General features: G+C 39.6%; 56 protein-coding genes, 1 tRNA gene and 1 riboswitch (2 of these 58 only partly in view). Of the genes, 10 read left to right on the forward strand and 47 right to left on the reverse strand.

The features are described 5' to 3' along the window. The 22 genes from D8801_RS02210 to D8801_RS02315 form a co-directional block, all read right to left on the reverse strand. A protein-coding gene (locus D8801_RS02210; protein WP_125847534.1) for a saccharopine dehydrogenase family protein crosses the window boundary here: on the reverse strand, window positions 1-144 show its beginning. 1,116 nt of this gene lie to the left of the window's left edge; the window shows 144 of its 1,260 coding nt (coding positions 1-144); its start codon is at window positions 142-144; the stop codon falls past the left edge of the window. After that, window positions 141-1,001, reverse strand: coding sequence for a polyamine aminopropyltransferase (speE, locus tag D8801_RS02215; RefSeq protein WP_125847536.1), 861 nt, complete (start codon window positions 999-1,001; stop codon window positions 141-143). Before speE ends, D8801_RS02210 begins: the two co-directional genes overlap by 4 nt. Then, window positions 1,002-2,462, reverse strand: a complete 1,461-nt coding sequence (locus D8801_RS02220) for an aminotransferase class I/II-fold pyridoxal phosphate-dependent enzyme (RefSeq protein ID WP_125847538.1) — start codon at window positions 2,460-2,462, stop codon at window positions 1,002-1,004. A gap of 546 nt (window positions 2,463-3,008) precedes the next feature. Beyond that, on the reverse strand, window positions 3,009-3,320 hold the full coding sequence (locus tag D8801_RS02225) for a hypothetical protein (RefSeq protein WP_125847540.1): 312 nt from the start codon (window positions 3,318-3,320) through the stop codon (window positions 3,009-3,011). Between the two features lie 143 nt (window positions 3,321-3,463). Then, window positions 3,464-5,257, reverse strand: coding sequence for a KAP family P-loop NTPase fold protein (locus tag D8801_RS02230; protein ID WP_125847542.1), 1,794 nt, complete (start codon window positions 5,255-5,257; stop codon window positions 3,464-3,466). A 243-nt stretch (window positions 5,258-5,500) separates the two neighbouring features. Then, window positions 5,501-6,376, reverse strand: a complete 876-nt coding sequence (locus D8801_RS02235) for a DUF4300 family protein (RefSeq protein WP_125847544.1) — start codon at window positions 6,374-6,376, stop codon at window positions 5,501-5,503. A gap of 156 nt (window positions 6,377-6,532) precedes the next feature. Continuing rightward, complete coding sequence (locus D8801_RS02240; protein ID WP_125847546.1) at window positions 6,533-8,275, reverse strand: glycoside hydrolase family 13 protein; 1,743 nt, start codon at window positions 8,273-8,275, stop codon at window positions 6,533-6,535. A 176-nt stretch (window positions 8,276-8,451) separates the two neighbouring features. Then, window positions 8,452-8,943: a phosphoribosylanthranilate isomerase gene (locus tag D8801_RS02245; RefSeq protein WP_125847548.1), complete on the reverse strand. Its 492-nt coding sequence runs from the start codon at window positions 8,941-8,943 to the stop codon at window positions 8,452-8,454. Window positions 8,944-9,006: 63 nt separating this feature from the next. Beyond that, the gene (locus D8801_RS02250; RefSeq protein WP_125847550.1) at window positions 9,007-9,888 is read right to left on the reverse strand and encodes a diacylglycerol/lipid kinase family protein; all 882 of its coding nucleotides are present in this window, start codon (window positions 9,886-9,888) and stop codon (window positions 9,007-9,009) included. Between the two features lie 163 nt (window positions 9,889-10,051). Continuing rightward, window positions 10,052-10,678, reverse strand: coding sequence for an SAP domain-containing protein (locus D8801_RS02255; RefSeq protein WP_125847552.1), 627 nt, complete (start codon window positions 10,676-10,678; stop codon window positions 10,052-10,054). Between the two features lie 104 nt (window positions 10,679-10,782). Further along, window positions 10,783-10,911, reverse strand: coding sequence for an ADP-ribosylglycohydrolase (locus D8801_RS02260; RefSeq protein ID WP_125847554.1), 129 nt, complete (start codon window positions 10,909-10,911; stop codon window positions 10,783-10,785). Between the two features lie 11 nt (window positions 10,912-10,922). Continuing rightward, on the reverse strand, window positions 10,923-11,729 hold the full coding sequence (locus tag D8801_RS02265; protein ID WP_125847556.1) for an alpha/beta hydrolase: 807 nt from the start codon (window positions 11,727-11,729) through the stop codon (window positions 10,923-10,925). 172 nt (window positions 11,730-11,901) lie between these two features. After that, the gene (gene rlmD, locus D8801_RS02270) at window positions 11,902-13,260 is read right to left on the reverse strand and encodes a 23S rRNA (uracil(1939)-C(5))-methyltransferase RlmD (protein WP_125847557.1); all 1,359 of its coding nucleotides are present in this window, start codon (window positions 13,258-13,260) and stop codon (window positions 11,902-11,904) included. Between the two features lie 74 nt (window positions 13,261-13,334). After that, window positions 13,335-14,309, reverse strand: coding sequence for a DUF1002 domain-containing protein (locus D8801_RS02275; protein WP_125847559.1), 975 nt, complete (start codon window positions 14,307-14,309; stop codon window positions 13,335-13,337). Window positions 14,310-14,395: 86 nt separating this feature from the next. Then, the gene (locus tag D8801_RS02280; protein WP_084946059.1) at window positions 14,396-14,998 is read right to left on the reverse strand and encodes a lysozyme family protein; all 603 of its coding nucleotides are present in this window, start codon (window positions 14,996-14,998) and stop codon (window positions 14,396-14,398) included. Beyond that, the gene (locus D8801_RS02285; protein ID WP_000356109.1) at window positions 14,998-15,972 is read right to left on the reverse strand and encodes a nucleoid-associated protein; all 975 of its coding nucleotides are present in this window, start codon (window positions 15,970-15,972) and stop codon (window positions 14,998-15,000) included. Before D8801_RS02285 ends, D8801_RS02280 begins: the two co-directional genes overlap by 1 nt. Before the next feature lie 7 nt (window positions 15,973-15,979). Beyond that, on the reverse strand, window positions 15,980-17,236 hold the full coding sequence (gene glyA, locus D8801_RS02290; protein ID WP_125847562.1) for a serine hydroxymethyltransferase: 1,257 nt from the start codon (window positions 17,234-17,236) through the stop codon (window positions 15,980-15,982). A 59-nt stretch (window positions 17,237-17,295) separates the two neighbouring features. Beyond that, window positions 17,296-17,727: a GNAT family N-acetyltransferase gene (locus D8801_RS02295; RefSeq protein ID WP_125847564.1), complete on the reverse strand. Its 432-nt coding sequence runs from the start codon at window positions 17,725-17,727 to the stop codon at window positions 17,296-17,298. A gap of 1 nt (window position 17,728) precedes the next feature. Then, the gene (locus D8801_RS02300) at window positions 17,729-18,331 is read right to left on the reverse strand and encodes an L-threonylcarbamoyladenylate synthase (protein WP_125847566.1); all 603 of its coding nucleotides are present in this window, start codon (window positions 18,329-18,331) and stop codon (window positions 17,729-17,731) included. Then, window positions 18,315-19,151, reverse strand: a complete 837-nt coding sequence (gene prmC / locus D8801_RS02305; RefSeq protein WP_125847568.1) for a peptide chain release factor N(5)-glutamine methyltransferase — start codon at window positions 19,149-19,151, stop codon at window positions 18,315-18,317. Before prmC ends, D8801_RS02300 begins: the two co-directional genes overlap by 17 nt. After that, window positions 19,151-20,230, reverse strand: coding sequence for a peptide chain release factor 1 (gene prfA, locus D8801_RS02310; RefSeq protein ID WP_125847570.1), 1,080 nt, complete (start codon window positions 20,228-20,230; stop codon window positions 19,151-19,153). Before prfA ends, prmC begins: the two co-directional genes overlap by 1 nt. After that, window positions 20,227-20,817 (reverse strand): thymidine kinase, encoded by a 591-nt coding sequence (locus D8801_RS02315; RefSeq protein WP_061409313.1) that lies wholly within the window; start codon window positions 20,815-20,817, stop codon window positions 20,227-20,229. Before D8801_RS02315 ends, prfA begins: the two co-directional genes overlap by 4 nt. 122 nt (window positions 20,818-20,939) lie before the next feature. Here D8801_RS02315 and D8801_RS02320 point away from each other — a divergent pair, with 122 nt between their 5' ends. Together D8801_RS02320 and mnmE are read left to right on the forward strand one after the other, a co-directional pair. Beyond that, window positions 20,940-21,122 (forward strand): 4-oxalocrotonate tautomerase, encoded by a 183-nt coding sequence (locus D8801_RS02320; protein ID WP_001117401.1) that lies wholly within the window; start codon window positions 20,940-20,942, stop codon window positions 21,120-21,122. 132 nt (window positions 21,123-21,254) lie between these two features. Beyond that, window positions 21,255-22,628, forward strand: coding sequence for a tRNA uridine-5-carboxymethylaminomethyl(34) synthesis GTPase MnmE (mnmE, locus tag D8801_RS02325; protein ID WP_125847573.1), 1,374 nt, complete (start codon window positions 21,255-21,257; stop codon window positions 22,626-22,628). 46 nt (window positions 22,629-22,674) lie between these two features. Here mnmE and dapA read toward each other — a convergent pair whose 3' ends face one another. The 4 genes from dapA to D8801_RS02345 all read right to left on the reverse strand — a co-directional run bounded on the left by dapA (window position 22,675) and on the right by D8801_RS02345 (window position 25,784). Next, the gene (gene dapA, locus D8801_RS02330; RefSeq protein WP_125847575.1) at window positions 22,675-23,610 is read right to left on the reverse strand and encodes a 4-hydroxy-tetrahydrodipicolinate synthase; all 936 of its coding nucleotides are present in this window, start codon (window positions 23,608-23,610) and stop codon (window positions 22,675-22,677) included. A 51-nt stretch (window positions 23,611-23,661) separates the two neighbouring features. Continuing rightward, the gene (locus D8801_RS02335; RefSeq protein ID WP_125847577.1) at window positions 23,662-24,738 is read right to left on the reverse strand and encodes an aspartate-semialdehyde dehydrogenase; all 1,077 of its coding nucleotides are present in this window, start codon (window positions 24,736-24,738) and stop codon (window positions 23,662-23,664) included. 358 nt (window positions 24,739-25,096) lie between these two features. Continuing rightward, window positions 25,097-25,169, reverse strand: a tRNA-Thr gene (locus D8801_RS02340). A 105-nt stretch (window positions 25,170-25,274) separates the two neighbouring features. Then, entirely contained in the window at window positions 25,275-25,784 is a 510-nt protein-coding gene (locus tag D8801_RS02345) for a QueT transporter family protein (RefSeq protein ID WP_000793850.1), read from the reverse strand. After that, window positions 25,782-25,878, reverse strand: a riboswitch (PreQ1 riboswitch). It overlaps the preceding gene by 3 nt. Before the next feature lie 28 nt (window positions 25,879-25,906). Between D8801_RS02345 and D8801_RS02350 the strand changes: the two genes are divergently transcribed. Continuing rightward, the gene (locus D8801_RS02350) at window positions 25,907-26,338 is read left to right on the forward strand and encodes a GtrA family protein (protein WP_125847578.1); all 432 of its coding nucleotides are present in this window, start codon (window positions 25,907-25,909) and stop codon (window positions 26,336-26,338) included. A gap of 84 nt (window positions 26,339-26,422) precedes the next feature. Continuing rightward, complete coding sequence (gene mscL, locus D8801_RS02355) at window positions 26,423-26,803, forward strand: large conductance mechanosensitive channel protein MscL (RefSeq protein ID WP_093585466.1); 381 nt, start codon at window positions 26,423-26,425, stop codon at window positions 26,801-26,803. Between the two features lie 47 nt (window positions 26,804-26,850). On the opposite strand, the gene hemH is transcribed toward mscL, so the two are convergent. Further along, the gene (gene hemH / locus D8801_RS02360; protein WP_125847580.1) at window positions 26,851-27,945 is read right to left on the reverse strand and encodes a ferrochelatase; all 1,095 of its coding nucleotides are present in this window, start codon (window positions 27,943-27,945) and stop codon (window positions 26,851-26,853) included. 152 nt (window positions 27,946-28,097) lie between these two features. On the opposite strand from hemH, the gene pepT reads away from it, so the two are divergent. Next, entirely contained in the window at window positions 28,098-29,321 is a 1,224-nt protein-coding gene (pepT, locus tag D8801_RS02365) for a peptidase T (RefSeq protein ID WP_125847582.1), read from the forward strand. A 36-nt stretch (window positions 29,322-29,357) separates the two neighbouring features. On the opposite strand, the gene D8801_RS02370 is transcribed toward pepT, so the two are convergent. The 6 genes from D8801_RS02370 to D8801_RS02395 all read right to left on the reverse strand — a co-directional run bounded on the left by D8801_RS02370 (window position 29,358) and on the right by D8801_RS02395 (window position 40,031). Beyond that, entirely contained in the window at window positions 29,358-32,405 is a 3,048-nt protein-coding gene (locus D8801_RS02370; RefSeq protein WP_125847583.1) for a pneumococcal-type histidine triad protein, read from the reverse strand. Between the two features lie 13 nt (window positions 32,406-32,418). Then, window positions 32,419-33,336, reverse strand: coding sequence for a metal ABC transporter solute-binding protein, Zn/Mn family (locus D8801_RS02375; protein WP_000747426.1), 918 nt, complete (start codon window positions 33,334-33,336; stop codon window positions 32,419-32,421). 195 nt (window positions 33,337-33,531) lie between these two features. Further along, window positions 33,532-36,090: a pneumococcal-type histidine triad protein gene (locus tag D8801_RS02380; RefSeq protein WP_125847585.1), complete on the reverse strand. Its 2,559-nt coding sequence runs from the start codon at window positions 36,088-36,090 to the stop codon at window positions 33,532-33,534. 253 nt (window positions 36,091-36,343) lie between these two features. Beyond that, window positions 36,344-38,077 carry a phosphoenolpyruvate--protein phosphotransferase gene (ptsP, locus tag D8801_RS02385; RefSeq protein WP_025168929.1) on the reverse strand — a complete coding sequence of 578 codons (1,734 nt, stop codon included), beginning with the start codon at window positions 38,075-38,077 and terminating at the stop codon, window positions 36,344-36,346. A gap of 5 nt (window positions 38,078-38,082) precedes the next feature. After that, on the reverse strand, window positions 38,083-38,346 hold the full coding sequence (locus D8801_RS02390; protein ID WP_000146948.1) for a phosphocarrier protein HPr: 264 nt from the start codon (window positions 38,344-38,346) through the stop codon (window positions 38,083-38,085). A gap of 464 nt (window positions 38,347-38,810) precedes the next feature. After that, window positions 38,811-40,031, reverse strand: coding sequence for an alpha/beta hydrolase family protein (locus D8801_RS02395; protein WP_000662008.1), 1,221 nt, complete (start codon window positions 40,029-40,031; stop codon window positions 38,811-38,813). A 674-nt stretch (window positions 40,032-40,705) separates the two neighbouring features. Here D8801_RS02395 and nrdH point away from each other — a divergent pair. The 5 genes from nrdH to D8801_RS02420 all read left to right on the forward strand — a co-directional run bounded on the left by nrdH (window position 40,706) and on the right by D8801_RS02420 (window position 45,451). Next, window positions 40,706-40,924 (forward strand): glutaredoxin-like protein NrdH, encoded by a 219-nt coding sequence (gene nrdH, locus D8801_RS02400; protein WP_000259240.1) that lies wholly within the window; start codon window positions 40,706-40,708, stop codon window positions 40,922-40,924. 80 nt (window positions 40,925-41,004) lie between these two features. Next, window positions 41,005-43,164: a class 1b ribonucleoside-diphosphate reductase subunit alpha gene (gene nrdE, locus D8801_RS02405; protein WP_125847587.1), complete on the forward strand. Its 2,160-nt coding sequence runs from the start codon at window positions 41,005-41,007 to the stop codon at window positions 43,162-43,164. A 21-nt stretch (window positions 43,165-43,185) separates the two neighbouring features. Then, on the forward strand, window positions 43,186-43,551 hold the full coding sequence (locus D8801_RS02410) for a hypothetical protein (protein ID WP_125847589.1): 366 nt from the start codon (window positions 43,186-43,188) through the stop codon (window positions 43,549-43,551). Window positions 43,552-43,581: 30 nt separating this feature from the next. After that, the gene (gene nrdF, locus D8801_RS02415) at window positions 43,582-44,544 is read left to right on the forward strand and encodes a class 1b ribonucleoside-diphosphate reductase subunit beta (RefSeq protein ID WP_125847591.1); all 963 of its coding nucleotides are present in this window, start codon (window positions 43,582-43,584) and stop codon (window positions 44,542-44,544) included. 139 nt (window positions 44,545-44,683) lie between these two features. Further along, entirely contained in the window at window positions 44,684-45,451 is a 768-nt protein-coding gene (locus D8801_RS02420; RefSeq protein ID WP_125847593.1) for a DeoR/GlpR family DNA-binding transcription regulator, read from the forward strand. Window positions 45,452-45,493: 42 nt separating this feature from the next. Here D8801_RS02420 and lacG read toward each other — a convergent pair whose 3' ends face one another. The 14 genes from lacG to D8801_RS02490 form a co-directional block, all read right to left on the reverse strand. Continuing rightward, window positions 45,494-46,900, reverse strand: coding sequence for a 6-phospho-beta-galactosidase (lacG, locus tag D8801_RS02425; protein WP_125847595.1), 1,407 nt, complete (start codon window positions 46,898-46,900; stop codon window positions 45,494-45,496). Window positions 46,901-46,984: 84 nt separating this feature from the next. Continuing rightward, window positions 46,985-48,679 (reverse strand): lactose-specific PTS transporter subunit EIIC, encoded by a 1,695-nt coding sequence (locus tag D8801_RS02430; protein ID WP_125847597.1) that lies wholly within the window; start codon window positions 48,677-48,679, stop codon window positions 46,985-46,987. Continuing rightward, the gene (locus tag D8801_RS02435; RefSeq protein ID WP_125840209.1) at window positions 48,679-48,996 is read right to left on the reverse strand and encodes a PTS lactose/cellobiose transporter subunit IIA; all 318 of its coding nucleotides are present in this window, start codon (window positions 48,994-48,996) and stop codon (window positions 48,679-48,681) included. Before D8801_RS02435 ends, D8801_RS02430 begins: the two co-directional genes overlap by 1 nt. 35 nt (window positions 48,997-49,031) lie before the next feature. After that, the gene (locus D8801_RS02440) at window positions 49,032-49,868 is read right to left on the reverse strand and encodes a PRD domain-containing protein (RefSeq protein ID WP_125847599.1); all 837 of its coding nucleotides are present in this window, start codon (window positions 49,866-49,868) and stop codon (window positions 49,032-49,034) included. 236 nt (window positions 49,869-50,104) lie between these two features. After that, window positions 50,105-51,085 carry a tagatose-bisphosphate aldolase gene (lacD, locus tag D8801_RS02445; RefSeq protein WP_125847601.1) on the reverse strand — a complete coding sequence of 327 codons (981 nt, stop codon included), beginning with the start codon at window positions 51,083-51,085 and terminating at the stop codon, window positions 50,105-50,107. A 1-nt stretch (window position 51,086) separates the two neighbouring features. After that, window positions 51,087-52,016 (reverse strand): tagatose-6-phosphate kinase, encoded by a 930-nt coding sequence (locus tag D8801_RS02450; protein ID WP_125847603.1) that lies wholly within the window; start codon window positions 52,014-52,016, stop codon window positions 51,087-51,089. 10 nt (window positions 52,017-52,026) lie between these two features. Beyond that, window positions 52,027-52,542: a galactose-6-phosphate isomerase subunit LacB gene (lacB, locus tag D8801_RS02455; RefSeq protein ID WP_045591451.1), complete on the reverse strand. Its 516-nt coding sequence runs from the start codon at window positions 52,540-52,542 to the stop codon at window positions 52,027-52,029. A 30-nt stretch (window positions 52,543-52,572) separates the two neighbouring features. Beyond that, the gene (gene lacA, locus D8801_RS02460; RefSeq protein WP_125847605.1) at window positions 52,573-52,998 is read right to left on the reverse strand and encodes a galactose-6-phosphate isomerase subunit LacA; all 426 of its coding nucleotides are present in this window, start codon (window positions 52,996-52,998) and stop codon (window positions 52,573-52,575) included. 290 nt (window positions 52,999-53,288) lie between these two features. Beyond that, window positions 53,289-54,185, reverse strand: a complete 897-nt coding sequence (locus tag D8801_RS02465) for an aldose 1-epimerase family protein (RefSeq protein WP_125847607.1) — start codon at window positions 54,183-54,185, stop codon at window positions 53,289-53,291. Between the two features lie 107 nt (window positions 54,186-54,292). Further along, on the reverse strand, window positions 54,293-55,768 hold the full coding sequence (locus D8801_RS02470) for a PTS galactitol transporter subunit IIC (RefSeq protein WP_000382509.1): 1,476 nt from the start codon (window positions 55,766-55,768) through the stop codon (window positions 54,293-54,295). A 44-nt stretch (window positions 55,769-55,812) separates the two neighbouring features. Beyond that, on the reverse strand, window positions 55,813-56,118 hold the full coding sequence (locus D8801_RS02475; RefSeq protein WP_038805326.1) for a PTS sugar transporter subunit IIB: 306 nt from the start codon (window positions 56,116-56,118) through the stop codon (window positions 55,813-55,815). Window positions 56,119-56,156: 38 nt separating this feature from the next. Beyond that, on the reverse strand, window positions 56,157-56,633 hold the full coding sequence (locus D8801_RS02480; protein ID WP_164978976.1) for a PTS sugar transporter subunit IIA: 477 nt from the start codon (window positions 56,631-56,633) through the stop codon (window positions 56,157-56,159). A 217-nt stretch (window positions 56,634-56,850) separates the two neighbouring features. Next, complete coding sequence (locus D8801_RS02485; RefSeq protein ID WP_125847609.1) at window positions 56,851-57,540, reverse strand: sugar phosphate nucleotidyltransferase; 690 nt, start codon at window positions 57,538-57,540, stop codon at window positions 56,851-56,853. An 11-nt stretch (window positions 57,541-57,551) separates the two neighbouring features. Then, on the reverse strand, window positions 57,552-57,671 hold the 3' end of the coding sequence (locus D8801_RS02490; RefSeq protein ID WP_125847611.1) for a DMT family transporter. The gene runs 759 nt beyond the window's last position; only the last 120 of its 879 coding nucleotides appear in the window; its start codon lies beyond the right edge, outside the window; the stop codon is at window positions 57,552-57,554.

The following is a 57,671-nucleotide window of genomic DNA, read 5'->3' on the forward strand; positions in this document are numbered from 1 at the left end:
TTCTAATTTAGCCTTCAAATCATCACATTTTGCCTTTGTACGACTAGCAATCATAATCTCTGTAAATGTTTCGCTATCTTGGCAAATCTTTGAAATAGCAACTTGGGCAACGCCCCCACATCCGATAACTAATAGACGACTCATTTTTTTCCTTCCTCCTCTTCTAAAATGTCCTCAACATACTTGGGCAACATGAAGGATCCTACGTGTAAGTTTGCAGTATAGTATTCTGTGAAAAGCTGGCGTTTTTTCCAGCCTTCCTTATCAAAATCTTTGACCGGGTGGTATTTTTTCGATGCAAATCCAAACAACCAATAACCAGCAGGACTGATTGGGATGTGCGCCTGATAAACCCGACTGATTGGAAAGGCTTGATTGACCTTGCGGTGCATGCTACGACAAGCTGACTCATCCTCGTCAAAGAAGGGACTCCCATGCTGATAAATCATGATGCCGTCTTCTTTCAAGGCTCTGTAACTATTTCCGTAAAATTCCTTGGTAAAGAGCCCTTCCGTATGACCAAATGGATCTGTCGCATCGTTGATGATAATATCGTAGTCATCTTCACAGTTTCGCAAAAAACGAAGACCATTTTGATAGTATATGGTAACACGAGGATCATCTAGCCCTGCAGCAAAGTCTGGGAAATACTCACGACAAACCTCAACCAACATCTCATCTGGTTCCACAATATCGATTTGCTCCAATTCAGGATAGAGTGTTAATACTTGAGCAACACCGCCGTCACCACCCCCTATAACCAATACTTTCTTTGGATTGGGATGCACAGCCATGGGTACGTGGACCGTCATTTCATTGTAGACAAAGTCATCTGCATCTGAAAACAAGACATGGTCATTTAAGATTAATATTTTCCCAAAAGCTGGCGTATCCAAGACTTCGATATCCTGCCATTCACTTTTTCCAGCATAGAGTTGCTTGGCTGTTCTCAGGGACAATTTCACATCTGGAGTATGAACTTCAGAAAACCACAAATCCATCTAGTTCTCCTTTCTCTCAATAACGTTGATGTGATTGACTTCTGGATCTTCCGTCCCTTGGAGGGAGCAACCACGTTCTTTTGCAAATAGGATATAATCCACAATTTCTCGTGTAATACGTTCACCCGGTGCTAGGATTGGAATCCCTGGAGGATAACACATGACAAATTCCCCACAGACCAGTCCAACCGACTCATCCAAGGTTAAACTTCTTCTCTCTGAATAGAAGGCTTCTTGCGGAGACAGCACTAACTCGGGCTGGATATATTCTCCAGCAATCAAATCTTTTCCATCTCTTGAGTAGAGTCTCTTGATGTCCGCCAAAGCACCGACTAAACGCTCGATGTCTTGGATGCGGTCACCAATGGAAATGTAGGCCAAGATATTGCCGATATCACCAAACTCAATTTGAATGTCGTATTCATCTCGCAGGAGATCATAAACCTCGATACCGGTTAAGCCAATACCCTGAGTGTAGACTGACAACTTAGTCACGTCAAAATCACAAACGGAAACATCGTCTATTAACTCTTTTGAGTAGGCATAGTAACCTCCGATAGCATTGATTTCACGACGAGCGTACTCGGAGAGCTCAATGACTTTCTCAAAAGACTCTTTTCCACGAAGGGCTAAGTTGCGACGAGAAATATCCAAACTAGCCATCAACAAGTAAGAGGCAGATGTAGACTGGGTCAGGTTGATGATCTGACGAACGTACTCAGGATTCATCTGCGCCCCGATAAGAAGGATGGAACTCTGAGTCAAACTCCCACCAGACTTATGCATAGAGACTGCCGCCATATCAGCACCTGCATCCATAGCAGAAATTGGAAGTTTATCAGTAAAATGCAGATGAGCTCCATGGGCTTCATCCACTAAAACCATCATGCCAGCTTCATGAGCCATTTCCGTTAAACCCTTGAGGTCTGAACAAATTCCATAGTAAGTAGGATTGTTAATCAAAATGGCCTTGGCATCTGGATGCTCCTTAATTGCCTGCGCAACACGGTCATTTTCAAGACCTAAAGCGATGCCGATTTTAGGAACTACACTCATCTCGATATAGATTGGAATGGCACCACATAGAACCAGCGCATTGATAGCAGATTTGTGAACATTTCGCGGCAGAATAATCTTATCTCCAGCCTTGCAGGTGGAAAGAATCATGGTTTGAACAGATGATGTTGTTCCACCAATCATGAGAAAGGCATGCGCTGCTCCAAAAGCATCCGCAGCCAGCTCCTCTGCATCTCGAATAATCGAAATGGGATGGCCTAGATTATCCAAGGGTTTCATAGAATTGACATCAATGCCAACACATTTTTCTCCCAACAATTCAACAAGTTCTGGATTTCCCCGTCCGCGTTTATGACCTGGTACATCAAAGGGAACAATCCTTTTCTTTCGTAACTTAATCAGACCTTCATAAATAGGGGCCTGGTTCTGATCTAACTTTCTCAAGACATACTCCTTTACCGTATTTTTAGCACCTCAACAAGATGAGGGCGACCAAAGGTTGACTTATGAAAAAAGAGCAGGTTTTCACCTGCTCTGCAATCTTCTGACGTTTTTATTTTGGTTTCTGTTGAGTATGTCTGTTCCCGATGTTTCCTAACTCTCTAGTAGCAAATATTACGTACTTTATTGATCGTTTCACAAGATGACGTGTGCTTTCACCACACTAAAATTTATGAATTAGGACAAGCGTCCTAACATCAACTTATAAAAGTAGGCTTTTAACCCTATCAATAATGTGGCTTTTCAACCACGCTTCGGCATTCAACCCTGCCTGTCCGTAGGCATTTTTTACTCGGGTTTATATTTGCTAGAAAACATCATCTCATTTTCTAAGCCTTATAACTATATCATGTTTACAAGAGCTTGTAAAGTACTTTTTTTAAATTTTCTTAAATTTTGTTCGCGAATAGTTAAATTACTACCCAAAAGTTAAAGTCCAATCAACTAAAAACGATTAAAAAAGGAACTAATTTTTAGTTCCTCTCAAAATTATTTAATCTTGTGCTTATTCATTTTTTCTTGGAAAATATCTGTAATAATTTGGCGCAATTCTTCACGCTCTTTTTCAGGGATTTCACCACTTCTATTGGCAACTGCGTAGAGCTCTGGATGTTCGATAGAAATACGCTTTATTGTTCGAGTTGTAGCGTGTTTTCGCACGAAAAAAGGAATGCGTTTGATCCATTCCTGAGGTACTAGGGCAAGGATTTTCGCAGCGGTTTCCTTATCGCTAATTTCAGAAGTTGTCAGTCCCTGCTTTATCATGTCCTGTTCTTTTTCAGTAAAATCTTTTAATTCCATTATCCCTCTCCTATCTAGAAATCACTCTATACTAAATTATATACCAATATTAGAGAAACTACAAATAATAAACTTTGTAAAATATGCGCAATGATGAGATTTCATCGTTTAGTCAACTAGTGAAATCAAAAAGCACTAAAAAGCTAAAAATATTTTTTGGCATCCTCTAAGAGCCTTGAAAAATCACTTAAAAAAATTTTTTCAAATTCGTCATATTTTTGGAGATTCTGTCGTAACATTTTAGCTTTAAAATGTTTATATGTGTTTCTATTAATCTTTCCTATTAGTTTCTTATTAACATAGATTTGTATACCATCATTATTTATATTTCCATAAGTATCACCCGATATATAAATTGAGTTCGATTTATTATTTTGAGAGTAAATATTTAATCCTTGTCCTTTTCCTTGTGTTAATCGAACTATATTATATTCATTAGCTATCTTTATAAAATCTAATGAAATTGGCATTTCGCGTTCTTCCTTCTTCTCTTTTCCAAAATACTCTGGTTTCGAAAGATCGAAATGATTAGTATTAACCAGTGTATTAAATAATTTGCGAATAACGAATTGAACATCTTCATTCGGTGAATGATTTTGAGTTGAGGTTTTATTTATATCTATATCGAAGTTTCCGGTTGAAATTGTATTTGAAAAGCTCATTCTTTTCATCAAATTTTCGAATTCTTCAACTTCTAGTTTATCAACATTATATTTAAGCAATAATTTCAAAGTATTAAAAAATTTTCTGAAAGATTCTAACTCCTTTTGGTTTTTAAAACTAAAGATACCATAGCGAGACACGAGGGAATTATAATCAGCATCGTCAGGTATTTCAAATGAATTTTCAAGTAAATCAATGAGAAAATATTTAGTTTCTTCAGAATCTTCGGGACTGTTATTATATGAAGTTAATAAATAGTTATAAGCTTCATCAAATCGTAATTGAAAACATACTGTAGCTATGATTAGTAATTTATCATCATTTTCTAACTCATTATTTGGGTTTATAATATGCATTAAAAGACTGACAGAATTGAATAATCTGTTAACACTGCGAGGATTATTTCCGATTGAGTCTCTAATTAATTGAGTTACATTCTTTGTAACGTCATCATTAAAATAAAAATTAAGTTTTTCCAAAGAGACATTAACAAAGTTCTCCATATGATAATTTGCAACAGGTACAGTAAAAGGTACTTGAATTATTTTCTCAAAAAAAGCTTTTCCCTTTTCGTTGTCCAAATCATCACCATACTTACTTTTTGTTCCTCTTAAAACAACATTATAATCAATAGCTAAAACAAAGACACAATTTCTGCAATCTAAGAAAAGTTTTAAAATTTCTAAGAATTCAATCGCTTTTTTGGGGACTAATCTGTCAAGGTCATCAATGAAAATTACTATCTTTTCATAATTATTTTCTTTGATAGAGTCATCAATGATACTTTGTAGATTTTGTTTCAGATTTTTTAAATTATTAGCTTTTTCTTCATTGCTTATTAATTTTAGAAGTTGATCATTAATTTTTTCAATGTTTAAGAGACCAAAATCTAGTTTAAGATATTCCATACCTTTTGTAATAACTGCCAAAGATTTTTTAAAGTTCTCTCTTTTATTTACATCCGTTACTTCTAATTCATCAATTAAATCTGTAATTAACGTGACTGCTAAATTCTTATCCATATCAAATTGTGAATATTGCCAAGTATTAAAAAATATTGTTTTAATTTTTCTTTTTGAATTACTTGACGATTTTTCTTTAAGTTTTTCCTCAACTTGATACATAATACTGGTTTTTCCGGTCCCCCAATCGCCTTGAATAGCTAGTGTTAAAGGAGTCTCGCATCCAGTAATAAAGTTTGATAATCCAAGAATATACTCGTCAATCATAAATTCGTCTTTTACAGTTGGAATATCAGAAAATGAATTGTACATATAATTTCCTTTCAAAATATTTTATATAGAATATGCTAAATTAAGAATAACACTCAATTTATACTATGTTAATGACACTTAATATTAAGGTTTTTAAAAGCAATTGTTCTTGTAGATATGTCACAAAAAATTCTAATCCTCATCTTCTGTCGCTTCACAGACGAATGTTTACAGTCAAGAATTCGATAAGAATAAGAACTAAAACGCTATTACTGTCCCCATATTGCTTCTCGCTTGCCTACCTTAATATCCTTCAACCCACTTATCATTATCCATGATGAAAGGCTTAGCTAGTCCGTCACCTGTGTAATCCGCATACTTGGTAGCCAAATATTTGTAACAATCTTCCTTACTCGCAAACTTAATAGCTTGATAAGGCTCTTCAAAAGTCAGTTTCTCTACAAATAAGAAACCATCATCAGTTGGAACTAAAACACCAACGTGTCCGACAAAAAGATACTCTCCGTCCAAATTATCATGCAAAACAACTGACAGCATTCGAGCCTTGTCATTGAATTGAAACTGGGAGAAGAATTTCTCCATCTTCTGCGCGTGAATTTTTACATCCGTCATTGCTTCCGTCTTCACCCTAGAAAATAGAATATCAAACTCTTCCTTATCTTTCGCATCAAATACCTTTCCCTTATCGATAGCGTCGTTATCCACGAAAAGAAGCTGATCATTCTTTTCAATTTTTGGAATCGTAACTGAATTTTTCAAGAGCGCATAGCTATTAATACGGCAGTTGGTCCCGACAAAGTCCCCCTTTTTTTGATTCCAGAGATTGCTGATTTTCTCAACATCGTATTCCGTTTTTGTAAAGGAGGCAAAATCACCACTTAAGCCAGTGGAGCCGACAGTCGCATTATAGTCTGTAACAAGATTGAAAAATGCATCAACACTATTTGTATCCAAATGAGCTGATAAGAGAGATTTGACCTCTTCGGTACTTACCTGATTGTTTAGATTGGTATATGAAGCTATCCAAGGAACTTTATCTGAACTGGTCTGTGCCTGATTTGCAGCTTCAGTGCTCGTATTATTTTGGTGACAAACAATGAGTCCAAGTAATAAGGGTAAACACATTCCCAAAACTACTACTTTTCTCGTTCGTTTCATGCAATTCTCCTTCTAGACTACAAGTCTTTATTTCTTTGTAGACACTCTTCACTAATCACTCATTTAGGAATCTGTGACCTAGCTTTATTATACTACATCAGTCAAAAAAAGACTGCACGAATCACCCATTCATCACAGCATTTTTAATCCTATTTTTTATTGAATGACGAAACCTTTAGGCAAAATCACCAGTTGTTGTTCCAATTCTTGGCAATGGCTGGCTAACGCTACAGAATCACGGTCTACAAGATAGTTTTCAGTTGATTGGTTAAAAATTGCTCGGAGATTTTGCCCATCATGATTCCATTCCAGAGATAGCACATCTGGCTTGATTTCTTTCAGGCTATATGTTCCATGTTGGATAATGTCTGAAACATCCTTGCGAAGCTGAATCAATTTCTTCATGAAATTAAGCATCTCATTACTGTCGGAAACACGTTCCCAAGGCATAGCGCGACGACAATCTGGGTCTGGCCCTCCGTCTAACTCTAACTCGGTTCCATAGTAGAAACACGGTGTTCCTCTTTGTAAAAAGAGGCAGGCTAGGGCAGACTTAACAAGTTGGCTATCTCCCTTGGCAGTAGCCAAAATACGCTCCGTATCGTGAGAATCTAGAAGATTAAACATCACTTCCGAAATCTGCTGTCTATAGTACATAGATTGGCTATTGATCTCATCGATAAATTGATGAGGTTTCTTAATCCCTCGCAAGAAATAATCCTTGATACTATCAGACAGAGGATAGTTCATGACTGCGTGAAATTCATCGCCATTTAGCCAAGGCTGAGACGTGTGCCAGACTTCTCCAAGAATATAAAGGTCAGGCTTTTTAGCAAGGACAGCCTTACGGAAATCTCGCCAAAATTGGTGGTCGACTTCATTCGCAACATCTAGGCGCCAAGCATCGATATCAAACTCTTCAATCCAGTAGGTCGCAACGCTCAACAAATAGTCTCTCACTTGAGGATTTGCCGTATTGAGCTTAGGCATATAGCTCTCAAAGGCAAAGGTGTGGTAGGATAGTTCTCTTTTATTAACGAGATTTTCTTTAACGACTGGAAAGTCTTGAATATGGAACCAGTCTTTATAAATAGAATCTTCACCATGTTTGAGAACATCCTGCCACTGTGGAGCTTGGTCTCCGATATGGTTGAAAACAGCGTCCAGCATGATTTTCATGCCTCGCCGATGGGCCTCCTCCACCAGTTTACGGAAGGTTTTCTTGTCTCCAAAATGACGGTCAATTTCGAAATAGTCCGTCGTATTGTACTTGTGATTGCTTGGGGATTCAAAAATCGGACAGAGATAAAGACCTGTAATACCTAAGTCTTGCAAGTAATCCAGATGGTCAATAATCCCTTGTAAATCCCCACCAAAGAAATCGCTCGTCTTTGGTTTGATAGAGGAATCCCAAGCTAGCACCCCTTCTGGAGAAATCACAGGATTCCCATTAGCAAAGCGTTCTGGGAAAATCTGATACCAAACTGTATCAGCCACCCAGTCAGGAACTTGGCAAGCATCAATCTCATGTATATAAGGGATTTTAAATCCATTTCCTTCATAATGAAGATTTTCTAGCGTGTTTTCAACACATCCCTTATCGCCATATAAGATACTCTGACCTTGATTATTATCCTTGAGTTCAAAGAGATACTGGAGTCGTGCATAGCCAACTGTAATCTCCGATTGCCAATAATCAAACAAAGCATCGGAGGTAACTTTGGTCATCTCCTTGATTGCTTCATAACGCTCCTCTATAAAGATAAAAGGATCTCCATAATGTAAGTTGATACTTTCGATATCTCCTCTTTTCGTTCGGATACGAATGTGCATTGTCTTATCTTTATAAAGATAAGCATACTCCGACTCTGGTCTGTGGTAAATGGCTGTTAATTCCACTGTTCTGTCTCCTAGTTTACTTTCATTCATCTTATTGAGCAAACGTTTTCATAATTGTGATTCTAGTATACTACTTTCGTATTTTATTTGCAAGGCTTGTCCGTAGTTTCAAGTGGTTTGTTTCTATAAATAAAAAAGCAGACAGTCATACAACTTACTACTTTTCATATGATAATTTACAAATGTCTTTCCAGCCACTCAATTTTTTTAAAATCCTTATTGTTATTGTGGTCATTTCGATAGGAATCTTGGGAAGAAGCCTTGTAAATACTTAAAAACTGTTTCAAACTTGGAATGCGAAAAGTGATGTCATCGAGATGGATCAGCTCTATATCCGACTCCGAAACTCCTGCAAAATCAGGTAAAGAATCGATACTTCCGAATTCAACACTCAGACCATCCTTTTGGAATTCATGCTCATGAATATCTATTAAGGCATAGCCTAAGTGTTTCATCACTTTCATTATCTTGTCCCACTCATAAATTCTGAGATGATCAGGTGCTTCCCAACCTCTAGGGTCACCAGGCACATGAATGTCAATGTCAGACGGCCCCCATTCTTCATTTGAACGGTATTCAAACCCCAAAGACCCCATGAGCGTCGGAGTGATTCCGACTTGGTTTAAATGAGAACAAATTGTTCGAAATTCATCAAATAGAGAATTCATTCCTCCTCCAATCGTTGATATAGAACTTGATTTCATTGTGAAAAATAAACTAATTTTTACCTTCTACTCTTTCGGTTTTGAAAATACTTCTACTCGCTGAGCTAGGACTTTGATTTCTACAGGTAGGTTATCCGATTTATCGCCGTCAACATCTGACTCCAATTCACTATCCGATGAGATCTTAATATTACGCGCTCTGATATACTCAATATTATCATTACCGACAATATCTCCTTTTAGTAAATCAGGAATAACGGATAATTTTGAGAATATAGAAGCATCTTTTAGAATCAAAATATTAGCATATCCGTCTTTGTTTTCTTCAAAGATTTTTTTGTCAGCGAAGTAATTTGTCAAGAGAACCAAAACATGACTAGCTTCACCGACATAATTTCCATTTTCTGTCTCGACATTAATATTAAAGACCTGATCCGTCATAACAGACTTCATGGTATTTACAGCATAGGCAAGGATACCAAATTTTGTCTTATCTTCAATTTCAACATTGTGAATCGCCTCAGGCAGAGAACCGATACTAAAGATATAACCAAAATAATTGTCATTCGCTTTACCGATATCAATCTTGTTGGTTAAGTTAAAATCGAGTTCGTCAATCGCACCATCGATATCTTGATTGATTTCCAAAAGTTTCGTGATGAGGTTACCCGTACCGCCTGGGATAATCCCTAACTTAGGAATGTAGTCTCTCTCAGCAATACCAGAAATGACTTCATTGACTGTCCCATCTCCACCAAAAACAACCACTGCGTCGTACTGCTCACGTGAAGCTTCCTCAGCAAAATGTGTTGCATCTAACGCTTTTTCAGTAATTTTGGTTTCCACGTGCTCAAAATAATCTTTGGCTTTATTCTCCAGCTTGACCTTATAATCCAAAGCCTTTTCCCCACCAGAGGTAGGGTTAATAATTAACATTGCTTTTTTCATTGATTTTCTCCTTGAATTTTAAATAGAAATATTAGCGTAGCTACATTTATCATTACATATAATGCTATTATATAATGAAAACTCAGAAAAAAGAACTTTGACGTACTGGGCATTAATGTATAATAGCTAGTTAAAAATTCAGATTTTCAAAACAAATGCACTTCTATTTAACTACCTCGCCATACTCTTTTATTTTATCAGCATATTCGGTCAAAAGATTCTTTGAATAAATTTTTTCATTACTTGAATTTCTAACTTCTTTCCAAAGAATAGAAGCTACTTTTAGTTTATTCGAGTAATTTCGACTATTTTCGTCTGCACAGAAATCCTTTAAAAACTGATTCCATTGACAAACCGAATGGTCATACTTGGCATAATCTGAATTTCCATAATAAACTTTTAGCATATCTTGGATTGTAAAACTCAAATCATTTTCTCTTTTTACTTTTCTCCAAGCTGTAGCCATATCAGCAGTAAATTTAAAGGGCGAAACATCTGTTAAAGTTGAGAAATATTCTCTAAAGTCTGCATTAAAGGAGAATCCACATTCAAGTAAGGGCGTATCTAAGGTAAGGACTTCTACTCGTTTCTTTTTCCTTTTTACTGTTGATTTTTTAATCAATTTCCCCTTAAAGTACTGCTCAATAATATGATTGAGTTCTTGTTTGGTACCTCTATATTCAAGCCCTAATGACTTGCATATCTGTGAAAGTTCATCACGATACCAATAGTATTTTTTGAACTCATCAAAGGATGAGATTTTTTCAAACTCAGGTCTGCTTTCTATCAATATTTTACCTCCTTAAAACCAATTTAGGCTGTCATCTCGAAATAATGGAGTTTTAGTTTCTTTATTTTGAGGATTAGCAACGTTTCACTAACAAACTCACACACTCAGCGGTTCGGACTTACCGTATCATCAGTGAGAAAACAATCCTCACAAAATAAAGGAAAATCCTTCGTTTTGATATTGTTCCATTCGTAAACTGAACCTACAATATCTCCAATAATTGCTCCTAGCATGGTATTCCTCCTTATGGCATATCAGATTCGTTACACATTTCTAATGAATCACTCTTTAAAAATGGCACCACCAAATCAATCCACTCATAAGGCAGGTAAGCTGATAAATAGCCGTGGTTATAGCCCTTTGCTTCATACAAAATTGTATTTGAATGTAGCTGATGAAATAATTTCGCTGATTCTTTCACACAGTTCAATTCTTTTTCACCATAGATATACAGAACCTGAGCCTTGCTAGCAGAAATCATATCTTTCAGCTTGTAACATCCCATATAGTTTTTGTAAATAGTCACCAACGTTTTGATAGGCGTCCTTGGCAAATCCTCCAAATAATAAGCTTTTATTTCCTCTGGATAAGCCAGTTTAGGATAGAGTTTGTTCATCATGCTGAACTGAAGTTTGCAAGAGAATTTATTGAACATCAGTTTACCAAATAGTGACACTAGAAAGATGCTGATTTTAGCTAACCTTGGTTGAGGAATACAGAGGCTTCCGTCTATGATGGCCTTCTCAGCAATTTCACTGTCTAAAGACAAAAGCTCCATGGCAATTTGACCACCAAGTGAAACACCACCGATTGCAAACAATTTCCCACCACAGTTTGCTTTGATATAGTCTAGAATCTCCAAAGCAGAATCTTCAGTAGAAACATAATCAAGTTGATATTCCTCACCGTGGCCATTCAAAGTGGGTAGAATAACACGGTATTCTTCTGACAAGATTCGTGCTTGACGAAGATAATTCCACCAAGAACTGCCACCACCATGTATCAGTAAGATAGGAGGCAAATTCTTATCACCAAATTCATGGAATTTCATGTTTAAACTCCTTACTTTAGGACTTTCACTAGCTACATCCTTGTTTATTCAGCTCGTACAAGCAGTGATACTACCTCAACATGATGCGTTTGTGGAACTCAAAATGTTCGGGGAGTTCAAAGCTCCAATGGAGCTTTGAAGCTTCTCGTCCTAAAATGAAAAAGTGAGAGGATTAACTACGTTTCACTAACAAGCTTACACACTCGACGTGATGCGTTTGTGGAAACAAATCCACTGGCTGGACTTTCTTCAATTCATATCCTAACTCTTGGTAGAGTTTGATATCACGCGCCATGGTTGCCACATTACATGAAATATAAGCGATGCGGTCTGCTCCTGTTTGGGCGCTTGCTTTGATAAAGCTTTCGGTCAAGCCTTTGCGTGGAGGATCAACCAAGATAACACTTGGTTGAATACCTTCCTTGAGCCAGTTCTTCATGGCATTTTCAGCAGTGTCACAGACATAGTGGGCATTAGTGATATTATTCAAGGTAGCATTCTTCTTGCTATTCTCTACCGCTTCTGGAATCACTTCAACACCGTAGACTTCCTTGACATGCTTCGCAACGGATAATCCAATCGTTCCAATCCCTGAGTAGGCATCGATCACCACATCATCTGCTTTTAACTCCGCAAAGTCAATGGCCGTTTGATAGAGTTTCTCCGCCATTTCTGTATTGACCTGGTAAAAGGCTGGGCCAGCGATTTGGTAGTTATTTCCCAACATCTGATCCGTAATATAGTCTTGACCATAAAGGGTGCGCCACTCCTTGCCGAAAATCGCATTGGTATTTCGGTCGTTGATATTTTGCATGACAGACACAATCTCTGGGAACTGCTTGATAACTTGTTCAATCAATTGGTCCACTCGGAAAATTTTAGGACGAGTTGTTACCAAAATAACCATGATTTGTCCTGAATAGTGCCCACGTCGCACCACAAGGTTCCGAATCAAGCCAGACTGTTCCTTTTCGTCATAAGGTTTTAAATCAAAACGACGAAGCAAATCGCGTAGAACTACTACGACTTGGTCAATAACAGGATCCTGGATGAAGAAATCTTCAAGAGGCATAAGGTCATGCGAATTTTTACGGAAAAAGCCAGTTTCCAAGATACCATTCACTCGACGAACGGGCACCTGTGCCTTATTTCGATACTGGACTGGATGGTCCATGCCGAGCGTTTCAGCGACCTCTACATCTGCAATTCCGGCAATCTTGTAGAGACTGTCTTTGACTTGCTTGGTTTTAAACTTAAGCTGCTCTGAATAGGCAATATGCCCCAAATCAGCGATACCTGAACGCAGATAAGCTAGGTCAAGATCTTGGTTACGATGTGGAGAGTAAGTAAGGTATTCTTCAACCTTCCCAAAGCCAATCTTTTTAGTGACTTTAAGGACTCGCATGAGGATTTTCTCAGTTGGTAGAGCATTTTCTACAAAGAAAACCAAACCATCTACCTTAGCGACCCCAGCACCTTCATGGGTCAAATCAACAATTTCAACTTCTACAATATCATTTTTCTTTAACATATTTTTCACTTTCTATCGGCCGACAAAAAAAGACGGCAACATTTCTGTTACCATCTATTATATCATGAAATGACCTAAGCACCAAAACTCTTGAAGAAGTTGACAATAGCTTGCCACAGGGAGCTAAAGAAGTTGCCCCCGTCTTCCAGCGCTTTATTGGCATCAAAGTTGATATTGATATTTTTGAAGCTATCTCCAGCTTGAGAGACAATGCTTTCCTTGAGGTCATTTAGGGTTTTAGTGAAATCAGCATTGTTCAAAATGTCACTCTTTGAGAGATTAAGTGCAAAATTGATGATGATATTGACCTGGTTTCCTGTTATAACCTGATCGAGTTTGTAGTTTTTTAGTGTGTCTTCTACAATTTTGCGGACATCCTCTTCTGTCAGATTGCCTTTGGCTTCTTTTGCCTTTGCAATTCCTGCCTTGATATCTGCCAAAGCGACATTGAGTTTATTGGCATCATAACCTGACTTGTCCTTGTTTTCAGCATTGATATCAGACAAGGCTTTTAACTCTTCTTGAGCCAAGTCTTTATTGGCTTGCGGTACTTTGGCACCATTGGCCTCTAACGAGTAGTAAATCCCTGCTAGGGCACTCTCTCCTGTAACTGCAATGGGGGCTGCAACTGTGATTTTGGCATGCTCCACTCCCAGCGTCACTGCTGCGTTACGGTACATATCCTGCGTCACCTTGGTGATATTTTCAGGCGTTTCAATCTTGACCTCTAGAGGCGACTTATCACCTAACTTTTGAATCTTGGCTGACGAATAGAGCTGTAGGCTAGCATCATTAGCCACATTCATAATTTTCGAATAGATATCAGGTGTCATAGTTTTGATATCTTTGGTGTCTTTTGATGCGTCATAGCCAAGTTTGCTAAGAGTTTTGTTTTTTTGGTCTTCAGATAGAGAAGAACCTAGGACATATTCTGGTTGTACATAGGTTTCATCGATTACTTTTTGAACATCTGTTGCTGCGTGGACACTCGTCATAGCTGTTGCGGCCCACAATACTGCAGCACTTGTTAGAAAGAATTTCTTTCTCATGGGATATTCCCTCCTTTACCTTTCTAGGGTAATAAAACAATCTTAAAGAAAACTTATAGCAAAAAACACCTGGCAAAACCAGATGTTTAAAAGAAATTAAATAATTTCATGATATAAAGGTTGAATTGTACCTGTCTAGAATAGTAATAGTTTCCACCATTTTCATAAAGTTCTGCTCCGTGAAAGATAGAAATTGGGTTGATATAGGTGTAGGTCTTCCCAGTGGTATTTCCAAGAATTGGAGCGACGGTTTCACGAGAATATTGTTTGGCTAATGCTAGAGTATTTTCCTTGCCATTTTGAGCGATAAAATCGATATAAGCGGGGCCAAAATTATAGGCTTGCACGGCTGTCCAGACATCAACACCCTTTTCCTGAGCTAGATAGAGATTATCAGTCAATGTCTGAATTCCCTGACGAATGCTCGTCACATTGTCATTGATAGTATTTGTGGTACCGCTAGCAGACTCGCTAGACTGCATGACATCGCCTTCTTTTCCCTTCGTTTCGGTATAAATCATGGCGAGCACAAGCTCTTCATTGGCTGGAGTATCTCTTTCACTCAGGATTTCTCGAACCATGGGTTGGTAGGTCATGACTTGCTTCACATCTTGATGGATATGATAGACTTTATAGACAGCGAAAAGGAAGACTGCTAGCACTAGCACTCTTCGTAGTAATTTAAACATTATTTACTTTGAATATCCTCGATATTTTTGATTAAGATAGAATAGGTTCCATTGTCATTTTGGATAAACTCGACCGATTCTGCATCTTGGTAAACATTATTGGGAACGATAAGTTCGATTCCGTTTGACAAGGAAAGTTTTTGGTTTTCAAATTTCTTGAGCTGACGACTGGCATCAATTTCATCGAACTGGACTGGTTCTGGTACAGCTTCCTTGACCTGATCGATAAAGCTCAAACGAGCTGTCAGATTGTTGTCAAAAAGGTCATTGGCCAATTTTTCAGGTGACAGTTCATTGCTTTCTTCTAGATTGTTGAAAATAGCTGATTTGACCTTGGATTGGAATTGAAAATCATCTGTGTTAAAGGACTCTGCGATTCTCTGAGCCGTTTTTTCCAGTTCCTTGATGGATTTTTTGGGAGAAATCTTAGGAGCGACAGCAAGAAGATTATCTGAAAAATAATTCAAAAAAGCCCCATTGTACTTGATACGTTTCTCGATGAGATGGTACTTGCGACTTTGAAGATTGACCACCAAGGCCTCGTCAGCCCCTGTTCCAAATCCAGGCAAGTTATTCTGGGTTAGCTTGATTGGGTTATCAACTTCTCCACCGAGGTGGGTTAAGGTCTCACGCAAGGCAATTCGTAAGAAAGCAAAATGTTCAACACCTTCTTTAGAAAACTGAACAAAAACCAAGTCATTGGTCTTGAGGTTTTCAGAAATGCTGAACTCCTCTTTCCAGAGATTAGCCAGTGTTACTGATGTCTCCAACAAATCATCTGTGATGTGATTGAAGAAGGGATTTTCTTCTTCGAAAATCCCAGTCTTAGCTTCATCTGAATACACACGTTCGATTTTCTTACGCAGGTATTCTTCAATTTTTGGAGTGATATTGAGAAACTTATCCGCCAGGAACAACTCGGTATCATCTGGGCTGAACTGATGAATAATAGCTTTCTTAATATAAATGTCCATAAAAGTATTAGTCCTCGTATAATGGGAAGGCATCTGTCAATTCTTTGACTGCACTTCTCACTTCTTCTAAGACAGCTTCATTTTCTGCATTCTTAAGGGTTTTAATGATGAGTTCAGCAACTTTACGGCTTTCTTCTTCACCAAATCCACGTGCAGTGATGGCTGCAGATCCGATACGAATCCCACTTGTCTTGAATGGTGACAAGGTTTCGTATGGGATTGAGTTTTTATTTAGGGTAATATTGACTTCGTCCAGCAAGTTTTGAGCAACTTTTCCGTTTTCTACAACCTTAGTCACATCCACTAGGAAGAGGTGGTTTTCAGTACCGCCAGAAATGATACGGAAATCAGGGTCTTGCAAGAAGACTTCAACCATAGCCTTGCTGTTTTTGATAACATTAGCTGCATATTCTTTGAAGGCTGGATCCAAAACTTCTTTGAAGGAAACAGCCTTAGCAGCGACAACATGCTCCAAAGGACCACCTTGAATACCAGGGAAAATAGCTGAGTTGATCTTCTTAGCAAGTTCCTCATCATTTGTCAAAATCAAACCACCACGTGGTCCACGAAGGGTTTTGTGGGTCGTTGTTGTAGTGATATGAGCGTATGGCACTGGGCTTGGGTGAAGACCAGCTGCCACCAAACCAGCGATATGGGCCATATCTACCATGAGCTTAGCCCCAACAGCATCAGCGATTTCACGGAATTTTGAGAAGTCGATAATTTGAGAATAGGCTGAAGCACCAGCTACGATCAATTTTGGTTTTACTTCTTGGGCTTGTTTCAAGATCGCATCAAAGTCCAAGAGTTCTGTTTCAGGATCTACACTATAAGAAACAAAGTTGTAGGTTTGACCAGAGAAGCTAACTGGAGCTCCGTGGGTCAAGTGTCCACCTGCTGCCAAATCCATCCCCATAACGGTATCACCTGGTTCAATCAAGGCCATGTAAGCCGCACAGTTGGCTTGGCTTCCTGAGTGAGGTTGGACATTGGCAAATTTAGCACCAAAAATTTCTTTCGCGCGTTCAATAGCAAGAGTCTCTACTACGTCTACTACATCAGTTCCACCATAATAACGGCGTCCTGGGTAGCCTTCGGCATATTTGTTGGTCAAGATAGACCCTTGAGCAGCCATTACAGCCTTGGAAACAACGTTTTCCGAAGCAATTAACTCAATGTTGTTTTGTTGGCGTTCTTCTTCTTTGGCAATAGCATTCCAGAGATCAGCATCGTATGCTTTAAAATCATCTTTGTCAAAAATCATAGGTCTTCTCCTTTATAGTGTGACTGGTCCTTTAGTTTGTTTTTCGATAAGAAAATAAGCTAAAAGATGCGAATAAACCGTTTCTGCACTTTATCACAAGTATAACCAACTTTTTCATAAAATGCATGAGCTCCCAGACGATGATCAGCAGAGTTTAATCGGATAAACCCATAACCCCGTCTTTTTGCCTCTTCTTCCAACCCTTGTAGTAAGCTTTTACCGATACCTTGACCTTGTACTTGAGGTGAGACTGCCAAGGCTAAGATATTAAATCCTGCTTTGGAATAGAGGGATTCATAAACTTCAGCATGGACATATCCAAGTAAGACATGACTGGCTGCATCCTCATAGCCAAGTAGGAAATGATGTGAATCCTGAGATAATCTAGCTAGTTGACTAGCTGTGTCCTCTGGACTAAAAGTATAGCCCAAAGTCTCTTGGTTAATCTCACATATAGCTTTCACATCTGTTTCTTGCAAATCTCTTAGCATCTCATTCCTCCTCAAAAGAAATCTCTGGCAACTGAGCAAGAATATCTTCACGCTTGATCGCCCCTTGGCGTAAGATTTTCACCTTATTTCCAGACAAATCCAAAATAGTCGAATCCTGTCCAGTTAGAAAAGCATCGTCTTCCAGACCCAGAACCTCTTGATCAAAATCTTCAAGGATTTGCTGAAAGGTTACTCCACTTGCCTGACCTGAAATATTGGCAGATGGCCCAATCAAGGGACCAGTCTCTCGAATCAAATCAAGTGTAATGGGGTGACTCGGCATCCGAAATCCCACCGTTGCAAGACCAGAATTGACCCAATAGGGAACTCTGTCATTTGCTTCGAGTATAATGGTCAAGGGACCTGGTAAAAAGCTCTCTACAAGCTTTTGTAGATAAGTTGGCTGATTCTTTGAAAAGTGCAAGATGTCCTCTAGAGAGGCGACATTAAGATTGAGCGCCTTATCTCTAGGACGACGTTTGAGTTGGTAAACATGGTTGACAGCTTTTTCGTCTAAGGCCTTAGCAAAGAGACCGTAAACTGTCTCTGTAGGTAGAACGACAGCTCCGCCCTTTTCCAACTCTTGTCTAATCCTGTCCATCATCAGCTACAACCATCCTATCTTGACCAAATTGGTCCTTGAGTGTTCGTACTCGTTTTTCAGGAAGATGTTTCCTAAAAAGCGCAGGAACACTTTGACCTTGCTTGTATCCAATTTCAAGGTAAATCTTACCACCATCTTTGAGATAGTCTTTTGCATCTTCCACAATTCTGCGGTAAATAGCTAGGCCATCCTCATCTGCAAAGAGAGCTAGATGAGGTTCTGAATGCAAAACATTCAAACCGACCTCTGACTCATCTTCACGAGAGATATAGGGTGGATTGGATACAATTATATCATATTTTTCAGAAATTTCTGCAAAACAATCAGATTTTTTAAAAAATATCTGGAAATTCTGAACTTTAGCGTTTTCAGTTGCCAAATCTAGTGCATCCTGTGAAATATCAACTGCTGTCACTGACCAGTCTGGACGATTCTTTGCTAAAGCAAGGGCTATGGCACCACTTCCAGTCCCGATATCTAGAATCTTAAGACTTTCCTCAGCATTTTCTGCCAAGATAAGCTCCACCAACTCTTCTGTCTCTGGACGAGGAATCAAAACTCTCTCATCTACTTTTAACTGCATTCCAAAGAAATCTGCCTGTCCGATGATGTACTGGGCTGGTTTGTGAGCCGCTAACTGCTGGTAAATTTCTTCTACAAATTGTTTTTCATCCTCTGTTACCTCTTGCTGGAGGGCAAAGACAAAGTCTGTAAAAGAGAGATTTTTTAAGCTACGATAGACAAAAGAGAGGCTTTCTGCTTCCTCTCCTTGTCTTATCAACGCTTCTTCAAAATCTGAAAATAATTGAGCTAATTTCATTATTTGTTTAATTCTTCTAATTTTTGTGTTTGGTCATAAAGAACCAAGGCATCCACAACTTCATCCAATTTACCAGACAAAATAGTATCTAGTTTTTGGAGAGTCAAGCCAATACGGTGGTCCGTAACACGGTTTTGTGGGAAACTATAAGTACGAATCCGTTCTGAACGGTCACCAGTACCGATTGTTGACTTACGCTCAGCGTCTTGTTCATCTTGAGCAATCTGAGCAAAATGGTCAGCAACACGCGCACGGATAATCTTCATAGCCTTCTCACGGTTTTTCTGCTGGGTACGTTCTTCCTGCATCTCAACCTTGATATTAGTTGGCAAGTGAACGATACGCACAGCAGTCGCAACCTTATTGACGTTCTGACCACCAGCACCAGATGCGTGGTAGATATCAACACGAAGGTCTTTTGGATCAATATCGTATTCAACTTCTTCCACTTCAGGCATGACAAGAACTGTCGCAGTTGAAGTGTGTACACGACCTTGGCTTTCTGTCACAGGGACACGTTGCACACGGTGAGCACCTGATTCGTACTTGAGTTTAGAGTATACAGACTGACCAGAAACCATAGCAACCACTTCTTTGAAACCACCGACACCGTTCATAGAAGCTTCCATGACTTCAAAGCGCCAGCCTTGTGCTTCCGCATACTTTTGGTACATGGTTAGAAGGTCTCCAGCGAAAAGTGCTGCTTCATCTCCGCCAGCTGCTCCACGGATTTCAAGGATGATGTTCTTATCATCGTTTGGATCCTTTGGAAGGAGCAAGATTTTCAATTTTTCTTCGTATTCTTCTTTTTCAGCCTTGGCATCTTTTAATTCTTGCTTGGCCATTTCTTCCAAGTCCGCATCTCCGCCTGACTCCTTAATCATCTCTTCGGCATCAACGATGTTTTGAAGGACTTGTTTGTATTCGCGGTAGGCTGTTACCGTGTCACGAGTTGAAGCCTCTTCTTTTGAAAGCTCCATGAAACGCTTGGTGTCAGAAACGACATCAGGGTCACTCAGCAACTCTCCTAATTCTTCATAACGGTCTTCTACAGCTTGTAGTTGATCATAAATGTTCATTTTTCTTCATTCTCCTTATTGATTTCAGGCGCAAAATAATGTTTCCGACAGACTGAGATATAGGTTTCATTACCACCAATCTGAATTTGTTCACCCTCATAGGTAGGCTTTCCGTCTAGGGTTCTGAGTACCATAGTCGCCTTTTTCTTACAATATTGGCAAATAGTCTTAATCTCATCGATCTTATCTGCTAAAAGCAAGAGGTGTTTGGAGCCTTCGAACAGTTCATTGCGAAAGTCATTCTTCAAACCGAATGCCATGACAGGGATGTCTAACTCATCGACAACACGAGCTAGGTCGTAAACATGGTGACGCTTGAGAAACTGGGCCTCATCTACCAAGACACAGTAGGGTTTGACTTCCAAATCTCGGATTAAGCCATAGATATCTGTATCATCTTCAATCGCAAGAGCTGGTCGCTTCATGCCGATTCGACTGGATACATAACCAACACCGTCACGTGTATCCAGAGCCGAAGTCATAATCACAACTCCCTTTCCTTGCTCTTCATAGTTATAGGCTACCTTGAGAATCTCAATCGTCTTACCTGAGTTCATAGTCCCATAACGATAATACAACTGTGCCATGCTTCTATTTCACGTCCATTTCTAAATTTTTGCTACATTCTAGTATACCATATTTTCCAAAAGCTTTAAATGGCAAAATATGGTAAAATAGAAGAAATCAAAAACTAGTGGAGGAAGCTATTATGCCATTTGTTCGCATCGATTTGTTTGAAGGACGCACTCTAGAGCAAAAGAAAGCTCTCGCTAAGGAGGTTACTGAAGCAGTTGTCCGCAACACAGGAGCACCTCAGTCTGCTGTCCATGTCATTATCAATGACATGCCTGAAGGAACCTACTTTCCTCAAGGTGAAATGCGCACCAAATAAACTAGCTTAAGCAGAATTGCTTAGGCTTTTTCAATCTCCAAGTGGCATCCATTGAAGAAATGGTTTAAATTTGTTACAATTTGAAAAGAGCCTTGGAGAAAATTCCAAGAAAAGTGTTTTAAAGGAAGAAATATGATTACACGTGAATTTGATACCATTGCTGCTATCTCCACACCTCTCGGAGAAGGGGCAATCGGGATTGTCCGCCTGAGTGGAACTGACAGTTTTGCCATTGCTAAAAAAATTTTCAAAGGAAAAGACTTGAGCAAGGTTGCAAGCCATACTCTCAACTACGGACATATCGTTGACCCTCAAACTGGTAAGGTAATGGACGAGGTTATGATTGGGGCTATGAAGTCTCCAAAAACCTTCACTCGTGAGGATATTATCGAGATTAACACCCACGGCGGGATTGCGGTGACTAACGAAATTCTCCAGTTAGCTATCCGTGAAGGAGCTCGATTGGCTGAACCGGGTGAATTTACCAAACGCGCCTTTCTAAACGGTCGCGTGGACTTGACACAGGCTGAGGCGGTGATGGACATCATCCGTGCCAAGACAGATAAGGCCATGAATATTGCAGTCAAACAATTGGACGGTTCTCTTTCTGACCTCATTAACAATACTCGCCAAGAAATCCTCAATACACTTGCCCAAGTCGAGGTCAATATCGACTATCCTGAGTATGATGATGTTGAGGAAGCTACTACTGCTGTTGTCCGCGAGAAGACTATGGAGTTTGAACAATTGCTAACCAATCTCCTTAGAACAGCTCGTCGCGGTAAGATCCTTCGCGAAGGAATTTCAACAGCTATCATCGGCCGTCCCAACGTTGGTAAATCCAGTCTTCTCAACAATCTCCTGCGTGAAGATAAGGCCATCGTAACAGACATCGCTGGTACGACACGCGATGTCATCGAAGAATACGTCAACATTAACGGGGTTCCTCTCAAATTGATTGATACAGCCGGTATCCGGGAAACAGATGATATCGTGGAACAAATCGGTGTTGAACGTTCGAAAAAAGCCCTCAAGGAAGCTGACCTAGTACTACTAGTCCTAAACGCCAGCGAACCACTAACAGCACAAGACCGACAACTCTTAGAAATCAGCCAGAATACCAACCGCATTATTCTACTTAATAAAACTGACCTGCCTGAAGCGATTGAAACTTCAGAACTCCCTGAATATGTCATCCGTATTTCAGTCCTGAAAAATCAAAACATTGATAAGATCGAAGAACGTATTAACAGCCTCTTCTTTGAAAATGCTGGTTTGGTCGAGCAAGATGCTACTTACTTGTCTAACGCCCGTCATATTTCCTTGATTGAAAAGGCTGTTGAAAGCCTACAAGCTGTTAACGAAGGTCTTGAACTGGGTATGCCAGTTGATTTGTTACAAGTTGACTTGACTCGCACATGGGAAATCCTCGGTGAAATTACCGGAGATGCCGCACCAGATGAACTCATTACCCAACTCTTTAGCCAATTCTGTTTAGGAAAATAAGAAAAATCCATGATCGTTCTTGCGGTCATGGATTTTATTGTCTTTATTAGTAATCTGGTCTTAGGACACCTGTTACGGTTGCCTTAGTTGCTTCGTAGTCACCATCTACGACAACCTTGATAATGCGTTTGGCATCTTCTTCTGGCGCTGGAACTAGAGGTAATCGAGTTGGTCCAGCATCAAATCCCATATAGTTCAAAACAGCCTTAACTGGAGCAGGACTTGGATAAGAGAAGAGGGCGTTGACCTTAGGAATGAATTTACGCTGAATAGCTGCTGCTTTCTTCATATCGCTTTCTGCAATGGCAGTGAACATCTCGTGCATCTCATCTCCATTTGTATGGGATGCAACAGAGATAACTCCATCTGCACCAAGGTTCATGGCATGGAAAGCATCTCCATCCTCACCAGTATAAATCAAGAACTCTTCTGGTTTATGCTCAATCAAGTAAGCCATATTGGCCAAACTAGTACATTCCTTGACACCAATGATATTTGGATGGTCAGCCAAACGAAGCATGGTTTCTGGAGTTAATTCGACAACCACACGTCCTGGAATGTTATAAATGATAATAGGTAAATCTGATGCATCCGCAATAGCTTTAAAGTGCTGGTACATCCCTTCTTGTGATGGTTTGTTATAGTATGGTACGATTGCAAGTCCTGCAGCAAATCCACCGAACACAGCCACCTCTTTGACAAACTCGATAGAGTCACGTGTGTCATTGGTCCCTACACCCGCAATCAAAGGAACACGTCCATTGACAACCTTTTGCACAGCCGCAAAGAGTTCCAACTCTTCATCGTGAGTCAAGGTCGGACTCTCAGCAGTCGTCCCTGCAAGAAGAATGCCGTCTGTATGATGGGCCAATAAATGCTCAATCAAGGCAGGAATGGCATCAAAGTTGATGGAACCATCCTCATGGAAAGGGGTAATAAAGGCTGTAATGATTTTACATTCTTTTAGTTCTTGGTAAGACATGAGAAACACCTCTCTATTTCAAAGAAGGAGTTCATTCGAACTCCTAAACCATTATTTCAATTCAAATTTCAGCTCAGCTGTTGGACGGACCAAACCACGCTCATGAAGCGTTTCTGCGATCTGTACAGAGTTCCAAGCAGCACCTTTGAGGAGGTTATCTGAAACAACCCACATGTGAATTCCTTTTTCAGAATCCAAGTCCTTACGGATACGACCAACAAAGGTATCACGCGAACCTACTGCATTGATGGCTTGTGGGTAGACTTGGTTAGCCACATCATCCTCCAGAACTGCACCTGGGAAGGCTGCGATGGCTGCTTTGACTTCTTCGATTGGAGCCACTTCTTTTGTTTCGATGTAAACAGACTCAGAGTGAGCTGACAAGACTGGAATACGAACACATGTAGCAGAAACTGCGATACTATCGTCTTCCATGATTTTCTTGGTTTCCTTGGTCATCTTCATCTCTTCGTAAGTATAATCATTGTCAGTGAAGACATCGATTTGTGGAAGTGCGTTAAAGGCGATTGGATAGTGTTTCTTGTCTCCACCTGAAGGCAAGATTTCGGCATGTAAATCACGTGGGTTCACACCATCATTTAAAACTTCACGAAGTTCACGTTGAGTTTCAAGAATAGCTCCCATACCAGCACCTGAAACAGCTTGGTAAGTTGAAACGATGATACGGTCTAAGCCCCATTTTTGACGAACTGGCTCAAGCGCCACCATCATTTGGATAGTTGAACAGTTAGGACAGGCAATGATGCCGTTGTGGGCATCAAGTGCATGAGCATTGACTTCTGGAACAACCAAAGGAACATCTGGATTTTGGCGGAAATAAGATGTATTATCCACCACTACCGCTCCAGCTTTAACGGCGTATGGTGCATACTTAGCTGATGTAGAACCACCTGCTGAAAAGAGAGCAATATCAACACCTTCAAAAGCTGTCTCAGTCGTTTCCTCAATCGTAATATCTTGATCTTTAAATTTCAAAGTCTTACCTGCTGAACGTGCAGAAGCAAGGTAACGAATTTTTTCGATAGGAAGTGTTGATTCTTCCAACATTTTTATCATCTGAGCTCCGACAGCACCTGTCGCGCCGACTACAGCAACTGTATATCCCATAAATAACCTCTTTCGGAATTTTCTAAAAATTTCTATAATAGAAGTATTATACTACTTTTTCTAAAAATTGAAAAGCATTTTTAGACTATATTTTCTGAAAACTAAAAATCCCTAGCCATTCGACTAGGGACTAAGAGGCATCTTCATGTGATGAGCAGGTTCACACAACTCATCAAGGTCCGCTCCTGCGTTATGACCTCCTTATGCTCAATAGTAGTCCGAAGACTACCTATCGACTCATCGCAACTACTATTCTACTAGATAGAGTCACATTTGTCAATAGACAAAACTCTTTAGCTTCATTATCACAGAAGTATAAGAAAAACCTTGGCTTCCCAAGGTCATTTCGTTTCTATCATGCTAATTGCCGGGATTGAACCGGCGACCTCATCCTTACCATGGATGCGCTCTGCCAACTGAGCTAAATCAGCTTACCTAAAAAGTATACTATAGTTCTATGCTCTTGTCAAGCGCTCTCTTTTAATTTTATGGAATGAAAAAAGCTAGATTTAGCAAGAATCTAGCTTATAAACTTCTTATTTTGTAAGGTCGATTCGCTGTCCTAGTTTACCAATCAAAATCGCACCAACGATAAGGGATGCAAACTCTCCAATCCCTGTAGAAAACCAAGTGAAGAAGAATGGAGCTTCAGCAACGATATGAAGTTCTGCTGCAATGGTAATCATTGAAATAGAGAATAGGATTGAAAAGAAGAAATGATCTTTTCGAATCAAACCATTGAACAAAAAGTCCTTCTTGTACTTACTAAAGAGCCAGACACCTAAACTTAAAAAGACTAGGGTAGATCCCCCTCCAACAAAGACATCAATCATACCAAAACTAAAGAAATTAGCAATCATACAACCAATCGTCACACCAATGATATATTTAGGATTGTAAAAGGCTAGAAAATTCATCATCTCAGAGATACGGAACTGGTAAGCACCGTAGCTAATAGCATTTAGCGGTGGGGTAATGGTCAAAACCACATAGATAGCAGCAACGATAGCAATATCTGCCATGTCACGAACAGTTAAATTTTTCATGTTTTCTCCTTTGGCGGTTTCCCGCGTGAAATATGCTTGGTGAAAGAAGCTAAGCACCAAGGGTTGATTGAATCAACCTTACTAGTATAGCACAATATATGACTTTATGCTATACTAAAATTATGAAAAATCAAATAAAAGCTTTCTTTGATAACGAGATTCTCTCCTACTTATTTTTCGGTGGTGCTACTACTTTAGTGTCTATCCTATCACGTTTAGCTATCTACCATATCAGTCATCAGGAAATCCTAGCAACTGCACTGGCAAATATTATCGGTATCCTCTTTGCCTTTCTCACAAATGATACAATCGTCTTTAAACAAGAGAGAAGGAATTGGCCGACTCGCCTGGCTAAGTTTTTCTTAGCTCGTCTCTTTACCTTTGGTCTTGATATCCTTTTAACTTATATCTTTGTTACATCTTATCCCGATATTATCGGACGATTTGTCAACAATCAACTAGATCAGGTTAATGCCATCGAAACGCTAATTGCGCAGGTTTTGATTATCATTCTTAACTATATTTTTAGTAAAATATACGTTTTTTATAAATGAAATGGATGTCATTAAGCATTAAGGTTGCAATATTTAGGTATTTCAGGTACAATTAAGATTAGTTTTTGAAAGGAAATTATGAAAATGTTAAAAGATCTTAAAGAATTTTTGCTTCGTGGCAATGTCGTTGACCTTGCTGTCGGTGTAATCATCGCCTCTGCTTTCGGTGCTATCGTTACTTCATTTGTTAATGATATCATCACTCCACTCCTATTGAACCCAGCCTTGGAAGCTGCGAAAGTACAAAACATCGCTGAGCTTGCATGGAATGGTGTTACATATGGTAAATTCTTGAGTGCTATTATCAACTTCCTTGTTGTAGGTACTGTTCTCTTCTTCGTTATTAAAGCTATGGAAAAAGCTCAAAGCCTTACTAAAAAAGAAGAAGCTGCTGAGGAAGCTCCAGCTGGTCCAACTGAGTTGGAAGTACTTCAAGAAATCAAAGCTCTTCTGGAGAAAAAATAAGACAGATAAAGGATCTAGCTTCATGCTAAATCCTTTTTCTTTACTCTTTACTCTTTCGGCAATTTACCAGCCTTTTCGAGCATTTTCTTAATCAAGTAAGGCATCTTCACATTTTCACGACCTTTTTTCTCAATCAGTTTTTTCACAAATTCTGGCATCTGAAGGTCGTCTGTCTCCTCCATGATGTCCTTTGTAGTTGCTGAAGGTGCTAACTCATCAAAGGTTTCTTCTTCTGGTAGAAATTCCTTAAATTCTTTATGTTCATTGGCTCTTACAGTATCAACTAAAGCATCAATTAAACGGGAATCTGTGTTTGGCATAGGTGGTCGATGGTAGGTTACACCTAATTCTTGACATAATTCATAACATTCTACATCGTTATCAAAAAGAACTTCGATATGCTCACTGATAAAGCTAATTGGGACAAAGATATAATGCTCTGGATGTTGTTTCTGTTCTCTCAAATACTCGAGTACATCTGGCTTGATCCAAGGGATTCCAATATCACTCTCGCTCTGCCAAGTATTGGTATACTGGTCTGAGGTTAGACTGAGTTGCTCTGCTATCAACTTGCTATTATCAAAAATCTGATCGATATAAGGATCTCCAAAGTCTAAGGCGAAAATTGGAACACTATGGGCTGAGAAGAGCACCTTAAAGGACTCCCCTCCCACTTCGTCTCTCAAGATTTTACCAACCTCATCTGTCCAAAAGTTCAGCAAAGACTGTTGCTGATACCAATCCTTAATGACTAAAAATCGAATCTGCTGGCTTTCCAGAAACTTCTCATACCCCATGACTGAGTAAAAGGAATAATGAGGTTCTAAAATCAAGCAAATACATTCTTCAACACCATCAGCCTCCATCTGCCTGATCACATCAGGGATAAAGGGGCGAGAAAATTTGTTAGCAAAGTAGATGCCATACTCTTCTCCTAACCGTTCCTTGACTAAACTGACCTCATCACGTGTAATCCTCTGCAGGGGCGTACCACCAATACGAACATAGTTGTCATAGAGAGTCTGAATCTCGTGATCTTGGGGTCTGATTCCACGACGAATATTGGTAAAAAAATCCGCCACACTCTCAAAGGTAATCTCTTCTGGCGAACCGAATGTCATCATTAAAATTGCTTTTTTCATTGATATGTCCTTGTGATGTTTTTTTCAATTACCATTCTACCATGAAATATATAATAAATAAACGCTTTCATTCATTTTATTTTTATTTACTTCTCTTTGTCTTTCTCTCCATTCTATGATACAATGAAAAAAATGATATTAAAGGAGTTTTTATGACTTATCCCAACCTTTTAGATCGTTTCTTGACCTACGTTAAGGTCAATACGCGTTCTGATGAACACTCTACTACTACTCCAAGTACGCAAAGCCAGGTTGATTTTGCGACCAATGTTCTTATTCCTGAAATGAAACGTGTCGGTCTGCAAAACGTCTACTACCTTCCAAATGGTTTTGCGATTGGTACCTTACCAGCTAATGACCCAAGCTTGACACGCAAGATTGGCTTCATCTCCCACATGGATACAGCTGATTTTAATGCTGAAGGAGTTAATCCGCAAGTCATCGAAAATTACGATGGTGGAGCTATCGACTTGGGTGATTCTGGATTTAAACTCGATCCGACTGATTTCAAGAGCCTTGAGAAATATCCAGGTCAAACCCTCATCACAACCGACGGTACGACCTTGCTAGGTGCTGATGACAAGTCAGGGATTGCTGAGATTATGACTGCTATCGAATACTTGACTGCCCATCCTGAAATCAAGCATTGTGAAATTCGTGTTGGTTTTGGACCAGATGAAGAAATCGGTGTCGGTGCCAATAAGTTTGATGCAGATGACTTTGATGTTGACTTTGCCTACACTGTTGATGGTGGCCCACTAGGTGAACTTCAGTACGAAACTTTCTCAGCAGCTGCTGCTGAACTTCATTTCCAAGGGCGCAATGTTCATCCTGGTACTGCCAAAGGACAGATGGTCAATGCCCTTCAGCTTGCCATTGATTTTCATAATCAACTTCCTGAGAATGACCGACCAGAACTGACAGATGGTTACCAAGGTTTCTATCATCTCATGGATGTGTCAGGTAGTGTTGAGGAAGCGCGTGCAAGCTATATCATTCGAGACTTTGAAAAAGATGCCTTTGAAGCTCGTAAGGAAGCCATGCAGGACATTGCTGACAAGATGAATCAAGAGCTTGGGAATAATCGCGTGACCCTAACTCTGACAGACCAGTACTACAATATGAAGGAAGTCATCGAGAAAGACATGACACCTATTACTATTGCTAAAGCTGTTATGGAAGATCTAGGGATTACGCCTATTATCGAACCAATTCGCGGTGGGACTGATGGGTCTAAGATTTCCTTTATGGGAATCCCAACTCCAAATATCTTTGCAGGTGGTGAAAACATGCATGGACGCTTTGAATACGTCAGCCTTCAGACTATGGAGCGTGCGGTGGATACCATCATTGGCATTGTATCTTATAAAGACTAAAAAAGACGAGGTAGCTCAGCTACTTCGCCTTTCTTTTTATTCGTTCGGTTGAGCACTTGGCTCAGACTCACTTTGCACTTGCTTTTCTGTTGGTTGAGAAGCAGCTGTTTTACTTTCTTTCTCAGACTTAGATTGGCTATCAGTTTCACTTGCTTTTGAACGGAGTTCCTGGTTCAAGCTAATAATCTCTTTAGCTAGAGTGAGGAGACCTTCTTTATCACTGCTTTTGGCTGCAAGTTGATCAAATAGGGCATCAACACGTTCAAAGTCAGCATCGGATCCTTTGTTATCCTCTAAATACTTGTGAAGAGAGAGCAAGACATTATAGAGTTTTTGGTAGATAATCACCGTTTGTGGATCTTGTTCTGCTTCTTTTTTCTCTCGTTGGATAGTCGCTGCAATACGATTTAAAAGATCTTCAAGTTGTGTTTTAGCTTCGTCAAGGTCTGCATTTTCCTTTTCAGTAGCGGCTTTGATATTAGCTGCTTCTTCAGCTAGGGATTGTTTGACACCATCTTCTTTGACACGTGCTAGGAGTTGAGCAGCTTTAGTTAGGAGAGCATCCACTTCTTCCTTCTTAACATGACTAACCCGCTCTTCTGGCATAAAATCACCGTAGAGTTCTTTTAGGAATTCATAGATGGCGGTCTTAGCAGTTTGACTATCTACTTTTTCCGTATCTAGAATAGTCTTACCAACTTTTGTAGAAACGGGTTCTTCTTTGAGAGCTTCTTCTACTTCTAACTTAGTTTGGTAAATAGTTGGGAATAACTTGTTCAAGTCGGTTGCTTTGAGGAAAGATTGTGACTGGTAAAGTTCCCATGTCAACTTGGCAACACGGTTCCGAAGTTCTTCTCTCAAACGACCATCAGACACATGTTCGTAGAAGTACTTGATGTACTCTACTGTTGTAACCCCTGTCCGATCTCGGAAATCTTGCAAGGCCTGCAGTTTCGCTTCAATCGCAGTCAACTCTGTCTCATCCTGTGCTAGTTTTGCTTCCTGCAAATGTACCAAAAGATCTTTCTTAGGCAAGCCATAAGTATCTGTATCCAGTGTATTGATCTTATCTACAAGGGCTTGATACTTCTTATCTAAAGGTGAAGTTTCAACCGGTGCCATACTTTGATCCACATGGATATACTGTTTATCAAAGAGATCCAAGGCTGCTAGGTATCCAGCAGTTGAGTTTGTTGCCAGTTTTTTCATATTTTCGGTGAATTGCCCCAAAGCAAGTTCAACCCGTCTCTGCATGATTGGCTGGTCTTTGTAGAGACTTCTGCTATCTGCTAACAGTTGATCCACCTTAGATAGAACTGTTTGTTCATCAAATGCTCCAGGTTGATAGGCCGATTGTAGGGCCGGAATCTTATTTTTCAAAGCCACTTCATAGCCCTTGGTTTGAACCTTGATGTAGTGATTGTGGTCGCCGTGAGGAATCACAAAACTACCATTTTCTACTTGCAAACTATAAGGAGACACCCCATCACGTAGGGCAGTCGTATACAGTTCATTTAGGAAATCCAGTTCTGGGTTCCCAGTTTGGAGAGGAATACGAACATGTTCTTTTCGAACAGCATAGGGATGGATATGGGTTGGATCATAGGCTTGATCCGGATTTCCAAAGACAAAGAATCCATTTGAAATGCGAATCGCTTCAAGCGGTACTCCGTAGGTCTGTGAGATATACTTGATTTTTTCTTCATCGCTAGCATCTCTTGAGAAACTTTCCACAGTCTTTGCAAGTGGTTGAACGTGCTGCGGCTGATGATTTTCTTTCAAGTGATCTTGGGCAGCTTTGATTTGGGCTGCAGTCAAGTCCTTCTTAAAGAAATAATGAGCGTGATCTCCATGAGAAACTACAAACCCTTGCTCATCTTCACTAATAACACGGTCAGCTGCAAAACCATGATCATGTTCTTCACCGTGGTGATGGTCATGCTCCTCTCCATCATGGTCATGATCTTCGTGGTTGGTATCCTGACTTCCATGGTTACCGTCTTGGTCATGATGATGATCTGGTTGAGCTGGATGTTCTGTTGGTTTGCTTGGATTTTCCAAAGGTGTTGGCTTCCCACCGTCGCTAGATAAAGGAATCATACGCGCAATCTTTTCTTCCAAGGCAGAAAGTTTTGTATATGGGATGAAATGATAGTGATTTCCGTGAGGAATCGCCACACCACTCGGCGTTCTACTTGAAATCTTAGCAGGGTCAAAAATCAAGCCATCTGATTCAGCATAACGTTGACTACTTGGAAGAGCATAGAGCTGTTGCAATAGACTCTGAAGACTCTCAGCTTGATTACTTGGTGTTTCAGCCTGTTGACTTTGGTTGGTAGTTTGACCAGTTTCGTTTGGACTAGGACGATAGTTAGTCACACTCTGCTGAGTTCTAGTTCCAGAGAGGTAGGCTTGGGCAGCAGCTAATTCGCTAGCAGACAAGGAACTCTTTGGAATGTAGTGGTAATGTCCACCGTGAGGTACGATATAAGCATCTCCAGTATCCTCTATAATATCAGAAGGATTAAAGATGTAGCCATCATCAGTTGTATAGCGACCTTGAGATTGAGCAAGCGCCACTGCACTATTAGAAGTTGGTGCGTCGTGAGTATGGTCTTGTTTTTGGCGCTCAATTTCCTCCTTCGTACGAATATTATCAGCATGAGCCGCATCTTTAAGGTAGACATAATACTTACCATCAACCTTGATAATGTAGCCACCTTTGATTTCGTTGACAATATCAGCGTCTTTCAGTTGATAATTGGCATCTTTCATCAACAGTTCTTCGCTGAAAATCGCGTCAAAAGGAACTTTACCATTGTAATAATGGAAATGATCACCATGTGAAGTCACATAACCTTGATCGGTGATTTTCACGACAATTTGTTCAGCCTGAATATCTTCTTTTTTGCTAACTTGATCTGGTGTCTGGGTCTCTGTTTTTTGAGAATCTTGCTTCCCATCGACATAAGACACACGGTTATTATCTTTGTTTCCTTCTACCTGGTGTTGGTTCAATGCATAGATGCAAAGGCTTAGGGAAAGGACAAGAGCCGATCCTGCTGCAAGGTATTTCTTCTTCATTTTCATCATCTCCTCATTTTAATTCTTCTGCAAGAACATTCATGTTTTCTTCTAGATTTTCTAAGTAAGTTTTGTCATTTTCAGGATCTGCTTCTAAAGGATTGAGTGTCTTTAGGCTAACTCCTGTTGATTTGACCAAGGTCTCAGCGACTTTAGAAGAAGCATTGCTCTCAGTAAAGATGGTTTTAACCTTATAGGTCTTAACGAATTCCTGAATTTCTGTTAGTTGTCTCGGACTTGGTTCTTGTTCAGGGGAAATCCCTGCTATACCAAGTTGTTTCAAACCAAAGCGTTTAGCGAGATAAGAAAAGGCTGTGTGTTGTGTAACAAAGGTCTTTTGACTCGCTTTTTCAAAAATAGGCTGGTACTTCTTAGTCAATTCTTGGGCTTTAGCGATAAAGTTTTTAGCATTCTTTTGATACGTTTCCTTATTAGAACTATCAATCTCCGAAAGTTTGTCAGCGATAATCTGAGCTTCTTCACCTGCTTTTTCTGGATCTAACCAAGTGTGAGGGTCGTAGAGTGTTTTTTCATCGATGCCGTCACCAGCTTCTACATCTTCTAAGCCCGGTACACGCTCCAAGGTCATTCCTTCAGAAGCTTCTAAAACTTTAACTTTTGAGTTTTTCAAGTTAGGATCTAGGCTTCCAGCCCAAGATTCGAGCGTATGAGAATGGTAGACAAAGACATCTGCATCATAGATAGCAGCAATGTCATTTGCTGACGGTTCAAAGGAGTGAATCCCACTACTTGACTGAATCATCCGTACGTCATTCAAGTCACCTGATACCTCTTTGACCATGGCATAGATTGGGTAAAAACTTGTTACAATCTTCATCCCTTTTGCTTCTTGTTTTTCTTTTTGGCTACATGCTCCTAAGACAAGAACCAAGAGACCTACCACTAATAATAGAAATGTTCTTTTTTTCATCGTTACTCCTTAACTAGTATTTAACCATTTAATTAACTAGTAAATAGTTTATCTTTATTTACACTATATGTCAAGATATTTTACATATTTTCATGAAAAAAATGAGAACTAGAACTTACATTCTGTTCTCATTTTCGATTTTAACTTTTCTAGTTCTCCTATCCTGTTTTTAGGAGTTAGAAAATGTTGTTACAACTACTTACTCTCCCTTAACAAAGCCAATAATTTTTCAGCTTCTGCTATAATAGTATTGTTGTCCTGGGAGCCAAATAGCAGGTTATTTTTTAAGCCAGTGAGAGTTTCTTTGGCATTGGACTTGATAATGGGGTCTTGGATCTTTGCAAGTAGCTCTTCAGCCTCTCTCAGTTTTTCTTCAACCTTTTCAGTTTCAACCTGAGGTTCTTCTGGTTCCTCTGGTGATTCTTCTTCTGGCTCCTCAGTTGGTTTTGGAGATTCTGGTTTCTCACTTTGAGGCTTCTCTTCGCGTGGCTTTTCTTCCTCAGGTTTGTCTGTCCGAGGTTTCTCCTCTGATGGTTTTTCCGTTTGATTGGTATCAGCTTGACCATTTTGGTTTCTTTGAACATGATCACTTGCATTGCCCCAACCACTATCTGAATGCGGACGTTCGTTTGGATGTTCGACATAGTACTTGACAGTCGCAAAGAGATCTTCTAGACTATACCCCTTAGGTGCCTCATAAAGTCCTTCGTCAAACCACTCAAATTTGATGTTATGGTAATGATCATAATGAGGAATGATTAAACTACCGTTTTTAACTTCCACGGTATGTTGGAGATTGTAAGGCATACGATCAAGCGGCACCTTTTTAGCTGCTTTCACGCGGTTGTAGATAGCTTCTGCTCCTTTAGCCTCCGTATTTCCTGGATTCTGATGGTCTGTTGAAGGAGGAGTCAAACCTTTCTCTTTAGCATAAGCCTGGGCTGCCGCTCTTTCGGCTTCAGACAAACTATCTTTCTTAATCCAATGACTATGGGTCATATGTGGAGCTACATAGGCATCCCCCTCATCACTGGTGATATCACGAGGATCAAAGATATAGCCATCTTCTGTTGTATACTTGCCTGCCAACTTGGCTACTTGAATCTCATCATCAGTGTAGGCAATTTGCGCATTTGGTTTTCCTAAACGTTCTGGATGACGAATCGGTGCTAGAAAGGCCAAGATATCATCCACCAACTTCACTTTATCACTTGAGTCATTATTGAGTCGTTCCAACAGTTTATCTAAAGCGTCAAAATCAGCTTGACGCCCTTTATTATCAAGTAAGTCTTGATGAACTGTTGCTAGTAAATCATAAGCCTTATTGTAAAATCCTTGATCACCAGATGGGAGGTTGGTTTTCCTAGCTCCTAGCTTATGAGACAAACTTTCTTGCTTGGCTAGTTTACTATCAATGGCTGCTGCTGTTTCTGCTGAAAGTTCCTTGGCAGAAATATAACGTGAGGCTCCATTCTCCTCAAATACATAGCCATCAGCTACTTTTCGAATCGCTTGTTTGACCAACTTTTTATCAATTGGATTGCTTGGAGCTGATTGAGGATTTGGTGTAGGTTGCGGACTTGGACTAGGTTCTGGAGTCGGTTGTGGACTTGGTTCTTCTGGCCTTGAATCTGGTACCCAATGGTTCGAACGATAACGAAGAGGAATAATACGAGCGATTCGTTCTTCCAATTCAGACATTTGTTCATAAGGGATAAAGTGGTAATGGTTACCATGAGGGACAGCTACACCTCTGGCTGTGCGACTTGTGATTTGTGCTGGGTCGAAAACAAGGCCATCAGATTCTACGTGTCGTTGGCTGAGTGGCAAGGCATAAAGTTGTTTCAGAAGGCCATCAATATCCTCATCACTTTGACTTGCTTGGTTATCGTCGCTACTGTTGTTAGCTGTGTTCGTGTTCGTATAGCTGTTGCTTTGATTGTTATAGCTGTTGCCTTGATTATTATAGGATGGAGTCCATCTATCTACATCGCTGCTAGCACTGTTGTTATTGGTACGGCGATAAGTAGGCATATTTGATTGGCCACTTCTACCAGATAGAAAGGCTTCTGCAGCAGCCAATTCGCTGGCAGACAAGTCACTCTTAGGAATATAGTGGAAGTGATTGCCATGAGGAACGATATAGGCATCACCTGTATCTTCTATGATATCAGAGGCATTAAAGATATAACCATCATCTGTGGTGTAGCGTCCCTGTGAACGTGCCAAGGCTACCGCACCATCGTTTGCTGAAGTCCCTCTTTCACGATGCTGACTATGTTCTTGTTTTTGCCGATTGATTTCTTCTTTTGTACGGACATTATCCGCATGGGTTGCATCCTTAAGGTAAACATAGTATTTTCCATCTACCTTGATCACATAACCACCCTTGATTTCACTGATAATATCCTCGTCCTTGAGCTGGTAGTTTGGATCCTTCATCAGCAACTCTTCACTGATGATAGCGTCATAAGGGACTTTGCCATTATAGTAATGATAGTGGTCGCCATGCGAAGTGACATAGCCCATGTCTGTTATCTTGATGACGATTTGCTCCGCATTGATGCCTTCTTTCTTGCTGACTTCATCAGGAGTCAGATTCTCCGTTTTTTGTGCCGCCTGTTTTCCATCTATATAGGAAATACGATTATTTTCTTTGACTGTTCTAGCTTGATACAGTCCCAACTCGTAAGAACAGACACTTAAAATTAAAGCTGCCGCAGAACCAGCAAGGTATTTTTTATTAATTTTCATCGAAACTCTCTTTCTTTTTGATATTTCTATTTGCAATTCATTTCTAAATTGCAGAAACTCCTTTCTATTACTTAACTGGTTAATAGTTTACTCCTAAATTTGCAACTTGTCAAGGATTTTATGAACCAGTTAAGTATTTTTCATTCTGCTCCACTACTTTTTCTTTAAAAGGTTTCATGTAATCAGCTTTCCTGAAATTTCTTTTAAAAATACCAAAAAAAGTCCCTGCAACTTAGTTACAGGGATCTTTCGATTAATCAAAATTAACGTATTCTTTTTGAAGTTCAAGAACTTCTTCCATCGTTGAGCATTCTGTAAGGGCACGGTTTGCGTACTCTTCCATCTTAGCTGTGTCGAGTTTCTTCATCAAGCTACGTGTACGAAGTACAGATGTCGCTGACATAGAGAACTCATCCAAGCCCATTCCGACAAGAAGTGGAACAGCTTGTTGGTCACCAGCCATCTCACCACACATACCAGCCCATTTACCTTCAGCGTGAGCTGCTTTAATAACGTTGTTGATCAAACGAAGGATTGATGGGTTATATGGTTGGTAAAGGTATGAAACTTGTTCGTTCATACGGTCTGCTGCCATTGTGTATTGGATCAAGTCATTTGTACCAATTGAGAAGAAGTCAACTTCTTTCGCAAATTGATCTGCAAGCATGGCTGCTGCAGGGATCTCGATCATGATACCAACTTGGATATTGTCCGCAACTGCAACACCTTCAGCAAGAAGGTTTGCTTTTTCTTCGTCAAAGACTGCTTTAGCTGCACGGAATTCTTTCAAGAGCGCAACCATTGGGAACATGATACGCAATTGACCATGAACAGATGCACGAAGAAGGGCACGGATTTGTGTGCGGAACATAGCATCTCCAGTTTCAGAAATAGAGATACGAAGGGCACGGAATCCAAGGAATGGGTTCATTTCGTGAGGCATATCGAAGTAAGGAAGTTCCTTGTCTCCACCGATATCCATTGTACGAACGACAACAGGTTTACCGTTCATTCCTTCAAGTACAGCCTTGTAAGCTTCGTACTGCTCATCTTCTGTTGGGAAGTCTTGAGAATCCATGTACAAGAACTCTGTACGGTAAAGGCCAACAGCTTCAGCGCCATTGTCATTGACACCTTCAACGTCTTTTGGAGTACCGATGTTGGCAGCCAATTCAAAGTGTTTACCATCAGCAGTCACTGTTTGTGCATCTTTCAAGAGTGCCCATTCAGCTTTTTGCTTCGCATAAGCTTCACCAGCAGCCTTGAATTCTGCTGCTTGCTCATCAGTTGGGTTGATAATAACCTCACCAGTGATACCGTTAACGGCAAGAATGTCACCATCTTTAACGATTTCAGTGATGTTGTTTGTACCCAATACAGCAGCAATTTCAAGTGTACGTGCCATGATAGCTGAGTGGCTTGTACGTCCACCGATGTTGGTTACAAAAGCTTTAACAAAGTTTTTGTCCAATTGAGCTGTATCAGAAGGAGTCAAGTCGTGCGCAATCACGATCACTTCTTCATTGATAGAAGCTGGGTTTGGCAATTTTTTACCAAGGAGGTTTGCCAATACACGTTTTGTCACGTCGCGGATATCCGCTGCACGTTCTTGCATGTATGGGTTGTCTTCCATGCCCTCAAAGATAGTGATAAACATGTCTGTTACTTCTTTCAGACCTGCTTCTGCATTCACTTTCTTCGCACGGATTGTTTCCTTGATTTGGCTAATCATTTCTGGGTCAGCAAGAACCATTAAGTGAGCGTCAAAAACTTGAGCTGCTTCTTCACCGAGCGTACCTACTGCTTTCTCACGGATAACAGAAAGCTCGTCTTGTGATGCTTTTAGAGCGACATCAAGGCGAGCTTCTTCTGCGTTTGTATCTTCGACTGTAACAGTCTCAAATGACAAATCCGGTTGAACGAGTAGATATGCTTTTGCAACTGCAACACCATCAGATGCTGCGATTCCTTTAAGCATTTCTGTCATTTTCCTTATGCCAATCCTTCTTTTTCCATAGTTTCAGTGATAGCAGCGATTGCGTCGTCAGCATCTGCACCTTCAGCTGAAATTGTAACGTCAGCACCTTGGCCAACACCAAGACTCATAACACCCATGATAGATTTAAGGTTTACTGATTTACCTTTGTACTCAAGAGTGATATCTGAAGCAAATTTGCTAGCTGTTTGAACCAACAATGTTGCTGGACGTGCGTGAATACCTGTTTCTGCCACTACGTGGAAATCTTTAGAAGCCATAGTTTGACTCTCCTTTAAGTGTTTTCTTTTTGAGTTATATGTGATAACCCTTACAAGATTGTATTATATCATCTTCAAGATAATTTTTCAAGTATTTTATGGACTTTTACTGAAAATGAAATTACTTCTTTTTCTATTATAATGAGCACTCTAGCAATTAAATAGCATATCTAAACACTAATTGTTCAAAAATGTTATCATCAAAATTCAATTTTCAAAGCTATTTTCTCTTAATATCAATCAGAAGACAATCCTAGTAAATAATGAAAAAATAATACTATTTAGTTATAATTAATATAACTCAGCCAACCTATTATTTGAAAAGGCTTCATCAAATACTGAAATTCTAAAACCTACTCTTACCATCAACAGTAGAGAATTTATTCAATTTGCTACTTAAAGTAAAATAGGCTTGTAGCACCTAACAGTAAAAATGTAGATATATCTAAGTAGTATAAGTAGAACTAAAACTTTGATTGATTCCATTCAAATAAAGTATCCAACCAATCAAAAACGACATTATGGGCGAGTCTTAAATTATTGACTTGGCAATGAGCGTCCGCACCACTTTCCGCCTCAAATACTTGAAGTTTAGTTTGTTGATTTTTAGATTTAAGTGATTCATAAATTACCTTAGTTTGATGCTGCAGTTCAGCACCCTCACCCTTTCCCATGATAAACAGGCATGGGCATTGAATTTTTTTATAATCTACATTCTTTGCATAGTTAAATACATCATCAATAGCACTCTTAAAATCAGAAGTACCAAACTGCCATGCATACTTTTTAAGATTCAAATTTGCTGATTCATTCAAATTTCCAGCTAATTTTAAAATGGCATTTATTAACCAACTAGGTGCTTTCAAACTTGATCCGAATTCTTTTCTGAAGAGCTCTGCAACGTCGTAAATAGGGGTACTAGCAATCCAAGCATGAATTCTTGGATCCTTTTCGACAGCTTGTGCGGTAAAATATCCCCCTCCGCTGACACCATAAATGGCTAAATAATTTAGTTTAGGATTTCTATTTTCCAACCAGTCTATGCATAATGAAATTGGAATAGAGGCATCCACACCAAAGATTAGCCCTCTACTAGGATTGCTCCCTTGACCAGGAAGGTCAACCATTAAAACATTATAATTTCGTATCCATCCAGGATATCCTGCAAAATAAAATAAATCTTCGCGATAAGTATCACCTCCACCGATCATAATCAGCGTTGGGCAATTATCACCGCTATGAAGATAATAACCAGGCAAGTAGGAATCCTGATAAGCAATAGTTAGTTTTTCAATCGGTGTACCTAGTGAATGAATTGCACTAGAGAACGCCTTCTCCATTTGACAAACGATAGGTAAGTATTCGGCAGAAAATGGATCAGTAAACTGGATTGCCGATCGAAGTGAGTAGGTCTGTGCGAGATAATACTGCGCCTTTGTTTGTTCACTCAAACCTAAATTACTAACCTTTTGTTCAAGATAGTTCACATGTGATAAAAACTCATTTTTCCAGTCATCAGGTTTTGGTGAATTACCTAACTTTTGAGCAAGATAATACAGCTCTCCATGAGAGAAGCCAAAAACTTCACCGATTCCTAGCAACCAATTAAAGAAAAAATCCGTATCCCCATTCTTAAAAAATACACGAGTAGATTGCCGTTTTAAAATAACCTCGTTTTCTTTCACCACGCACCTCCTGATTTGCATTCTTTCATTTATTAATCTATTAATCCTATTTCCCTAACAACATTATACTATATATTTCCACAGTAAGTATAAGTTTCTAAAGTGAATAACTCTATTCTAATAGTTTTTGCATATTCAACATTTATCTAACTCATCTACTGTCTTTTATATTTTTTAAATAGTCTATATACCTAAATATCGTAATCGCTATAAACTCTTTTCATAGCTTCATTTTTAAATTTATTCCTATCTATAAGTTCTATGGTCACTACTAGTATACCACATAAAGCGAATACTTCCCAAAAATTACAGTTATATACTCTCTATCAAGAATACGAAATTCATAATCTATTTGGATGAATGCAGTATAATCTAACATCTTCATTTTAGTTATCTTTTAAATATTTTAATACAAAATATAGGGACATCTTGTGCAGAGACTTTCTTTTTTTCATTAATATTACAGTTTCAGTTTTGTTAAAGCATTGTCTCCGCTAAACTTATTCATGCTCTTACGATTTTTGCCATTTTCAACTTCTTTCAAAAACCACTATATCTTGTATTTTAATTTTAAAACTGTAACTTTTAGGCACAAGATTTAGTTTAAAAAGTTTGACAAAGTTTTTTTTTCTGATATACTAAGAAAGTAATCAAATTTTATGAGGAGTTACGAAATGGTAACGGTTTATTCTAAAAATAATTGTGTACAATGTAAAATGACCAAACGTTTCTTGGATAGCAACAATGTCGCTTATCGTGAGATCAATCTCGACGAGCAACCAGAGTATATCGACCAAGTTAAAGAGCTTGGTTTCAGCGCTGCTCCTGTTATCCAAACACCAACTGAAGTCTTTTCAGGTTTCCAACCAGGAAAACTGAAACAATTAGCATAATCTTAGTACATCATCCAGAAGAAATTGCTTCTAGGGCTAACTTAGAGGCCTTTCTTTTGTAATTAGATAAGGGAAATTTTATGGGATTAAAACATCTTGAGGACGTGACTTACTTCCGTCTCAATAACGAAATCAACCGTCCTGTCAATGGACAAATCATGCTTCATAAAGATAAAGAAGCCTTGGATGCCTTCTTTAAAGAAAATGTGGTTCCAAACACTATGGTTTTTGATTCAATCACTGATAAAATCAACTACCTCATTGAACACAACTACATTGAAACAGCATTTATCAAGAAATACCGTTCAGAGTTTTTGGAAGAATTGCATCAATTTATCAAGGACCAAAACTTTCAATTCAAGTCTTTCATGGCTGCCTATAAGTTCTATAATCAATATGCCTTGAAGACTAACGACGGGGAATACTATCTTGAAAGCATGGAAGACCGTGTCTTCTTTAACGCACTATATTTTGCAGATGGTGATGAAGCGATTGCGACTGATATTGCCAATGAAATCATCCACCAACGCTACCAACCTGCTACTCCTTCCTTCTTGAATGCTGGACGTGCTCGTCGTGGGGAGTTGGTATCCTGTTTCTTGATTCAGGTGACTGATGATATGAACTCTATCGGACGTTCTATCAACTCTGCTCTTCAACTTTCACGTATCGGTGGTGGTGTGGGAATTTCCCTCAGCAACCTTCGTGAAGCTGGAGCTCCTATCAAAGGCTATGAAGGAGCAGCATCTGGTGTCGTACCAGTTATGAAACTCTTCGAAGACAGCTTCTCTTACTCAAACCAACTCGGGCAACGTCAAGGTGCTGGGGTTGTCTACCTCAACGTCTTTCACCCAGATATCATCGCTTTCCTTTCAACTAAGAAAGAAAATGCTGATGAAAAAGTTCGGGTTAAGACTCTCTCACTCGGTGTTGTAGTACCTGATAAATTCTACGAATTGGCTCGTAAAAATGAAGAAATGTACCTCTTCAGTCCATACTCTGTAGAGCTTGAGTACGGTGTGCCATTCAACTATATCGACATCACTGAAAAATACGATGAATTGGTCGCAAATCCAAATATCCGCAAGACAAAAATCAAGGCGCGTGATTTGGAAACTGAAATCTCTAAATTGCAACAAGAGTCTGGCTACCCTTATGTAGTCAACATTGATACGGCTAACCGTGCAAATCCTGTTGATGGTAAGATTATCATGAGCAACTTGTGTTCTGAGATTCTTCAAGTCCAAGAACCAAGCTTGATCAACGATGCTCAAGAATTCCTTCAAATGGGAACAGATGTTTCATGTAACCTTGGATCAACAAACGTGGTCAACATGATGACCTCACCTGACTTTGGTCGTTCTATCCGTGCGATGGTTCGTGCTTTGACTTTCGTTACAGATAGTTCGCACATCGTAGCTGTTCCTACTATCGACCACGGAAACAGTTTGGCTCACACCTTTGGTCTTGGTGCTATGGGACTTCATAGCTACCTTGCCCAACAACTCATCGAATATGGATCACCTGAGTCAGTAGAATTTACAAGCATCTACTTTATGCTTATGAACTACTGGACCTTGGTAGAATCAAACAATATCGCTCGCGAGCGTGGTATCACCTTCCATAACTTTGAAAAATCAGACTATGCTAACGGTAGCTACTTTGACAAGTATGTGACAGACGAGTTTGTTCCAAAATCAGACCGTGTCAAAGAGCTTTTCAAAGACGTCTTTATCCCGAGTGCTGCTGACTGGGCTGAACTTCGCGAAAAGGTTCAAGCAGATGGTCTTTATCACCAAAACCGCCTTGCTGTAGCTCCAAATGGTTCTATCAGCTACATCAACGACGTTTCTGCTTCTATCCACCCGATTACGCAACGTATCGAAGAACGCCAAGAGAAGAAAATCGGTAAAATCTACTATCCTGCTGCAGGCTTGTCAACAGATACTATCCCTTACTACACTTCTGCCTACGACATGGATATGCGCAAGGTGATTGATGTTTACGCTGCTGCGACAGAGCACGTGGACCAAGGGCTTTCACTCACTCTCTTCATGCGTAGCGACATTCCAAAAGGTCTTTACGAATGGAAGAAAGAAAACAAACAAACGACACGTGACTTATCCATCCTTCGTAACTATGCCTTTAACAAGGGTATCAAGTCTATCTACTACGTCCGTACCTTTACAGACGACGGTGGGGAAGTTGGTGCTAACCAATGTGAAAGTTGTGTGATTTAATTTTTATCTGAGGCAACCAACATGAAAAATTTAATTTTAGAATCTATTAAAATTATAAAAGATGTTAAATGGGATTACGCTAGAATGGCTCAACTTACAAAGTTATGGGGTGGACCTAAAAAAGCAGCTACTATACTTATTTCTTTGGGGACTGCTCTAGGTGCAATAGCAACTATCAGTTTTCAAAAAGCATATAAACATTTCCTTTCTAAACTTCAAACTAACAAAAATATAAACTCACCAAACGACGAAAATGAACAAAAGATTCAACAAAAAACGGATGAGTATTTAACCGAAGTACAAATTAGAAAAGAAACCAATCAAAGTACAGACGATATTGACGAAGAATATAACAATTCTATGAAAGAACTTTTAGATAGCCACTAAGAATGATTAATTCAAAAGGATTTTTACAAAATGCAAACTTACTACAAAGCCATTAACTGGAATGCCATCGAAGATGTCATCGACAAATCAACTTGGGAAAAGCTGACGGAGCAATTCTGGCTCGATACGCGTATTCCCTTGTCAAATGACCTGGACGACTGGAGAAAACTATCAAACAAAGAAAAAGACTTGGTAGGAAAAGTCTTTGGTGGTTTAACCCTTCTGGACACCATGCAATCTGAAACAGGAGTTCAGGCTCTTCGTTCAGACATCCGTACACCGCATGAGGAAGCTGTTTTCAACAACATCCAATTTATGGAATCTGTCCACGCAAAATCCTATTCTTCTATCTTTTCAACCTTGAATACCAAGGCTGAAATTGAAGAAATCTTTGAATGGACCAACACTAACCCTTACCTACAAAGAAAAGCAGAAATTATCAATGAAATCTACCTCAATGGTACGCCTCTTGAAAAGAAGGTTGCCAGCGTCTTCCTTGAAACCTTCCTCTTCTACTCTGGTTTCTTTACACCGCTCTACTATCTCGGTAACAACAAACTAGCCAACGTTGCGGAAATCATCAAACTGATCATCCGTGATGAGTCTGTTCATGGAACATACATTGGTTACAAATTCCAACTTGGTTTCAACGAATTGCCTGAAGAAGAGCAAGAAAAACTCAAAGAATGGATGTACGACCTGCTCTATACCCTCTATGAGAACGAAGAGGGCTATACAGAAAGTCTCTATGACGGTGTTGGTTGGACTGAAGAAGTCAAAACCTTCCTTCGCTACAATGCCAATAAGGCTCTGATGAATCTTGGACAAGATCCTCTCTTCCCAGATTCAGCTGATGATGTCAATCCTATCGTCATGAACGGTATTTCAACAGGAACTTCTAACCACGACTTCTTCTCTCAAGTCGGAAATGGTTACCTCCTTGGTGAAGTTGAAGCCATGCAAGACGAGGATTACAACTACGGTTTAAACTAATTTGACCAATCATTCAAAATATCATGGTTTGTTTAAAACAACCATGGTATTTTTGTTTTTGTTTTATTTTGTTTTTTTCTATTTGATTGTTTGAGCGTTTTATGGTAAGATAATAATAGTAGAAATCGAGGTGATAAGGATGCTAAAGCAAGAAAAACTAGATAGTATTCTAGAAGCAGTAAACACAAAAGGCACTATTACTGTAAAAGAGATTATGGAGAGTCTTGATGTATCAGATATGACGGCTCGCCGCTATTTGCAAGAACTAGCAGATAAGGATTTGCTGGTACGCGTGCATGGTGGCGCTGAAAAACTTCGTACAGGTTCTCTCTTAAACAACGAACGCTCAAACGTCGAAAAACAAGGCTTGCAGATTGCTGAAAAACAAGAAATTAGCCGTTTTGCAGGGCATTTGATTGACGAAGGTGAAACTATTTTTATCGGACCGGGAACAACCTTAGAATGTTTTGCTCGTGAGCTTCCTATCGATAATATTCGTGTTGTAACAAACAGTCTTCCTGTTTTTCTCATCCTAAACGAACGAAAACTAACAGATTTGATCTTGATTGGTGGAAACTATCGCTCTATCACCGGTGCTTTTGTGGGGACACTTACCTTGCAGGATTTGGCAAATCTTCAGTTTTCTAAGGCATTTGTTAGCTGTAATGGTATCAAGGATAAGGCTATTGCCACCTTTAGTGAGCAAGAGGGCGAAGCCCAACGAATCGCTCTGAATAATGCTAATAAAAAATACTTACTGGCAGACCACAGTAAGTTTAATAAGTTTGATTTTTACACCTTCTACAATATCTCAGAGATTGATACCATCGTTTCAGATGCCAAACTGAGTCAGGAAACATTTGAAGATCTGTCGAAACAAACAACCATTCTTTTATCAAAACCATAAAAATTCCCCTGCCTTTTGGCGGGGAATTTTTTTGTTTTAGTTTTACTCGATAATCTGTGTCTCAGCTAGTTTTTTGTACCAGTGAGCTGATTTCTTGGGATAACGCTCCTGGGTTTCAAAATCAACATAGAAGAGGCCGTAACGCTTTTCGTAACCATTTGACCAAGAAAAGACATCCATCAGAGACCAGATAAAGTAGCCTTTGACATTGGCTCCATCAGAGATTGCATCTGCAATCACTTCCATATGTTTCTTAACATAATCAATCCGTCCATCATCGTAGACTGTCCCATCCACAAACTCATCTTTGTATCCGAGACCATTCTCTGTGATGTAGATTTTCTTGTAATTTGGGTAATCTTTCTTCACGCGCATGATTTGATCATACAAACCTTGAGGATAGATAATCCAGTCCCAGTCCGTACGTGGGACATAGTCAGGCGCCACTCGACGTCCAACTCCCTTAATCTGATACTTAGAGCTTCCTTTTTCACCCTTACCATTGTGGATGATTTCCGTCTCTCCGTCAAAGGCTTGCATCCAATCACTCATGTAGTAGTTAATTCCAAGGAAGTCGTTCAAGTCTCTTGCTGCTTCTAGGGCTACGAAGTCTTCTTCACGCAGATCTAAGCTTCCACCATTGACGGATAAAATATGGTTGACGCCTTCCATCGTTTCATCTGAATAGCGTCCAAGATAAGTTGCATCCAAGATAAATTTATTGTGGATGATATCTTCCAACTCGGCTGCACGAACATCTGCTGGATTATCTGGATCCAGAGGATACTTGGTAGGCAGGGCATGAACCACACCAATCTCCCCCTTGTAACCCTTATCCTTAAAAAGTTTTACTGCACGCGCATGCGACACCATCATATTGTGATGAGATTGGAAGACTTTGGCAAGGTCGTACTGGATACCTGGAGGGAATTTCCCAACCAAATACTGACCATCTCCTATCGGCCCAATTTCATTAAAGGTTGTCCAAAAGTTAACTTCAGGAAATTCTTCAAAACAGAAGGCTGCATAATCCACAAAGTGATCAATGTTTTCTCTATTCAGGAAATCTCCGTTTGAATGAAGTGCTTCTGGCGTGTCAAAGTGATGAAGAGTCACGAAGGGCTCAACATGACGTTTGTGACATTCTGCAAACAACTTGTGATAGAACTCAACTCCCTTGGCATTGACTTTCCCGTAACCAGTTGGAAAGATACGTGACCAAGCGATTGAAATACGGATACCATTGACACCATATTCTTCTGCAAGTTTGAGGTCAACTGGATATTTGTGATAGAAATCACTGGCTGGTTCAGCAGTGTACCAGTAGTTATCTTTGAGGTATTTGTCCCAGGCGACTGGCCCTTTACCATCAGTATGTGTAGCACCTTCTGCTTGGTAGGCTGCTGTTGCTCCGCCAAAAATAAAGTCTTTTGGAAGTGTTTTTGTCATTTGATTCACCTTTCAAGAAATAGAAATGAGATGGAGATATAGTTGGGAGGAGTTCCGCCATCTCACTTCTTCGCTATTTACATTTTATTCTTCGAATTGCGCTTGAACGAAGGCAAGAGCGCCTTTTCCATCACGAGTCAGTTTAATGTATTGACCACCTTCTGTCTTAGCAAGTTTGATACCAAGTTTGTCGGTTTCGGCCTTCATGTCTTCAAAGTTTGAAGCAACTTGAGGAGCAAGGATAACCAGATCAAACTCTGGCAACATTTCACGGTGAGCTCCATAGCCACCAGCTGCTGCTTTAACAGGAACATTGTACTCCGCAGCTGCCTTGTTTAGAGCATTTGCAAGGAGACCACTTGTACCTCCTCCTGCACAGAGAACGAGAACATTTGTTTCTTCTGTGATTGTGTTTTGCGCTGCTTCTACACCAGCTTTTTCAAGAATAGCATCCGCTTTGGCAGTGTTGAAGTTTGCTGCTACTTTTTCTTTCAATTCATCATTGGCTTTACCAGAACGCTCTTCTTCAAGGATTTGTTCATCATAAACCTTGAGGAATGGGTAGTAAATGGCTACGTCAACAAGGATTAACAAAGCAGCAAGTACAAATGACAAGAATTGGAAGTTTGTACCGAGAACAATACCGAGCGGACCTGGTGTTGTCCAAGGAAGGTTGGCAGTAAATGAGTTCATGCCAAGCGTTTCAATGAAGAATTTAAAGATCCATACGTTGGCAATTGGCGCAAAGATGAAAGGAATAAAGAAGATTGGGTTCAAGACAAGTGGTGCACCAAACAGGATTGGTTCGTTTACTCCAAAGAATGTTGGAACAACAGACGCACGTCCGATTGCACGGTTACGTTTTGATTTTGTTAACCACATGAACATGAAAGGAACAACCAGTGTCGCACCAGTACCACCCATGGTAACGATAAACATTTGTGTACCAGAAGTAAGAATCTTGTCAGCGTGCATACCTTGTTGGAGAAGATTCAAGTTGACTTCGGCATTTGCATAGGTAATAGCTGCGATTGCTGGCTCGACGATTGAAGGACCGTGGATACCAACAAACCAGAAGAAGGCAAAGGCACCAAAGATAATGGTAATACCTAGATAGCCATCAGCAGCAGAGAATAATGGTGCAAAGAATTTACCGATTGATTCAGCTACGCTTGCACCAACAAAATGACGAGCTAGTAAATCAAGAGCATAAAGAGAAACCACTGATAGAGTGAATGGAATCACATCTTTAAATACTTGTGAGATATTTGGTGGAACTTCGTCGGGCATACGAATAGTGACGTTGTTCTTAACACAAACCTTATAGATGGCTACAGTAACAAAGGCAGCAAGGAAGGCTGAAAGCAAACCTTTTGTCCCCAAGAATCCAGTAGCTAGGCCATTTTCGATAGGATCAGCTGCTAACATCAACAAACCGACAATCGCTGCCAAAAGAGTTGACATATAGTTGATTTGGTTGGTTTTTTCCATGCTACGGTTTACTGAGTCAGTCAATGACTTAGCTGTTGTACCAGCTACCAAGAGAGCCAGAATCCCCATTGAATAGCTATAAGGTTTCATGAGGAGAGTGACAACATCGTCAGACCATTTAAAGCCCCATGAGTTTGGTACAAAAGCAATCAAGATAAAGATACTTGAGAAGAGAATAACGGGCATACCTGCAATGAAACCATCACGAATAGCACGAAGATAGATATTACGAGATAGTTTCTCAAAGAAAGGTTTCCCTTTCTCGATAAATGAAATTAGTTTGTTCATTACTTAACTCCTCTCTTGTAGAGTTCGATTAAATGGTGCATCAAATCTTTTAACAAGACAGTTGTCATCAAGTGGTCTTGGCCATGCATCATGGTTACACTATAAGCTAAGTCCTCACCTGAAGCTTCCTTAGTTAATAGACTTGTTTGCGCGTGGTGTGCCTCCGCGATGCAACCACCTGCTTCCTCCACGAGAGTATCAGCTTTCGCAAAATCGCCAGCTTCAGCAGCCTTCAAGGCTTCCAATAGTTTTGAACGAGCATCGCCAGCATAGGCTACGATTTCAAAACCTAACAATGTTACTTCTTCTCTATTCATGATAGAATTCTCCTTATGTATTTTTAATTAAATTTTTATGACAATAAACGTTGGATATGTAGAACTAGATAAACTCGCTCACTCTTATACAAATCAAGACCAGTATGTTGCGTAATCACATCATAGATCTTGGAGCCGACCTCAAATGCTTTTGGATAGGATTGTTTGATATGGTCTTCCATATCTAGAAGAGATTGATTATCATCTCTGGAACGGTCTAAATAATCCAAAAAATAGTTGAGATGAATCATAAAGCGATCATAGAAATGGTTATTCTCTTTGGTTCGTTGAATAGCGTAACTCTTTAGCACTTCTTCAACATTCCTGAGGATTTCTTTCCTCTTGTCTATCGACTCAACCACTTGAACTTCGTTCTCCCCTTCGGCATTGATGAAATGATAAGCGATCCGAATAATTTCATCCTCAGGGAAATGATCTGTCAACTTCTGACGATAGATTTCAAAGGCTTCCTTTGCGATTTGAAAAGCTACAGGATACTTGGCAGAAATATCTGGCAGATTGCTATCCTTGTACCTTCCTTGTGTTAGAGCTTGATAGGAACAGTAAATATGATCTGTCAAGGTCACATAGAGATACTCTTGAATCGGATAATGATATTTCTTAGAAAGCTTATCAATGATCTCGTAGGTCACTGTGATAAAATCAAGCGGAACATCTTTGAGCAGAGCCATAAAGTTTTCCCTAGACTCTTCTGTCTTCATCCGAAAGATTTTCTCAACCTGATTTTCAGCAATCAAATCCCCCTTCTTTTTTCCAAATGCAATCCCCTTACCAATCACAATCACTTCTTCTCCTTTATCATTTCTGACAAGCGAGACGTTGTGATTCATTGGGTTTAGAATTCGATACATGTCAACCTCCTTTTATATCTTAAAGGTATATGAGTGCAAAAAATGACCACAAATGAACTAGAAAATCCTTTGATTTCTAATCCACCTGTGATCATGCCTAATATTACTTAGTAACACTCACCTTGTATTAACTTGTGATTTAAGTATAGCACAAGTAAGTTTTTTTGTAAACCTTTACATTCAACTTTTTTAAAAATTTTTATTTAGATCAATGTTCCTAAGATTAGGGGGAAAACTTATACGCGTTCAGTCCATGAAGTTGCTGTTGTTTGAAGAACCTTGTTGAGTTCGTCAATGTTCTCAAAACCTGTTGTACGCAGCCACTCACGAGCTGCTGCTTCACCGTCTTTGATGTAGGCTTCAACTGATCCTGCCCAGGTTGCACGACCGCAAAGAACTCCGTTGAAGTTTGCGCCTGATTCGTGGGCAAAGACAAGGGTTTCTTGGAAGAGTTTAGCTGAAACTCCCGCACTCAAATAGATGTATGGCAAGTTAGTTGCTTCATCTTGCGCTTTGAAGAAGGCTGCTGCTTCTTCGCGTGTATGAACGATTTCGCCATCGCCAAAGCCTTCAACGTATTTAACATTGACTGGAACTTCTACTTTCAAGACATCGATGTTGAAGCGTGGGTCTGAGAAGACTTTCATCGCACCGATAACTTTGTGTGGTTTCACTTTTGCGTATTCTGCAGAACCTGCGTCAGCGATTTTTTCATCGTAAGCCAAGATTTCAAGGAAAAACGGAATGTCTTCCGCCACGCATTCAGAACCAATGCGTTCGATGTAGGCTTGTTTTTGTTGATTGAGTTCGTCAGAGCTGTCTACGTCATAGTAAAGCAAGAACTTAACAGCATCTGCACCTTGTTCTTTGATGCGTTTGGCAGACCAAACATCCAAGCAGTCAGGCAAGCGTTTGGTGCTAGTTGTGTCATAACCCGTTTTCTCATAAGCAAGGAGAAGACCAGCATTTGGAGCAAGCGCTTTTGTAGCTGGAAGTCCATACTCTGGGTCAAGAAGCATAGATGATGCATATTTTGTCAATTCATCTGCAACCAATACTTTGAGTTCTTCCATTTGATCCACTGTTGGCTCTTCTGTTTGGTAATGAGCCATGAGACGTTTCAAAGCGCCACGTTGGTCAAAGGCAAGGGCTGAGATGATTCCATTTTCATCTGAAAGTTTTTCTAAGCATGCACGTTTTTGTTCTGTTAAAGCCATTTTATACCTCTTTTACTATTAATTGATCATATAGAGCTTGATAGTTATCCATATTGACATGACCTGTCATCTTTTCTTGAGCGTTGAGCATACCAAGGACATTTGCCTTGATGAGGAGTTCTGCATCCGATTCCTTATGAAGAAGTCCTGAGGAAATACCTGCAACAGTAGAATCTCCAGACCCGACAGGATTAACTACTTGAATTCTTGGAATATCTACTTTATAGAAGGTATCCCCATGTTTTGCAAAAGCACCATTTGCACCAAGTGAAACGATTATCCACTCAATCCCTGCAAATAGAGGCTCTTGAAGAACTTCTTTTAATTCATCCAAATCCTCAGAAACTTCTTTCCCAAGAAGCTGAGACAATTCTTCGTTATTTGGTTTGATTACTGTTGGTTTATGTGGTGATTCAAGAACCGCCTGAAGGGCAGCACCTGAGCAATCCAGAACAACTGGTTTTCCTGCGCGATTAGCAAGTTCTACTAAGCTTGCATAGTAGGCAACTGGAAGGCCAGCTGGAAGACTACCTGAGATAGCTACTACTTCCACAGTGGCAAGAAGATTTTCGAAATGAGCCAAGAAATCTTGCCCTTCTTGTTCTAGAACTTCAGGCCCTTTCTCAAGAATTTCTGTTTGGTTTTTACCGTGTAGAATAGCGATACAGTTACGAGTTTCTCCCTGAATTGAGAAGAAATCTTTCTTTACTTGATTATCGATATTTTCAACCAAAAACTCACCAAGTTTACCACCGACCAAACCAGTAGCAGCAACAGAATCACCAAATTCTGAAAGAACTCGTGTAACATTGAGCCCTTTACCACCAGCTGTCTTGGTCACGTCCACCACACGGTTGACAGTGTCAATTTTCAATTCATCCAAAGGATAAGAAATATCAATGGATGGATTCATTGTGACTGTTAAAATCATAGGTCACCTCTTAGTCGTGGTATTCACCGCGATCCCATTTTTCAAGGAACTCTGTAAAGAAGTTTGCATCTGCTTGATGAGCGTTGTGTGTTTCAACGTGTTCGATTTTTGCAATCAATTTTTTGTTTTCTTCTGATGGTTTGTATTCAGCATTGATGAAAGCTTCAATGATGTCGCACATAAGCAACTCACCAGTGATTTTACCACCAAAACCAATAACATTAGCGTTCAATTGTTCTTTTGCATAAAGAGCTGTTGTCATATCACGAACCAAGGCAGAACGAACTCCTGGAACTTTGTTGACAGCGTTGTTGATACCAACACCAGTACCACAGATACATACCCCAAGATCAGCTTGACCGCTAACAACTGCTTCCCCTACTTTTTTACCAAAAATTGGGTAGTGTGTACGAGCATGATCGTAAGTACCAAAGTCAATGACTTCATGTCCTTTTGATTTCAAGAATTCTGAAACCGCCATTTTTTCATTTGTTACGATGTGGTCACATCCAATTGCAATTCTCATTTTTAACTTACCTTTCTTACTGTAATCTAATTAACACATTTTGTTCAACATGTCGACACGAATCTGGTGACGACCACCGTCGTATTTACCATTAACAAAACCTTTAGCAATATTTTTAGCCAATTCGTCACCAACTGTTTCTGCTCCCATAGTTATCATACGTGAGTTGTTGTGTCCACGAGTCATATAAGCTGAACGTTCGTCTGAAACTTCTGCAGCAACCATTCCTTTAATTTTAGTTGCAACCATGAAAGGTCCAGCTCCATAAGCGTCAATCACGATACCAAGGTTTTGTTCTTCTTTGTTTACTTCTGCAGCGACAGCAAGAGTCACATCGACAAAGTCTTGGCCTTTTGCTGTAACATCCACTACGTGGAAGTTTTCTTTTTCTAGGAAGTCTTTCACAACTTCTTTCAATCTCAAACCTGCAGCATCTGCACCAATAACAATAGACATATTGTTTACTCCTTTTTATTATTCTAGGCCAGTAAAGACTTTTATAACTAGTATTATAAATACAAAAGACTTTCTAGCAGTTTATTGACAAATTTGATTGAATGAGATGAATAACACCTTATCCAAGTCTAGGAAATCAAGTTCCTAGAAACAAACTTTCTCTGCGAAAGAGAATATAACAAGCAATTATTTGTTTGTTACAAACACCATTTGTTGTTTACAAACATAATATACTCCTATTTTTGGAAAAAGTCAACAGTTAATGTTTGTTTTTGTGTTTTATTTTTTATTTAAAAGATTTCAATATCAAAACCAATCTGATCAACTTTGCCTGGTCCTAAGAGACGAACGTTTTTCTTATCTTCTAGATGATTTCCTTCTTCAAGTGAAGTTGATAAACCTGACCAAGGTTCAAACGCAATGAATGGTCCCTTATTCAAAGTTGACCAAATGATGAGATTTGAGAACTCTTGGAAGTGTACTTTTAATCCCTTCTCATGCTTACGAGAACGAAGGGCAATTGTTTTAGATTGCAACTCATCCAAAGTCACTGCATCTATACTAAACAAATCATAGCTAAGGTCTAATACTTTTTGCCCCTCTAGCCATGGACTTCTATCCTGGAAGTCTAACATTCCTGTTTCTGGGAAAGGACGTGGAACAGAGCAAGTCTCTTCTTTCTCAAACTCTAAATAGTAATCTTCATAGACTTCATCATCGAGTAGAGGACAATTAAATCCTGGATGACCTCCTATAAAGAATGGCATTACTTTATTCGTTTCTTTATTAAAGACTTTGTATTGAGTACGAACAGTCTTGCCGGTCACTAGATAAGTGATTTCAAGACGGAAATGATAAGGATAGTTTTGATAAGTATTCTCATCATCTTCGATAGCAAAGGTTACGCTGTTTTCTGTTTGATCAACTAAGTCAAATTCTTTTTTACGGACCAAACCATGACGAGGAATGTTTCCTTTTGTTTCTGTTCCATTTTCGTGGCTATAGAAGGCTGTGTCTTCTCTCAAAGAACCACAGATTGGAAAAAGTACTGGCGCCTGTCCACTCCAGTAAGTGGCATCTCCTTGCCACAGATACTCAATGCCTTCTCGATCCTTGATCGACGACAAGGCGCCACCTAAGGTTTTAAACTGGACCGTTAACTGGTCTGATTTGATTTCAATTACCATAATGTTCTCCAACTATTTTTAGATCTTTATATAAAAAACTAGGTTGCCACTCCCAATGTCGGAAATTGACAACCTAGTTTTCACAATTTACATTTTATAGGAGCGAATTATTTAGCATTTGCTGCGTATTCTTCGTTACGTTTGATCATTTGTTTTCTATACCAAGCAAAGATACCTACATAGAATACAAGGAAGGCCGCTGCACCAAGGATTGCTTTGATATCACCTGTTGTAGCATTACCAATTGCCCAACCAAATAGTTTTTCGATTGGTCCTTCAAGAGTTGAGTGAGTGATCAATTGAGTTTGGCTCACACCTTCTGGGAAGGCACCTACACCTTTAGCAAGTTCAGTTGCAAATGGAGCGATAAGAGTACCTGAAAGAAGGAAGAGTGGCAACAAGAGTGTTCCGAAGATGATCATACGGAGCAATTTACCACGAGTAACAACCAAGAGAGCTGGAGTTACACCCATAGCGATGATACCTGCAAGCGGCAAGATACCATTTCCGACGTTTGAAAGAAGCACTGCTTCTACTAGCATGATTGGAGCAAGTACGTTGGCACAAGCCCAGATTTCAGCACGACCAGCGATGAAAGGCCAGTCAAGACCGATGTTGAATTTACGTCCTTGAAGACGTTTAGTAGCAACGTTTGTGATACCTTGTGAAAGTGGTTCTACGGCTGCGATGAACCAAGATCCGATAAGTGAGAAGAGCTCCAAGCAGACACCGGCAGTCAAACCAAGGCTCAACCAACCTTTAATAACAAGTTCCCATTTATCGGCTCCTTCTACACCAGCAACTGGATGTGGAGTCCCCATCAAACCAATAACGATACCAAGGATGAAACCGATGAAGAATTTAGATCCCCAGAAACCGATTTTCTTGTTCAATTTTGCAGCGTCAAAGTCATATTTATCAAGACCTGGCAATACTTTATCGAAGATCTTATCCAAGACCATGATAACTGGGTTCATCATGTAGTTCATGTGAGTTGAAGTCATTGGTGATGAACTTGGTGCGTTAAGAAGGTCATCGAAAGTTGGTTTCATCAAGTCAGAGTTGATGATTTTCAAAACACCTACAAGGACAACTGCAGCAGTTGCGATGAAGAGTGAAACCCCTTGGCTTACACCGTTGTTGTCTGCGTACCATTTAATCAAAAGACCAGTGATTGACAAGTGCCAGATGTCAAAGATGTCGACGTCAAGTGTGTCCGTTTTCTTCATTGCAAGCATCACAACGTTGACAATCAACATTACAAGCAAGAAGTAAAGTGTCCAAGCAGATCCCCAAGTGATCGTAGCAAGTGGTGCCCAACCAACGTCAGTGATGTTCAATTGAATACCAGTATTTTCAACGAATTTCGCAAGAGATGCTGAGAAAGCTCCGTTGAGCATACCGATGATAGCACCGATACCAGTAAGAGCGATGGCAAGTTTGATACCACCTTCAAGCGCTTTGGAGAATTTCACTCCAAATAGTAAGGCCAATACTGTCAAGATGATCAGCATGATGATAGGACCACCCATTTCCAAGACTGGCTTGAAAATCTTATTGGCTAGTTCGATAATGACATCCATAATAGTTCCTCCCTTTATTTTTATGGAATCTTACAAAATAATAATTAACTTAGTCCGTGTTCTTTGATAGCTGCCTCAATATTGTCAAATACAGGAGCGCTCATTGCTGGAATACGGAACAAGATTGGTCCAGCTTCGATAACTGGAATACCTGGTTCAAAGCCAAGATCTGTTGCAGCGATTGGTGTAAAGATATCGTAGCCTTTCATAAGGTCTTCATTCACATCTTTTACCATAACTGCATCACAGTGAACATCGTAACCGCGATTTGCGAGTTCTTCTTCAAGAGCACTTTTAATTTGGTGACTTGAGTTAACACCTGCACCGCAGGCAGCGAGAATTTTAATCATTAGGATTTCCTCCGATTTTATTTTTTTAATAGGCAAGATTAAGCTGTTGCTTCAGCTATATAAGCATAAAGTTTTTCTGGTTCAGAAATTTTTGATAAATCTTCCAGATGGCTATTCCCTGTGAAAAAGTCCATCAACTGAGCCAGAATATTTGTTTGACTCGAACTTGAATTGTTAATGATAAAGAAGAGTAGAGATACTTCCACTTCCTTATCAGGAGCAATCATATTGTGAAAAGTTACTGGTTTTTCTAATCGAACAACCACCACTTTCTCAGCTAGATTGTGAACAATATCTGTATGAGGAATCGCTACATTTGGCAAGTCCTTTCCCAGAAATTCCATATCTAAGCCAGTTGGAAATGACTTTTCACGCGTGATCAAGGCTTCACGATAAGTTGGAGTCACTATTTCTCGTTTTTCCAACAGGGTTGCTACCTGATCAAAGAGTTGTTCTTGATTATCCGCTTCTAAGCAAAACACCAGGTTTTTGTCAAAGAAATGATCTAATCCCATAACAGTTTCCCTTCTTTCAATTAACTTTTACGTTATAAGTATAACACTATATGAAATCGTTGTCAATACTTTTTGTTTTATTTTGTTTTTTTTTGTTGATTGTGTTTTGTTAATTAATTATAATCATTATCAAACAATCTTTTTAAATTCTATTTTCGTGCATTTCAAACAAAAAAAGACCAAAATGGGTCTTTCTGTTACTAATTTCTAATGTTATTTAGTTAATGGAAGATAAAATTTCTTCTAGCTTTTGATAGTCCTTGACACTATCGATTTCATAGATGCTATTGTCTTCTAATTCTTCAACATACACATCTAATTCTTTGATATTATCCTTAACCATGTTATCCCAATAGAGATCAACAAATTCGCCGCTTGCGTATGCTTTGTCAATAAAACCAACAATCTTTTCAGCAGTTGGAGCATCCCAGAATGATACGCCGCTCAGAATACGACCAGCCTTGCTATCAACGATGATGTCTTGAACTTTATAGTCATCACCATAAACCAAGAACCATTCATTCTCACAGTCTTCACGATAAACACTGAAATAGGTTGAACGTTTAAGATCGTCTCTAAACATATTTTTGAAAAGATAGTTATCCGCATCAATAACATAGCTGTTAGCTAAGTCTTCTTTAACGAGGTAAAGTGAGTAAAAGTTATTGTAATCGGCATACTTATCGTTAAAGACTAAACGAACACCATATTTTTCTTTTAGATAGGCAAATTGTTCTTTAAGGTAGCCGACAACGATGATAATCTCATCAATTCCTCGTTCTTTCAAAAATTCAATTTGGTATTCTACCAAAGGTTTTTGGTTGACCTTAACCAAGGCTTTAGGGGTATTTTCAGTCATAGGGCGCAGACGAGTTCCCAACCCCGCTGCCAAGATAATTGCTTTCACGCTATTCTCCTTTATTCTTTAATAATAATATAAACACCAGCCATGACAACAAGCGATGTAATAATGGTCACCATATCGAGTGGTGTACCTAAAAGCATTGCCGAGAACAATACTGTCCAAACGACATAGCT

The organism is Streptococcus oralis (assembly GCF_003943415.1).
GTDB lineage: Bacteria > Bacillota > Bacilli > Lactobacillales > Streptococcaceae > Streptococcus > Streptococcus oralis_BJ.

Coding starts and splice junctions, on each gene's coding strand:
- speE (WP_125847536.1), bottom strand. CDS start 1,001: ATGGATTTGTGGTTTTCTGAAGTTCATACTCCAGATGTGAAATTGTCC.
- D8801_RS02225 (WP_125847540.1), bottom strand. CDS start 3,320: ATGGAATTAAAAGATTTTACTGAAAAAGAACAGGACATGATAAAGCAG.
- D8801_RS02230 (WP_125847542.1), bottom strand. CDS start 5,257: ATGTACAATTCATTTTCTGATATTCCAACTGTAAAAGACGAATTTATG.
- D8801_RS02235 (WP_125847544.1), bottom strand. CDS start 6,376: ATGAAACGAACGAGAAAAGTAGTAGTTTTGGGAATGTGTTTACCCTTA.
- D8801_RS02245 (WP_125847548.1), bottom strand. CDS start 8,943: ATGAATTCTCTATTTGATGAATTTCGAACAATTTGTTCTCATTTAAAC.
- D8801_RS02250 (WP_125847550.1), bottom strand. CDS start 9,888: ATGAAAAAAGCAATGTTAATTATTAACCCTACCTCTGGTGGGGAAAAG.
- D8801_RS02260 (WP_125847554.1), bottom strand. CDS start 10,911: ATGCTAGGAGCAATTATTGGAGATATTGTAGGTTCAGTTTACGAATGG.
- D8801_RS02265 (WP_125847556.1), bottom strand. CDS start 11,729: ATGAAATTCCATGAATTTGGTGATAAGAATTTGCCTCCTATCTTACTG.
- rlmD (WP_125847557.1), bottom strand. CDS start 13,260: ATGTTAAAGAAAAATGATATTGTAGAAGTTGAAATTGTTGATTTGACC.
- D8801_RS02275 (WP_125847559.1), bottom strand. CDS start 14,309: ATGAGAAAGAAATTCTTTCTAACAAGTGCTGCAGTATTGTGGGCCGCA.
- D8801_RS02280 (WP_084946059.1), bottom strand. CDS start 14,998: ATGTTTAAATTACTACGAAGAGTGCTAGTGCTAGCAGTCTTCCTTTTC.
- D8801_RS02285 (WP_000356109.1), bottom strand. CDS start 15,972: ATGGACATTTATATTAAGAAAGCTATTATTCATCAGTTCAGCCCAGAT.
- glyA (WP_125847562.1), bottom strand. CDS start 17,236: ATGATTTTTGACAAAGATGATTTTAAAGCATACGATGCTGATCTCTGG.
- D8801_RS02295 (WP_125847564.1), bottom strand. CDS start 17,727: ATGCTAAGAGATTTGCAAGAAACAGATGTGAAAGCTATATGTGAGATT.
- D8801_RS02300 (WP_125847566.1), bottom strand. CDS start 18,331: ATGATGGACAGGATTAGACAAGAGTTGGAAAAGGGCGGAGCTGTCGTT.
- prmC (WP_125847568.1), bottom strand. CDS start 19,151: ATGAAATTAGCTCAATTATTTTCAGATTTTGAAGAAGCGTTGATAAGA.
- prfA (WP_125847570.1), bottom strand. CDS start 20,230: ATGAACATTTATGATCAACTACAAGCTGTAGAAGACCGTTATGAAGAA.
- D8801_RS02315 (WP_061409313.1), bottom strand. CDS start 20,817: ATGGCACAGTTGTATTATCGTTATGGGACTATGAACTCAGGTAAGACG.
- D8801_RS02320 (WP_001117401.1), top strand. CDS start 20,940: ATGCCATTTGTTCGCATCGATTTGTTTGAAGGACGCACTCTAGAGCAA.
- mnmE (WP_125847573.1), top strand. CDS start 21,255: ATGATTACACGTGAATTTGATACCATTGCTGCTATCTCCACACCTCTC.
- dapA (WP_125847575.1), bottom strand. CDS start 23,610: ATGTCTTACCAAGAACTAAAAGAATGTAAAATCATTACAGCCTTTATT.
- D8801_RS02335 (WP_125847577.1), bottom strand. CDS start 24,738: ATGGGATATACAGTTGCTGTAGTCGGCGCGACAGGTGCTGTCGGAGCT.
- D8801_RS02345 (WP_000793850.1), bottom strand. CDS start 25,784: ATGAAAAATTTAACTGTTCGTGACATGGCAGATATTGCTATCGTTGCT.
- D8801_RS02350 (WP_125847578.1), top strand. CDS start 25,907: ATGAAAAATCAAATAAAAGCTTTCTTTGATAACGAGATTCTCTCCTAC.
- mscL (WP_093585466.1), top strand. CDS start 26,423: ATGTTAAAAGATCTTAAAGAATTTTTGCTTCGTGGCAATGTCGTTGAC.
- hemH (WP_125847580.1), bottom strand. CDS start 27,945: ATGAAAAAAGCAATTTTAATGATGACATTCGGTTCGCCAGAAGAGATT.
- pepT (WP_125847582.1), top strand. CDS start 28,098: ATGACTTATCCCAACCTTTTAGATCGTTTCTTGACCTACGTTAAGGTC.
- D8801_RS02370 (WP_125847583.1), bottom strand. CDS start 32,405: ATGAAGAAGAAATACCTTGCAGCAGGATCGGCTCTTGTCCTTTCCCTA.
- D8801_RS02375 (WP_000747426.1), bottom strand. CDS start 33,336: ATGAAAAAAAGAACATTTCTATTATTAGTGGTAGGTCTCTTGGTTCTT.
- D8801_RS02380 (WP_125847585.1), bottom strand. CDS start 36,090: ATGAAAATTAATAAAAAATACCTTGCTGGTTCTGCGGCAGCTTTAATT.
- ptsP (WP_025168929.1), bottom strand. CDS start 38,077: ATGACAGAAATGCTTAAAGGAATCGCAGCATCTGATGGTGTTGCAGTT.
- D8801_RS02390 (WP_000146948.1), bottom strand. CDS start 38,346: ATGGCTTCTAAAGATTTCCACGTAGTGGCAGAAACAGGTATTCACGCA.
- nrdH (WP_000259240.1), top strand. CDS start 40,706: ATGGTAACGGTTTATTCTAAAAATAATTGTGTACAATGTAAAATGACC.
- nrdE (WP_125847587.1), top strand. CDS start 41,005: ATGGGATTAAAACATCTTGAGGACGTGACTTACTTCCGTCTCAATAAC.
- D8801_RS02410 (WP_125847589.1), top strand. CDS start 43,186: ATGAAAAATTTAATTTTAGAATCTATTAAAATTATAAAAGATGTTAAA.
- nrdF (WP_125847591.1), top strand. CDS start 43,582: ATGCAAACTTACTACAAAGCCATTAACTGGAATGCCATCGAAGATGTC.
- D8801_RS02420 (WP_125847593.1), top strand. CDS start 44,684: ATGCTAAAGCAAGAAAAACTAGATAGTATTCTAGAAGCAGTAAACACA.
- lacG (WP_125847595.1), bottom strand. CDS start 46,900: ATGACAAAAACACTTCCAAAAGACTTTATTTTTGGCGGAGCAACAGCA.
- D8801_RS02430 (WP_125847597.1), bottom strand. CDS start 48,679: ATGAACAAACTAATTTCATTTATCGAGAAAGGGAAACCTTTCTTTGAG.
- D8801_RS02435 (WP_125840209.1), bottom strand. CDS start 48,996: ATGAATAGAGAAGAAGTAACATTGTTAGGTTTTGAAATCGTAGCCTAT.
- D8801_RS02440 (WP_125847599.1), bottom strand. CDS start 49,868: ATGTATCGAATTCTAAACCCAATGAATCACAACGTCTCGCTTGTCAGA.
- lacD (WP_125847601.1), bottom strand. CDS start 51,085: ATGGCTTTAACAGAACAAAAACGTGCATGCTTAGAAAAACTTTCAGAT.
- D8801_RS02450 (WP_125847603.1), bottom strand. CDS start 52,016: ATGATTTTAACAGTCACAATGAATCCATCCATTGATATTTCTTATCCT.
- lacB (WP_045591451.1), bottom strand. CDS start 52,542: ATGAGAATTGCAATTGGATGTGACCACATCGTAACAAATGAAAAAATG.
- lacA (WP_125847605.1), bottom strand. CDS start 52,998: ATGTCTATTGTTATTGGTGCAGATGCTGCAGGTTTGAGATTGAAAGAA.
- D8801_RS02465 (WP_125847607.1), bottom strand. CDS start 54,185: ATGGTAATTGAAATCAAATCAGACCAGTTAACGGTCCAGTTTAAAACC.
- D8801_RS02470 (WP_000382509.1), bottom strand. CDS start 55,768: ATGGATGTCATTATCGAACTAGCCAATAAGATTTTCAAGCCAGTCTTG.
- D8801_RS02475 (WP_038805326.1), bottom strand. CDS start 56,118: ATGATTAAAATTCTCGCTGCCTGCGGTGCAGGTGTTAACTCAAGTCAC.
- D8801_RS02480 (WP_164978976.1), bottom strand. CDS start 56,633: ATGGGATTAGATCATTTCTTTGACAAAAACCTGGTGTTTTGCTTAGAA.